The 57,671-nt window shown below is 71.1% G+C and carries 52 protein-coding genes (2 of these 52 cut by a window edge); 42 read left to right on the forward strand and 10 right to left on the reverse strand.

The window, feature by feature from the left end; all coding sequences use genetic code 11:
• Both AQI70_RS34565 and AQI70_RS34570 read right to left on the reverse strand, forming a co-directional pair.
• On the reverse strand, window positions 1-148 hold the beginning of the coding sequence (locus AQI70_RS34565) for a DUF3515 domain-containing protein (RefSeq protein ID WP_062156401.1). 383 nt of this gene lie to the left of the window's left edge; 148 of the gene's 531 nt are visible here — the first part of the coding sequence; it begins with the start codon at window positions 146-148; its stop codon lies beyond the left edge, outside the window.
• 20 nt (window positions 149-168) lie between these two features.
• Complete coding sequence (locus AQI70_RS34570) at window positions 169-402, reverse strand: Lrp/AsnC family transcriptional regulator (RefSeq protein WP_003997603.1); 234 nt, start codon at window positions 400-402, stop codon at window positions 169-171.
• Window positions 403-608: 206 nt separating this feature from the next.
• Here AQI70_RS34570 and AQI70_RS34575 point away from each other — a divergent pair, with 206 nt between their 5' ends.
• Both AQI70_RS34575 and thiD read left to right on the forward strand, forming a co-directional pair.
• On the forward strand, window positions 609-1,577 hold the full coding sequence (locus tag AQI70_RS34575; RefSeq protein ID WP_003997602.1) for a thiamine-phosphate kinase: 969 nt from the start codon (window positions 609-611) through the stop codon (window positions 1,575-1,577).
• Window positions 1,574-2,362 (forward strand): bifunctional hydroxymethylpyrimidine kinase/phosphomethylpyrimidine kinase, encoded by a 789-nt coding sequence (gene thiD, locus AQI70_RS34580; protein WP_062156402.1) that lies wholly within the window; start codon window positions 1,574-1,576, stop codon window positions 2,360-2,362. Before AQI70_RS34575 ends, thiD begins: the two co-directional genes overlap by 4 nt.
• A 148-nt stretch (window positions 2,363-2,510) precedes the next feature.
• Here the strand turns inward: thiD and rpmB are convergent, their stop codons facing one another.
• Window positions 2,511-2,696, reverse strand: a complete 186-nt coding sequence (gene rpmB, locus AQI70_RS34585) for a 50S ribosomal protein L28 (RefSeq protein ID WP_003993230.1) — start codon at window positions 2,694-2,696, stop codon at window positions 2,511-2,513.
• A gap of 256 nt (window positions 2,697-2,952) precedes the next feature.
• Here rpmB and AQI70_RS34590 point away from each other — a divergent pair, with 256 nt between their 5' ends.
• Window positions 2,953-4,647, forward strand: a complete 1,695-nt coding sequence (locus AQI70_RS34590; protein ID WP_062156403.1) for a DAK2 domain-containing protein — start codon at window positions 2,953-2,955, stop codon at window positions 4,645-4,647.
• Window positions 4,648-4,673: 26 nt separating this feature from the next.
• Here the strand turns inward: AQI70_RS34590 and AQI70_RS34595 are convergent, their stop codons facing one another.
• Both AQI70_RS34595 and AQI70_RS34600 read right to left on the reverse strand, forming a co-directional pair.
• Window positions 4,674-7,607: a tetratricopeptide repeat protein gene (locus tag AQI70_RS34595; RefSeq protein ID WP_062156404.1), complete on the reverse strand. Its 2,934-nt coding sequence runs from the start codon at window positions 7,605-7,607 to the stop codon at window positions 4,674-4,676.
• Complete coding sequence (locus tag AQI70_RS34600; RefSeq protein ID WP_062156405.1) at window positions 7,607-9,451, reverse strand: HSP90 family protein; 1,845 nt, start codon at window positions 9,449-9,451, stop codon at window positions 7,607-7,609. The genes AQI70_RS34595 and AQI70_RS34600 overlap by 1 nt, the downstream gene beginning before the upstream one ends.
• 192 nt (window positions 9,452-9,643) lie before the next feature.
• Here AQI70_RS34600 and recG point away from each other — a divergent pair, with 192 nt between their 5' ends.
• The 10 genes from recG (at window position 9,644) to mutM (ending at window position 19,928) form a co-directional block, all read left to right on the forward strand.
• A complete protein-coding gene (recG, locus tag AQI70_RS34605) occupies window positions 9,644-11,851 on the forward strand; it encodes an ATP-dependent DNA helicase RecG (protein WP_062156406.1) in 2,208 nt (735 codons plus the stop codon).
• Window positions 11,852-11,950: 99 nt separating this feature from the next.
• Window positions 11,951-12,538, forward strand: coding sequence for a 16S rRNA (guanine(966)-N(2))-methyltransferase RsmD (gene rsmD, locus AQI70_RS34610; RefSeq protein WP_062156407.1), 588 nt, complete (start codon window positions 11,951-11,953; stop codon window positions 12,536-12,538).
• A 26-nt stretch (window positions 12,539-12,564) separates the two neighbouring features.
• On the forward strand, window positions 12,565-13,044 hold the full coding sequence (gene coaD, locus AQI70_RS34615) for a pantetheine-phosphate adenylyltransferase (protein WP_062156408.1): 480 nt from the start codon (window positions 12,565-12,567) through the stop codon (window positions 13,042-13,044).
• A gap of 57 nt (window positions 13,045-13,101) precedes the next feature.
• Window positions 13,102-14,184 (forward strand): ATP synthase F0 subunit B, encoded by a 1,083-nt coding sequence (locus AQI70_RS34620; RefSeq protein WP_062156409.1) that lies wholly within the window; start codon window positions 13,102-13,104, stop codon window positions 14,182-14,184.
• A 138-nt stretch (window positions 14,185-14,322) separates the two neighbouring features.
• A complete protein-coding gene (locus tag AQI70_RS34625; protein WP_037886468.1) occupies window positions 14,323-14,967 on the forward strand; it encodes a YceD family protein in 645 nt (214 codons plus the stop codon).
• A gap of 2 nt (window positions 14,968-14,969) precedes the next feature.
• Window positions 14,970-15,143 carry a 50S ribosomal protein L32 gene (gene rpmF, locus AQI70_RS34630; protein ID WP_003951102.1) on the forward strand — a complete coding sequence of 58 codons (174 nt, stop codon included), beginning with the start codon at window positions 14,970-14,972 and terminating at the stop codon, window positions 15,141-15,143.
• A gap of 7 nt (window positions 15,144-15,150) precedes the next feature.
• Complete coding sequence (gene rnc / locus AQI70_RS34635) at window positions 15,151-15,984, forward strand: ribonuclease III (RefSeq protein WP_079051602.1); 834 nt, start codon at window positions 15,151-15,153, stop codon at window positions 15,982-15,984.
• An 87-nt stretch (window positions 15,985-16,071) separates the two neighbouring features.
• A complete protein-coding gene (locus tag AQI70_RS34640) occupies window positions 16,072-16,509 on the forward strand; it encodes a hypothetical protein (RefSeq protein ID WP_062156411.1) in 438 nt (145 codons plus the stop codon).
• Window positions 16,510-16,521: 12 nt separating this feature from the next.
• Window positions 16,522-19,011 (forward strand): tetratricopeptide repeat protein, encoded by a 2,490-nt coding sequence (locus AQI70_RS34645; protein ID WP_244181959.1) that lies wholly within the window; start codon window positions 16,522-16,524, stop codon window positions 19,009-19,011.
• A 56-nt stretch (window positions 19,012-19,067) separates the two neighbouring features.
• On the forward strand, window positions 19,068-19,928 hold the full coding sequence (gene mutM, locus AQI70_RS34650) for a bifunctional DNA-formamidopyrimidine glycosylase/DNA-(apurinic or apyrimidinic site) lyase (RefSeq protein ID WP_062156413.1): 861 nt from the start codon (window positions 19,068-19,070) through the stop codon (window positions 19,926-19,928).
• Here the strand turns inward: mutM and AQI70_RS34655 are convergent.
• The gene (locus AQI70_RS34655) at window positions 19,901-20,302 is read right to left on the reverse strand and encodes a winged helix-turn-helix transcriptional regulator (RefSeq protein ID WP_003997588.1); all 402 of its coding nucleotides are present in this window, start codon (window positions 20,300-20,302) and stop codon (window positions 19,901-19,903) included. The two genes, mutM and AQI70_RS34655, sit on opposite strands and share 28 nt — an antisense overlap.
• A gap of 107 nt (window positions 20,303-20,409) precedes the next feature.
• Here AQI70_RS34655 and AQI70_RS34660 point away from each other — a divergent pair, with 107 nt between their 5' ends.
• Window positions 20,410-21,000: a flavodoxin family protein gene (locus AQI70_RS34660; protein WP_062156414.1), complete on the forward strand. Its 591-nt coding sequence runs from the start codon at window positions 20,410-20,412 to the stop codon at window positions 20,998-21,000.
• A gap of 65 nt (window positions 21,001-21,065) precedes the next feature.
• On the opposite strand, the gene AQI70_RS34665 is transcribed toward AQI70_RS34660, so the two are convergent.
• A complete protein-coding gene (locus tag AQI70_RS34665; RefSeq protein ID WP_062156415.1) occupies window positions 21,066-22,214 on the reverse strand; it encodes a CAP domain-containing protein in 1,149 nt (382 codons plus the stop codon).
• 152 nt (window positions 22,215-22,366) lie between these two features.
• Here AQI70_RS34665 and AQI70_RS34670 point away from each other — a divergent pair, with 152 nt between their 5' ends.
• The 4 genes from AQI70_RS34670 (at window position 22,367) to AQI70_RS34685 (ending at window position 28,733) form a co-directional block, all read left to right on the forward strand.
• Window positions 22,367-22,648 carry an acylphosphatase gene (locus AQI70_RS34670; RefSeq protein ID WP_003997585.1) on the forward strand — a complete coding sequence of 94 codons (282 nt, stop codon included), beginning with the start codon at window positions 22,367-22,369 and terminating at the stop codon, window positions 22,646-22,648.
• A gap of 382 nt (window positions 22,649-23,030) precedes the next feature.
• Window positions 23,031-23,234 (forward strand): hypothetical protein, encoded by a 204-nt coding sequence (locus AQI70_RS34675; RefSeq protein WP_003997584.1) that lies wholly within the window; start codon window positions 23,031-23,033, stop codon window positions 23,232-23,234.
• A gap of 249 nt (window positions 23,235-23,483) precedes the next feature.
• On the forward strand, window positions 23,484-27,122 hold the full coding sequence (gene smc, locus AQI70_RS34680) for a chromosome segregation protein SMC (protein WP_062156416.1): 3,639 nt from the start codon (window positions 23,484-23,486) through the stop codon (window positions 27,120-27,122).
• Between the two features lie 192 nt (window positions 27,123-27,314).
• Window positions 27,315-28,733: a sugar porter family MFS transporter gene (locus tag AQI70_RS34685; RefSeq protein ID WP_062156417.1), complete on the forward strand. Its 1,419-nt coding sequence runs from the start codon at window positions 27,315-27,317 to the stop codon at window positions 28,731-28,733.
• Between the two features lie 202 nt (window positions 28,734-28,935).
• On the opposite strand, the gene AQI70_RS34690 is transcribed toward AQI70_RS34685, so the two are convergent.
• Window positions 28,936-29,907 carry an LLM class flavin-dependent oxidoreductase gene (locus AQI70_RS34690; RefSeq protein WP_062156418.1) on the reverse strand — a complete coding sequence of 324 codons (972 nt, stop codon included), beginning with the start codon at window positions 29,905-29,907 and terminating at the stop codon, window positions 28,936-28,938.
• 105 nt (window positions 29,908-30,012) lie between these two features.
• Between AQI70_RS34690 and ftsY the strand changes: the two genes are divergently transcribed.
• Window positions 30,013-31,224: a signal recognition particle-docking protein FtsY gene (ftsY, locus tag AQI70_RS34695; protein ID WP_062156419.1), complete on the forward strand. Its 1,212-nt coding sequence runs from the start codon at window positions 30,013-30,015 to the stop codon at window positions 31,222-31,224.
• A gap of 113 nt (window positions 31,225-31,337) precedes the next feature.
• Here ftsY and AQI70_RS34700 read toward each other — a convergent pair whose 3' ends face one another.
• Window positions 31,338-31,994, reverse strand: coding sequence for a bifunctional DNA primase/polymerase (locus tag AQI70_RS34700; protein WP_062156420.1), 657 nt, complete (start codon window positions 31,992-31,994; stop codon window positions 31,338-31,340).
• Between the two features lie 458 nt (window positions 31,995-32,452).
• Here AQI70_RS34700 and nsdA point away from each other — a divergent pair, with 458 nt between their 5' ends.
• The 6 genes from nsdA to ftsH all read left to right on the forward strand — a co-directional run bounded on the left by nsdA (window position 32,453) and on the right by ftsH (window position 42,209).
• A complete protein-coding gene (gene nsdA, locus AQI70_RS34705; protein ID WP_062156421.1) occupies window positions 32,453-33,946 on the forward strand; it encodes a transcriptional repressor NsdA in 1,494 nt (497 codons plus the stop codon).
• Between the two features lie 339 nt (window positions 33,947-34,285).
• Window positions 34,286-35,638: an ammonium transporter gene (locus AQI70_RS34710; RefSeq protein WP_062156422.1), complete on the forward strand. Its 1,353-nt coding sequence runs from the start codon at window positions 34,286-34,288 to the stop codon at window positions 35,636-35,638.
• Entirely contained in the window at window positions 35,635-35,973 is a 339-nt protein-coding gene (locus AQI70_RS34715; RefSeq protein WP_003997576.1) for a P-II family nitrogen regulator, read from the forward strand. The genes AQI70_RS34710 and AQI70_RS34715 overlap by 4 nt, the downstream gene beginning before the upstream one ends.
• A 57-nt stretch (window positions 35,974-36,030) precedes the next feature.
• Window positions 36,031-38,478 (forward strand): [protein-PII] uridylyltransferase, encoded by a 2,448-nt coding sequence (locus tag AQI70_RS34720; protein WP_062156423.1) that lies wholly within the window; start codon window positions 36,031-36,033, stop codon window positions 38,476-38,478.
• An 84-nt stretch (window positions 38,479-38,562) separates the two neighbouring features.
• On the forward strand, window positions 38,563-40,116 hold the full coding sequence (ffh, locus tag AQI70_RS34725) for a signal recognition particle protein (protein ID WP_062156424.1): 1,554 nt from the start codon (window positions 38,563-38,565) through the stop codon (window positions 40,114-40,116).
• 155 nt (window positions 40,117-40,271) lie between these two features.
• Complete coding sequence (gene ftsH, locus AQI70_RS34730) at window positions 40,272-42,209, forward strand: ATP-dependent zinc metalloprotease FtsH (protein WP_079051603.1); 1,938 nt, start codon at window positions 40,272-40,274, stop codon at window positions 42,207-42,209.
• 121 nt (window positions 42,210-42,330) lie between these two features.
• Here ftsH and AQI70_RS34735 read toward each other — a convergent pair whose 3' ends face one another.
• On the reverse strand, window positions 42,331-43,215 hold the full coding sequence (locus tag AQI70_RS34735; protein WP_079051604.1) for a class I SAM-dependent methyltransferase: 885 nt from the start codon (window positions 43,213-43,215) through the stop codon (window positions 42,331-42,333).
• A 200-nt stretch (window positions 43,216-43,415) separates the two neighbouring features.
• Here AQI70_RS34735 and proS point away from each other — a divergent pair, with 200 nt between their 5' ends.
• From proS to whiG, 17 genes are all read left to right on the forward strand, one after another.
• Window positions 43,416-44,831, forward strand: coding sequence for a proline--tRNA ligase (gene proS, locus AQI70_RS34740; protein ID WP_062156426.1), 1,416 nt, complete (start codon window positions 43,416-43,418; stop codon window positions 44,829-44,831).
• Between the two features lie 260 nt (window positions 44,832-45,091).
• Window positions 45,092-45,688, forward strand: coding sequence for a hypothetical protein (locus tag AQI70_RS34745; protein WP_003997568.1), 597 nt, complete (start codon window positions 45,092-45,094; stop codon window positions 45,686-45,688).
• 351 nt (window positions 45,689-46,039) lie between these two features.
• Window positions 46,040-46,459, forward strand: coding sequence for a 30S ribosomal protein S16 (gene rpsP, locus AQI70_RS34750; protein ID WP_003997567.1), 420 nt, complete (start codon window positions 46,040-46,042; stop codon window positions 46,457-46,459).
• A 2-nt stretch (window positions 46,460-46,461) separates the two neighbouring features.
• Window positions 46,462-46,701, forward strand: coding sequence for an RNA-binding protein (locus tag AQI70_RS34755; RefSeq protein ID WP_003973401.1), 240 nt, complete (start codon window positions 46,462-46,464; stop codon window positions 46,699-46,701).
• A gap of 107 nt (window positions 46,702-46,808) precedes the next feature.
• On the forward strand, window positions 46,809-47,408 hold the full coding sequence (gene rimM / locus AQI70_RS34760; RefSeq protein ID WP_062156427.1) for a ribosome maturation factor RimM: 600 nt from the start codon (window positions 46,809-46,811) through the stop codon (window positions 47,406-47,408).
• Window positions 47,405-48,238 (forward strand): tRNA (guanosine(37)-N1)-methyltransferase TrmD, encoded by an 834-nt coding sequence (gene trmD / locus AQI70_RS34765; RefSeq protein WP_062156428.1) that lies wholly within the window; start codon window positions 47,405-47,407, stop codon window positions 48,236-48,238. The genes rimM and trmD overlap by 4 nt, the downstream gene beginning before the upstream one ends.
• Window positions 48,239-48,372: 134 nt before the next feature.
• Window positions 48,373-48,723: a 50S ribosomal protein L19 gene (gene rplS / locus AQI70_RS34770; protein WP_037886451.1), complete on the forward strand. Its 351-nt coding sequence runs from the start codon at window positions 48,373-48,375 to the stop codon at window positions 48,721-48,723.
• Between the two features lie 60 nt (window positions 48,724-48,783).
• Window positions 48,784-49,500: a signal peptidase I gene (lepB, locus tag AQI70_RS34775; RefSeq protein ID WP_062156429.1), complete on the forward strand. Its 717-nt coding sequence runs from the start codon at window positions 48,784-48,786 to the stop codon at window positions 49,498-49,500.
• Complete coding sequence (gene lepB / locus AQI70_RS34780; RefSeq protein ID WP_062156467.1) at window positions 49,493-50,584, forward strand: signal peptidase I; 1,092 nt, start codon at window positions 49,493-49,495, stop codon at window positions 50,582-50,584. Before lepB (AQI70_RS34775) ends, lepB (AQI70_RS34780) begins: the two co-directional genes overlap by 8 nt.
• Window positions 50,472-51,443 (forward strand): signal peptidase I, encoded by a 972-nt coding sequence (lepB, locus tag AQI70_RS34785; RefSeq protein ID WP_062156430.1) that lies wholly within the window; start codon window positions 50,472-50,474, stop codon window positions 51,441-51,443. Before lepB (AQI70_RS34780) ends, lepB (AQI70_RS34785) begins: the two co-directional genes overlap by 113 nt.
• A 162-nt stretch (window positions 51,444-51,605) precedes the next feature.
• Window positions 51,606-52,382 (forward strand): signal peptidase I, encoded by a 777-nt coding sequence (lepB, locus tag AQI70_RS34790; RefSeq protein WP_062156431.1) that lies wholly within the window; start codon window positions 51,606-51,608, stop codon window positions 52,380-52,382.
• A gap of 40 nt (window positions 52,383-52,422) precedes the next feature.
• Window positions 52,423-52,938 carry an NUDIX hydrolase gene (locus AQI70_RS34795; protein WP_062156468.1) on the forward strand — a complete coding sequence of 172 codons (516 nt, stop codon included), beginning with the start codon at window positions 52,423-52,425 and terminating at the stop codon, window positions 52,936-52,938.
• Window positions 52,939-52,994: 56 nt separating this feature from the next.
• Complete coding sequence (locus AQI70_RS34800) at window positions 52,995-53,303, forward strand: DUF2469 domain-containing protein (RefSeq protein ID WP_003965949.1); 309 nt, start codon at window positions 52,995-52,997, stop codon at window positions 53,301-53,303.
• Window positions 53,304-53,410: 107 nt separating this feature from the next.
• Window positions 53,411-53,794 (forward strand): YraN family protein, encoded by a 384-nt coding sequence (locus AQI70_RS34805; protein WP_062156432.1) that lies wholly within the window; start codon window positions 53,411-53,413, stop codon window positions 53,792-53,794.
• Window positions 53,795-55,420, forward strand: a complete 1,626-nt coding sequence (locus AQI70_RS34810) for a YifB family Mg chelatase-like AAA ATPase (RefSeq protein ID WP_062156433.1) — start codon at window positions 53,795-53,797, stop codon at window positions 55,418-55,420.
• Complete coding sequence (dprA, locus tag AQI70_RS34815; protein WP_062156434.1) at window positions 55,417-56,577, forward strand: DNA-processing protein DprA; 1,161 nt, start codon at window positions 55,417-55,419, stop codon at window positions 56,575-56,577. Before AQI70_RS34810 ends, dprA begins: the two co-directional genes overlap by 4 nt.
• Window positions 56,578-56,870: 293 nt before the next feature.
• Window positions 56,871-57,671 carry the 5' portion of an RNA polymerase sigma factor WhiG gene (gene whiG / locus AQI70_RS34820; protein ID WP_003997555.1) on the forward strand. 42 nt of this gene lie beyond the right edge of the window, so 801 of the gene's 843 nt are visible here — the first part of the coding sequence; the start codon lies at window positions 56,871-56,873; the stop codon falls past the right edge of the window.

Here is a 57,671-nt window from a genome sequence, read left to right on the forward strand (position 1 = left end):
TCTGGCACAGCTTCGTGGTCTTCGCGTCGGGGCTGGGAACCGCCGCGGACGCGTTGCCGTCTGCTGATGAGCAGCCCGCGGCTGTGATCAGCAGGACGAGCGCGGGAAGCCCGATGACAGAAATGTGCCGGTGACGGAAAGAGTTCACCGGCCAAGGGTAGACGGGGGCTACAGATGTACGACCGGGCAGGTCAGAGTGCGGGTGATGCCGTCCACTTGCTGGACCTTCGCGACCACCATGCGCCCCAGGTCGTCGACCGTGTCGGCCTGGGCGCGCACGATGACGTCGTACGGTCCCGTCACGTCCTCGGCCTGGATGACTCCAGGGATCTTGCTGATCGTCTCAGCGACGGTCGACGCCTTGCCGACCTCCGTCTGGATCAGGATGTACGCCTGTACCACGGAACCTCCAGGGCGGCCACGAGGATCATGTGGGGAAAAGGAACGCCACGGTATCGCGTCGCCGCTCGCCGCGGGGAGACCTACGGGGACCGGGGCTTGCGCGCCGGGGTGCAGGCACGACAGAAGTTGACGTACACCTCGACCGTAACGAGGACCGTAGGGACGCGCGACCGGGTGCGGACAGGGACAGAAGGGGCGTAAGGGAAATGAAGGGCACTGTTGGTGAGCTCGGTGAGTTCGGGCTCATCAGGGAGCTCACCTCCCGTCTCACCACCACCCCGGCGGTCCGGGTCGGCCCCGGCGACGACGCCGCGGTGGTGGCCGCGCCCGACCGCAGGGTGGTCGCCAGCACCGACATCCTGCTGGAGGGACGGCACTTCCGGCGCGACTGGTCCACGGCCTACGACGTCGGCCGCAAGGCCGCCGCGCAGAACCTCGCGGACATCGCCGCCATGGGCGCCGTACCGACCGCCCTGCTGCTCGGCCTGGTCGTGCCGGCCGAACTCCCGGTGACCTGGCCCAGCGAGCTGATGGACGGCCTGCGCGACGAGTGCCAGGTCGCGGGCGCGTCGGTGGTCGGCGGAGACGTCGTACGAGGCGACTCGATCATGGTGTCGATCACCGCGCTCGGCGATCTGCGCAACCAGGAGCCCGTGACGCGGGCCGGCGCGCAGCCCGGCGACCTCGTCGCGGTGACCGGCTGGCTGGGCTGGTCCGCGGCCGGATACGCCGTGCTCTCGCGCGGTTTCCGCTCGCCGCGCGCCTTCGTGGAGGCGCACCGGCGTCCCGAGCCGCCGTATCACGCGGGTCCGGCCGCCGCAGCGCTGGGCGCGACCGCCATGTGCGACGTGAGCGACGGGCTGATCGCCGACCTCGGGCACATCGCCGAGGCCAGCAAGGTCCGTATCGACATCCGGTCCGGCGCGATCGACATCCCGACCCAGATGAACGACATCGGGCAGGCCGTCGGCGTCGACCCCATGCAGTGGGTGCTGACCGGGGGAGAGGACCACGCGATCGTGGCGACCTTCCCGCCGGACGTGAAGCTCCCGGCCCGCTGGAAGGTCATCGGCGAGGTGCTCAACCCCTCGGCGCTGCCCCAGGTGACGGTGGACGGGGCGCCCTGGACCAGCAAGGGCGGCTGGGACCACTTCGGCGGGGACATCGAGTCATGATTCCCAACGTCCTTACGGTGGCGGGCTCCGACTCCGGCGGGGGTGCGGGCATCCAGGCCGACCTGAAGACGATGCTCGCGCTCGGCGTGCACGGCATGAGCGTGATCACCGCGGTCACGGCCCAGAACTCCCTTGGCGTGCAGGGCGCCTGGGAACTCCCGGTGGAGGCCGTGCGGGCGCAGTACCGCAGTGTCGTCGACGACATCGGCGTACAGGCGGTCAAGACGGGGATGCTCGCGTCGGCCGAACTGGTCGAGACGGTGGCCGAGTTGATCGGGGCGACGGACGCGCCGGCGGTGATCGACCCGGTGGGGGTCTCCAAGCACGGCGATTCGCTGCTCGCGGCTTCCGCGCTCGATTCGGTGCGTACGAAGCTGCTGCCGGTGGCGACCGTGGCGACGCCGAACCTGGACGAGGTGGCGCAGTTGACGGGCGTCCGCGTCGAGGCGGAGGAGCAGCTGAGGGAGGCCGCGGCGGCCGTTCTGGCGTACGGGCCGCGGTGGGTGCTGATCAAGGGCGGTCATCTGCCCGGCGACGCCGTCGATCTGCTCACGGACGGCTCCGAGGAGCACTGGCTGCGGGCGCCTCGGCACGACAACCGGCACACCCACGGGACGGGGTGCACACTCGCCTCCGCGGTCGCTTCGGGGCTGGCGAAGGGACTGTCGGTGCCGGAGGCGGTGGCGGCGGCCAAGGAGTACGTCACCGGGGCGATCAAGGCTGGGTTCGCGCTCGGCGGGGGGATCGGGCCGGTGGATCACGGGTGGCGGTTCAGGACGCCCTGATCCTGGGCTCGGTTGGTTCCATGGGCACAGCAATTTTCGGTTGGTTCCATGGGCACAGCAATTTCATGGGCACAGCAAAAAGCCGGTCCACCAGAGGTGGACCGGCTTCGTGCGGCGAACCAGCAGTGGCCGCGCGCTCAGCTGAGCGTCAGCGCGAGACCTTGCCGGCCTTGATGCACGAGGTGCAGGCGTTCACGCGCTTCGGCGTCCCGCCGACCACGGTACGCACACGCTGGATGTTCGGGTTCCAGCGGCGGGACGTACGGCGGTGCGAGTGCGAGATGTTGTTGCCGAAGCCCGGCCCCTTGCCGCAGACGTCGCAGTTGGCAGCCACGGGTCACTCCAAAGACTTCAGATGCACTTACGGTTAATCCCGGCATGCCGGGATCAAGATCTAGGATCAGAGATCTGAGTGGCGGTGCCAGGGGAACGGCCCGATGTGGATCGGGCAACCGGAGCAGCATACAACGGCTGCGCCAGCAGAACGAAACTACCATGGCTGCTCAGGGGCCCGCTCCCGGCCCTCTTCCGGTGCGCACCGGCCCTGGGTCTACGCTGCGTGCCACGTCCAGCAGCTCAGGGAGGCGCAGGTGGCGCAGGTGCCGCAGACATTCTTCGATGCTCTCGCGGTGCGCACCTGGTGCGGCCTCGCGCTGGAGTCGCTCGGTCGCGCGCGTGAGGAGATCGACGCGATCAACGTCTATCCCGTGGCCGACGGGGACACCGGCACGAACCTGTATCTGACGGTGGAGTCGGCGGTCGCGGCGGTGGAGGCCGTGTTCACCGCGTACGACGTGGGCAGGCCCACCCTCGCGGACGCCGTCCGCGCGATGGCGCACGGGGCCCTGATCGGCGCCCGGGGGAACTCCGGGACGATCCTCGCCCAGCTGCTGCGCGGCATGGCGCAGGTGCTCGCCACCGACGGTGAGACGGCTCACACCGATGGTCCCGGTCTCCGTCTCGCCCTGCGGCACGCGGCCGACTCCGCCCGCCAGGCCGTGGCCCACCCCGTCGAGGGCACCGTCCTCACGGTCGCCTCGGCCGCCGCGGACGCGGCCGGTGGGGCCGAGGGCGACGACTGCGGGGCGGTCGCCCGGGCGGCCTACGAGGGGGCGCGTGCGGCGCTGGCCGCGACGCCCGGGCAGCTGGCGGTCCTGGAGCGCGCGGGGGTGGTCGACGCCGGCGGACGCGGACTGGTGGCGGTGCTGGGTGCGCTGGTGGAGACGTTCACGGGGGAGACGGTCGCCGCGGTCTCCGGGGTGCACGCGCGCGTGGAGGGCGCTCCGCACCCCGCCGCTGCCGCTGGTGACAGCGCCCCCCTCGCCGCCGCCGAGGAGTGCGCTGACGTCCTGCAGGCGGGCGGCCCCGCGTTCGAGGTGATCTACCTCCTGGAGGCCGACGACGCGGCCGTGGCGCGGCTGCGGGAGCGGCTCGACACCCTCGGGGACTCGCTGGTCGTGGTCGGGGGCGACGGGCTGTGGAACGTGCACGTGCACGTCGACGACGCCGGTGCCGCCGTGGAAGCCGGCGTCGAGGCCGGACGGCCGTACCGGATCCGGATCACCCACTTCGGGGCCGGCGACGTGCACACCACGGGGGGTGAGCGGCCGGCCCCGGAGCGGGCCCAGCGTGCCGTGGTCGCCGTCGTGCCCGGTGAGGGCCTGGCCGGGCTGTACACCGAGGCCGGTGCCACCACCGTCCTCGCCCGTCCCGGGGAGCCGCCCGCGAGCGGCGAGCTCGTGGAGGCGGTACGGCGCGCCCACGCGCGCGAGGTCGTGCTGCTGCCCAACGACGCCGAGCTGCGCCACACCGCGGCCGCGGCGGCCGAGCAGGTCCGCACGGAGGGCATCCGTGTCGCGCTGATCCCGACCCGCTCGGCGGTCCAGGGCATCGCGGCGCTCGCCGTGCACGAGCCGGAGCGCCGCTTCGACGAGGACGTGGTGTCGATGACCTCGGCGGCCGGTGCCACCCGGTACGCCGAGGTCGCCGTCGCCGAGCGCCAGTCCTGGACCATGGCCGGCATCTGCCAGGCCGGCGACGTCCTCGGCCTCATCGACGGCGACGTGGCCGTGATCGGCTCGGACGTCACGGCCACCGCCGAGACCGTCCTCGACCGCATGCTCTCGGCCGGCGGCGAACTCGTCACCCTCGTCCTCGGCGACGAGGCGCCCGAGGCGATCGCCGAGCACCTGGAGGCACGCGTGCGTGAGGCCTACCTCGCCGTCGACACGGTGGTGTACCGGGGCGGGCGGCAAGGGGCACTGCTGCTCATCGGCGTGGAGTGAGCGCCTTGCCGAGCCCGGCGGGGGGGCTAGCGCGGGTCCCGTTCCTCCACCACCTGAAGCATCTGCCCGGCTTCCGCCCGGCGCTCCTCGGCCGCCTCGGCGTTCTCGCCGGAGCCTTCGTACGCCGCCAGCACCGCACGCGCGCGTGCCGCGGCCTGTGCCGGACGGCCCAGGTCGGCCTCCAGCCAGCCCGCGGCGAGTTCGGCGCCGGTGCGGCTGTGCAGGGCCTCGTCGCCGAGGGAGGCGAACACCTCGACGGCCCGGGTCACCTGGGTCAGGGCCGCCTCCAGCGCGGCCCGGATCGACTCGTCCTCGGCGTCCTCGGCGGCGGAACGGGCGAGCAGGTCGCCGAACTGGCGATGGGTCTGACCGAGTTCGGCGGTGAGCCGGTCTCGCGCCTCCTCGTCGTGCGCCGCCGCCAGCGCCGCCGCGCACTCCCCGACCGCGTCGGCCATCAGCTCCGACGCCCTGTCGTCCCGGTCCGCCACGCGCAGCGCCAGCCACGCCCGGGCGCGCAGGGAGCGGACGAGGCCGTGGACGTTGCCGAGGTCGCGCCACAGGGTGCCCGCGCGCGTGTAGGCCTCGTCGGCCTCGGAGAGGAGCCCCGCGTGGCCGAGGGACTCGGCGGCGAGATGGGCGAGCGTGGCGTGGTCGTGCTGCTCGGGCCAGTGCCGGGCGGTCTCGGCCGCCTGCAGCCGGCGTTCCGCCGCGGCGCGGTGTTCGCCGAGCTCGCTCAGGCAGTCGCCGAGCCACCACTGCGTCTGGACGACCAGGCCCTCGCCGTGCGTCTCGGCGCTCAGGTCGGGCAGCGCCGACTCCAGCACCTCGGCGGCCTCCGCGAACCGCCCCTGCCGCAGCAGGACCCCGCCGAGCTGGTGCCGCGCCCAGGCGCCCAGCGTGCGGCTCTCGCCCGCCTCGTCGGCCCAGTGCGCCGCCTGAAGGGCGTGTTCGGCGGCCTCCTCGGGCAGCCCCCGGCCGCCGAGCACCTCCGCCAGCTGCAGATGCAGCTGGGCCCGCCCCGGGGCCTCCAGATGCGGTCCGCCGTGCTCCAGGGCCGCGCGCAGCGCCCGCTCCGCCTCCGCGGTGTCGCCGAGATGGTGCGCGAGCCCGGCCAGCCGGGCCTCGTACTCCACCGCGAACCACGGCAGACCCGCTCCGACGAACGCCGCCGAGGCCCGCGCGAACAGCTCCGCGGCCCGCTCCACGTCCCCGGCGAGCGCCGCCAGCTCCGCGAGCATCGCCTGCGCCTCCGCGGCCCGGGAGGCCAGCCGCACGTCGTCCCCGGCCCGCCCGTCGACGAGCGCGAGCACCTCACGGGCGGCGGTCTCCGCGTCGGCGAGGACGGCTTGGTCCACCGTGTCCTCGGCCTCGTGCACCCGGCGCATCAGAATCCGCGCCCGGCTCATCAGCACGGCCGCCGTCTGCCGGACCTCCGTGCCGTCCTCGGCGTACAGCGCGAGCACCCGGTCGTACAGGTCGGTGATCGCCGCGAGGGCCTCGGGGAGCTGGCCCGCGAGAGCGCGTACGTAGGCTCCACGCGCGCGTGCCGCCAAGGCCTCCCCGGGGTCGCCCGCCTCCGCGTACAGCTCGGCGGCCTGCTCGAACAGGGCGATGCCCTCGGGGCCCAGGTCCATCGCCCGGTGGTCGGCGATCTCCGCCCGGTCGCGGGCGTCCAGCTCGACGCCCTCGGCAGCCCGCGACACCGCCGCCCAGGCCTCGACGGCGTTCGGCTGCAGGGTGTCCGACAGCCGCCGCGCCTCGGCGAGCAGCGTGGACAGATCGGGCTCCGCGTGCTCGGGCACGCCGGCCCTGGCCGCCGCGGGCGCCGCCACTGTCGTCGTCCGCACCGCCGTACGCACCCCCAGCGGCAGCCGCTCCACCAGTGGCCGCTGTGCCATACGCGCGCGTGCCCGCTCGCTGATGTGCGCCGTGCCGTTGCGCTCGTCGAAGCGCGCGGCCAGCGCGAGGGCCTCCCCGCGCGCGTGGGCGGCGAGTTCGCGAGCGGTCCAGCCACGGCCCGCCGGGCCCGGCACCTGCTGATCACCCAGCCCGAGCGTGCTCAAGCGGTCCATGAGCAGGGCCACCACCGCCATGAAGTCCAGCTTGCTGCGCGGATGCCCGTCGTCCGTGAAGTACGCCGGCCGCTCCGCGAGCAGCTCCAGGCCGCGCGCCTCGTTCCCGGTCAGCGCGCAGAACTCCACGTGGTCCGCGTACGCCCCGCGCATGCTCTCCATGGCCCGCACGAGCCTGAAGCCCCGCAGATGGTTGGCGCGGGCCTCGTCCTCGCGGCCCAGGCGCAGCAGCGGCACCAGGGAGGACGCGAGGACCGTGTGCGGCTCGTGGGCGCACGTGAACTCGCCCTCCAGGACCGGCCCCCACAGCCGCAGCGCCGCCACGTCCCGGCCCCGCTCCGCCTGCCACCACCCCTGCCCGTGCAGCTCGCAGGCGTGGCAGTCGGCCATGCTGTCCCGGTCGGCGGCCAGCCAGGCGGCGTACGCCCGCTCGGCCCGGGCCACGTCCCCGACATGCGCGGCCACGCTGAACTCGGCGCTGCGAACGGCCCGTTCGGAGTGCCCGGCGAGCCGGTAGCGGTGCTCCATCTCACCGAGCCACTTCTCGATCGAGGCCAGCGGGATGTGCGGCTGGTCGAGCATGCCGGACGACATCCACTTGAAGACCCAGTGCAGCGAGTGCGTCTCGTCCTCGTCGAAGTCCTCGGGCCGCTCGTCCCACATGCGCAGCAGACGCGCGAAGGGGACGAACATCTTCGCCTTCTCCGAGCTGTAGTTGTAGACCTTCAGCTGGTGTCCGAGCGCCTCGATCACGGCGAGCGGGATGTTCAGCTTCTCGGCCTCGGCGAGCAGCCGCTCCGCGCGCGCGTTGCGGGCGGGACCCTCCGGCTGCTCGCCGTTCTCCGCCATCGCCCGGCGCAGTGAGTCGAAGTCCGTGATCTCGCCCATCAGCGGCCCTCCTCGCCGTTCGTGGCCCACTCCAGCAGACCGATGAAGGCCCGGTTCAGCAGCGCCGAGTCGGCGGGCCTGAGCGGGCGCTGCGCCATCAGCAGGGCCTGGCCGTAGAGGGACTCGGTGGCGGTGCCGATCAGTTCCCGGTCACCCAGGGAGCTGATCCTGCGGACCAGGGGGCTGAGGTGGTTGAGCACGAGCCGCGCGCGGGGGGCGCTGCCGCGCAGCGAGCCGAGGATGCCCGCCCACAGGTCGTCGGCCTGCTCCTCCGCCTCCGCACGGGCCTGCTCGTGCCGGGCCGCCCGGTCGTCGAGGTGCAGCGCGGGCACGGACAGCGGATGGAAGGCGCGCAGGACGACGTCACAGCCCAGCGGGTCGAGCTTGGCCCGCGCGGCCGCCAGGAAGCCCGACAGGGCCAGCTCCTCGGCCGGATCGACGCAGTCCAGGTGGGCGGTCACGGTGTCCGCGTCCAGTTCGGCGACCACGGTGCCCGGCCGTACCGAAGGCAGCGCCTCGACCAGCTCACTGTCGTACGTGTAACCGCCGTTGATCACCCCGACGCCCTGCGCCGACGCGATCGGCGCGACCTGCCGGTACTCCTCGACGGTCCGCGTGAAGTGCACCACCGGGTGCCGCTGCGCGAACTCCTCCAGGGACAGCCGTCCGTCCGTCGTCTCGAACGGCAGCCACGGCAGCATCGTGCGCAGCATCTCCTTGTCGTGCCGCGCGAGGGACTTCACGCCCAGGTGATGCACGGCCAGGAAGGCCGCCAGCCGTTCCGGGTCACCGGCCGCCAGAGCCGTCAGCCAGGACCGAATCCTTTCGCCCAGCGCCTCCCGCACGGCCGCCAGCGTCTCGTCCTCGTACAGCGACTCCCGCGAGGCCGTGGGCCGCAGGCTGTCCGTGTCGAGCACGCACCGCACGAAGAACGCCCAGTCCGGCAGCAGCTGTTCGGCCCGCTCGGTCAGCAGCATGCCCTTGAGATGGACGCGATGACCGGCTCGCTGGGCCGGGCTGACCGCCGAGGGCAGGACGTACGCCACCCCGCGGATCCCGGCGAGCGGCACGTCCAGCTCGATCGAGTCCAGCGGGGTGAAGCCGAACAGGTCGTGACAGTGCCGGGCCAGGGCCACCCTCCGGGTGGCGGGGGACTGGTACGGCCGGTCCCAGGGCGCGGGCAGGTCGGTGACCGCCTCGCCGCCGACCCGGACGTCGTACGGCAGCAGCGAGCCGAAGTCGCGCGCCAGCGCCAGGACCCGGTCCTCGGCCAGCCACTCGGCGGCCCCGGCCCGCGCCACCAGGTGCACGGTCGTGCCCGGTTCGGCGCGGGCGTCGTCCGGCAGCGTCCGCACGGTGTACGAACCGTCGTCCGTCGCCGTCCACTCCACGGGCGCCGCGTCCGGCGTACGGGAGCTGCGGCTGACGACGCGGATCCGCTCGGCGACCACGAAACAGGCCAGCAGGCCGATGCCGAACTGCCCGAGGAACTCGGACCGGGCCTCCTGCAGCCCCTCGGCACGCTTGGAGCTGCGCCCGATGGTCGCGAGGAGGCTGTGCACGTCCGCCTCGGTGAGCCCGACCCCGGAGTCCTCGACCCGCAGGGCGCCCGACTCGGCGTACAGCCGCACCACGGCGGGCGCGCCCGGCTCCTCGGCGCGCCTGGCGGTGATGGCGTCGACGGCGTTCTGCAACAGCTCGCGCAGGTAGACCTTCGGGCTGGAGTAGAGGTGATGGGACAGCAGGTCCACCAGACCACGCAGGTCGACCTGGAACGTATGAGGTGTCTGGGGTGAGCGGGGAGGCTGAGGTGCCTGGGATGGCTGTGAGGTCTGGGAGTCCATCGTCGCTGCGCCGGTGGGGGGACGTTCGCGTCGGCGCGGGGTCGGGCGGCCCCGGTGAAGCGGTGACCGCGGAAAGGATGGCCGGAGCGCGCCATCCTAGAGCCGGATCGAGCCGTCCGACCAGGGGCTTCCGGGACGTTTCCGGCACGGCCGCCGCGACCTCTACGGCAATTGTCAGTGCCGTGGTGTGGAATGGATCTCGTGCCCGCACTGGAACAACCACTGAAGAAAGTGCTCGGCCCTCCCACCGCGAAGGTGATGGCCGAGCACCTCGGCCTGCACACCGTCGGCGACCTCCTGCACCACTACCCCCGCAGATACGAGGAGCGCGGCCAGCTCACCCACCTCGCCGACCTCCCCATGGACGAGCACGTCACGGTCGTGGCCCAGGTCGCCGACGCCCGCCTGCACACCTTCGCCTCCACCAAGGCCCCGCGGGGCAAGGGCCAGCGCCTCGAAGTCACGATCACGGACGGCAGCGGCCGCCTCCAACTCGTCTTCTTCGGCAACGGCGTTCACAAGCCGCACAAGGAGCTGCTGCCGGGCACACGCGCGATGTTCGCGGGCAAGGTCTCCGTCTTCAACCGCCGTCTGCAACTGGCGCATCCGGCGTACGAGTTGCTGCGCGGTGACGCGGAGGAAACCGTCGAGACATGGGCGGGCGCCCTGATCCCCATCTACCCGGCCACCGCCAAACTGGAGTCCTGGAAGATCGGCAAGGCGGTCCAGACGGTCCTGCCCAGTGTCCAGGAGGCCGTCGATCCGCTCCCGGACTCCCTCCGCGAGGGCCGCGGCCTGGTCTCCCTTCCCGAGGCCCTGCTCAAGATCCACCGCCCGCACACCAAGGCGGACATCGAGGACGCCCGCTCGCGCCTCAAGTGGGACGAGGCCTTCGTCCTGCAGGTGGCCCTCGCCCGCCGCCGCCGCGCCGACGCCCAGCTCCCCGCGGTCGCCCGCAAGCCCCAGCCGAACGGCCTCCTCGCGGCCTTCGACGACCGCCTCCCCTTCACCCTCACCGAGGGCCAGCAGAAGGTCTCCAAGGAAATCTTCGACGACCTGGCGACGGAGCATCCGATGCACCGCCTGCTCCAGGGGGAAGTGGGCTCCGGAAAGACGATGGTGGCCCTGCGCGCCATGCTCGCCGTCGTCGACGCGGGCGGTCAGGCCGCCATGCTCGCGCCCACCGAAGTACTCGCCCAGCAGCACCACCGCTCGATCGTCGAGATGATGGGCGAACTCGCCGAGGGCGGAATGCTGGGCGGCGCCGACCAGGCCACGAAGGTGGTCCTGCTGACCGGGTCCATGGGCGCCGCCGCCCGCCGCCAGGCCCTGCTCGACCTCGTCACCGGTGAGGCCGGGATCGTGATCGGCACGCACGCGTTGATCGAGGACAAGGTCCAGTTCCACGACCTCGGCCTGGTCGTCGTCGACGAACAGCACCGCTTCGGCGTCGAACAGCGCGACGCCCTGCGCGGCAAGGGCAAGCAGCCGCCCCACCTGCTCGTCATGACGGCTACGCCCATCCCCCGCACGGTCGCCATGACCGTCTTCGGTGACCTGGAGACCTCGGTCCTCGACCAGCTCCCCGCCGGCCGCTCACCCATCGCCTCCCATGTCGTCCCGGCCGCGGACAAGCCCCACTTCCTCGCCCGCGCCTGGGAACGGGTGCGGGAAGAGGTCGAGAACGGCCATCAGGCGTACGTCGTCTGCCCCCGCATCGGCGACGAGGAGGACGACCCGAAGAAGGCCGGCAAGAAGAAGTCCCCGGAGGACGAGGCCGACAAGCGCCCGCCGCTCGCGGTCCTCGACGTGGCGGACCAGCTCGCCAAGGGGCCTCTCCAAGGCCTCGGGGTGGAGGTCCTGCACGGCCGTATGGCACCGGACGACAAGGACGCCGTCATGCGCCGCTTCGCCGCCGGCGAGACAGACGTCCTGGTCGCCACGACGGTCATCGAGGTCGGCGTGAACGTCCCGAACGCCACCGCCATGGTGATCATGGACGCCGACCGCTTCGGCGTCTCCCAGCTCCACCAGCTGCGCGGCCGGGTGGGCCGAGGCTCCGCACCCGGCCTCTGTCTCCTGGTCACCGACATGCCGGAGGCCAGCGCGGCCCGCCAGCGCCTGAACGCGGTCGCCTCCACCCTCGACGGCTTCGAACTCTCCCGCATCGACCTGGAACAGCGCCGCGAGGGGGACGTCCTGGGGCAGGCGCAGTCGGGCGCTCGTTCCTCGCTGCGGGTTCTCGCGGTCATCGAGGACGAGGAGATCATCGCCGAGGCACGGGAGGAGGCGGCGAGGCTGGTGGCCACCGACCCTGAGCTGACGCAGCTTCCCGGCCTACGGACGGCCCTGGACGCCCTCTTGGACGAGGAAAGGGAGCAGTACTTGGAAAAGGGGTGAAGTGCGGCGCCCCGTAAGGGGCGCGGGGAACTGCGCGAGCAACCACGACGGACCTGCTGTCAAACTGAATCCGTAACCACCCGCGAACAAGGACCGAAGATGACCCGCGTGATCGCCGGCGCAGCCGGCGGACGTCGCCTGGCAGTCCCGCCAGGGACCGGCACCCGCCCAACCTCCGACCGCGCACGCGAGGGCCTCTTCTCCACCTGGCAGTCCCTCCTGGGCGGCCCCCTGGACGGCGAGCGGGTCCTCGACCTGTACGCGGGTTCAGGCGCCGTGGGCCTGGAAGCCCTCTCCCGCGGCGCCGGCCACACCCTCCTCGTCGAGGCCGATGCCCGCGCGGCCCGCATCGTCCGCGAGAACGTCAGGAATCTCGGCCTCCCCGGCGCCGAGGTGAGGGCGGGCAAAGCCGAACAGATCATCCAGGCACCGCCGCCGGCCGAGCCGTACGACATCGTCTTCCTCGACCCGCCGTACCGCGTCTCAGATCACGATCTTCGCGAGATTCTGCTCACACTCCGCTCGGGGGGCTGGCTCGCGCCCGAGGCGCTCGTCACCGTGGAGCGCAGCACCAGAGGCGGCGAATTCAGGTGGCCGGACGGCTTCGAGGCGATCCGGGCCCGTCGCTACGGCGAGGGAACGTTTTGGTACGGTCGCGCCGCCTCTACGTGCGAAGACGCACGATGACCGGACCGGAGAGCGAGGGATCACAAGTGCGCCGCGCCGTATGTCCCGGGTCGTTCGACCCGATCACCAACGGACACCTCGACATCATTTCCCGCGCCTCCAGGCTGTACGACGAGGTCTACGTCGCGGTCATGATCAACAAGTCCAAGAGGGGCCTGTTCGAGGTCGACGAGCGGATCGACCTGATCCGCCAGGTCACCGCCGAGTACCCGAACGTCCGGGTCGAGGCCTTCCACGGCCTCCTCGTCGACTACTGCAAGCAGCGTGAGATCCCGGCCATCGTCAAGGGCCTGCGCGCGGTCAGCGACTTCGACTACGAGCTGCAGATGGCCCAGATGAACAACGGCCTGTCGGGTGTGGAGACGCTCTTCGTGCCGACCAACCCGACCTACAGCTTCCTCTCCTCCTCCCTGGTCAAGGAGGTCGCCACCTGGGGCGGCGACGTCTCCCACCTGGTGCCGCCGGTCGTCCTGGAGGCCCTCAACCAGCGCCTGCGCAAGGACTGATGGGGCTACAGTCGTCCCGTCCGTCTCCAACACAGCTGTAGAGAGTGGCGAGCACAGGTGGACGTGCAGAAGAAGCTCGACGAGATCGTGGCCGCGGTCTCCGGCGCCCGGTCGATGCCCATGTCGGCCTCGTGCGTGGTCAACCGCGCCGAACTGCTCTCGATGCTGGAAGAGGTCCGTCAGGCCCTCCCCGGCTCCCTCGCCCAGGCCCAGGAGCTGATCGGCGACCGCGAGCAGATGGTCGAGCAGGCCCGCCAGGAGGCCGAGCGGATCATCCAGGGCGCGCACGCCGAGCGCGGCTCCCTGATCTCCGACACCGAGGTCGCCCGCCGCTCCCAGGCCGAGGCCGACCGCATCCTCGCCGAGGCCCGCAAGGAGGCCGAGGAGATCCGCGCGGAGGCCGACGACTACGTCGACTCCAAGCTCGCCAACTTCGAGGTCGTCCTCACCAAGACCCTCGGCTCCGTCGGCCGCGGCCGCGAGAAGCTCCTCGGCACCGGCCCCGGCACCGACGAGCAGGGCTACGAGGACGAGGACGCCCCCGAGCGCAGCCACGACCCGGAGACCCTGCGCCGCACCGCCGACCAGTACGTCGACGCCAAGCTCGGCGCCTTCGAGGCGGTCCTCGCCAAGACCCTGGATGCGGTCGGCCGTGGCCGCCAGAAGCTGCACGGCCGAATCGCCACCGACGACCTCGGCGCCCTCGCCGACGACCTCTCCACCGTGCAGCACTCCAGCGACGCCGACTACCTCGCCGACCTCGCCGCCCTCGCGGAGCGGGACACCCCGGCGGCCCCCGCCGAACAGGCCGCGGAGCAGCAGCAGCGGTACGACCAGCAGACCGCGCAGCCGGCATACGGCTACCAGCAGCAGAGCGACCCCTACGGCGGCTACCAGCAGGGCTACGGCCAGCAGGACGCGTACGGCTACCAGCAGGCCGATCCCTACGCCTACCAGGGCTACGACGCCCAGCAGGCCGCCTACGACCCCCAGCAGGCGCAGCAGGCCCAGCAGGCCCAGCAGCAGCCGCAGCAGGCCGCCCAGGGCCAGGGCTACGCCCTCGACGAGACCAGCCTCTTCGACACCAGCATGATCAGTGCCGAGCAGCTGAGGGCCTACGAGCAGGGGCGCGGCCAGTAAGGGACCACCGGATTGGGCCGTGAGGGAAAGGTCCAGTATCCTGGCTCTTCGGTCGCGCGTACGTCCGCGATCAACGCTGCCCGGGCACACCGAAGGGCAGTGACCCCCTGAGCTCAGCAGATCGAAAGCAGGAATGGCGTGACAGCCCGCCTCGACCACCGCAACCCTCTCGTGTTCGACACGCACGAGCTGGGCCGGCGGCCCGGTGCGCTGCAGCGCCTGACCCGCGAGGTCGCCGCTCCCAAGGACTTCGGTATCCAGGGAGTCGTCGGAGTGCCGGAAGGCGCCCCGGTGGAGCTCGAACTCCGGCTGGAGTCGGTCATGGAAGGGGTGCTTGTCACAGGCACCGCCCGTGCACAGGCCGAGGGGGAGTGCGTAAGGTGTCTGGAGCCGCTTCAGCTCGACGTCGAAGCGGACTTCCAGGAGATGTTCTCGTACCCTGACGCCGATGATCGGGGCCGTCACCACCACGGTGCGGAACCCGGCGACGACGCCGAGGACGACGAGGACAGGCTCTTTCTCGAGGACGGCCTGTTCGACCTCGAACCCGTGCTGCGCGATGCGGTGGTGCTCGCACTGCCGATGCAGCCGGTGTGCCAGGAAGACTGCCCAGGTCTGTGCGCCGAGTGCGGTGCACGCCTTGCGGACGACCCGGACCACCACCATGACGCCGTCGACATTCGTTGGGCGGCACTGCAGGGACTCGCCGATTCACTCGAACCCGGCGATAAGGACGAGAAGAGCGGCGCCGAAGCGGGCGTCGACGAGAAGCAGGAGAAGTAGCCGTGGCTGTTCCGAAGCGGAAGATGTCGCGCAGCAACACGCGCCACCGCCGGTCGCAGTGGAAGGCTGCGGTCCCCACCCTGGTTGCGTGCGAGCGCTGCCACGAGCCCAAGCAGCAGCACATCGCGTGCCCGTCGTGCGGCACCTACAACAAGCGCCAGGTCCTCGAGGTCTGAGCGGCTGGTGAGAGGCACTGTGTCCACCCCCAAGAAGGCGGATGACGCCAAGGCGGACCCAAACGCCCGGAAGAAGGCGGACAACCAGGCCTCGTCCCACACGCTGTTGGAAGGGCGGCTCGGGTACAAGCTCGAGTCCGCCCTTCTGGTGCGTGCGCTGACGCACCGCTCGTACGCGTACGAGAACGGCGGTCTGCCGACGAACGAGCGGCTGGAGTTCCTCGGGGACTCCGTGCTCGGCCTCGTCGTCACCGACACGCTGTATCGCACCCACCCCGACCTGCCCGAAGGCCAGCTGGCCAAGCTGCGGGCCGCGGTGGTCAACTCGCGTGCGCTGGCGGAGGTCGGCCGTGGGCTCGACCTGGGCTCCTTCATCCGGCTCGGCCGCGGTGAAGAGGGCACGGGCGGCCGGGACAAGGCGTCCATCCTTGCCGACACCCTGGAAGCGGTGATCGGCGCGGTCTATCTCGACCAGGGCCTGGACTCGGCGGCGGAGCTGGTGCACCGCCTGTTCGACCCCCTGATCGAGAAGTCCTCGAACCTCGGAGCCGGCCTGGACTGGAAGACCAGCCTCCAGGAGCTCACCGCGACCGAGGGGCTCGGCGTCCCCGAGTACCTGGTCACGGAGACCGGCCCCGACCACGAGAAGACCTTCACTGCTGCCGCCCGCGTCGGAGGCGTCTCGTACGGCACCGGCACCGGCCGCAGCAAGAAGGAGGCGGAGCAGCAGGCCGCGGAATCCGCATGGCGCGCCATCAAGGCCGCAGCGGAGGAGCGAGCCAAGAAGGCGGCAGCCAATGCCGTCGAGGCCGACGCCGATACGTCGTCGGCCTCCGCCTGACCGAACAGCGCGACCCGAGCGCCCGTCCCCTCGCGGGGCGGGCGCTCGGCTCATCCACGGCTCATCCACCGGCCCGAGGGGGGAAAGGTGTCCGGAGACGTCGTACAGGTGGTCGCCGAGATCACCCCTTACATCACCGCGGCGGCAGGCGCCTATGGCGTCGCCGTGCTGGCTCGTACCCAGGAGGAGGCCGCCACCGCGACGGTGGCCCTGGGGCGACGGCTGGCGCAGCGCATCTTCGGCACCCGCGCGGACGGTGAGGAACTGCCCGAGGCGCTCGCGGACGTGGTCGAGGACCCGGATGACCCGGACAACACGGCCGCGCTGCGCAAGGCCGTCCGCAAGGCACTGCTGGCCGACGGCGAACTAGCGGCCGATGTGCGGGAGTTGCTGGCCCGGGCCCCCGCTGCCGTACGTACCGGCGATCGCTCCCAGACTGTCGTGAACAGCGTGATCGTCGGGGACGCCATCCAGATCGGCTCGATCGGCGGCGACGCCCACATCGGGTCCCCGGACCGCGCCTGACCAGGAGGACCTGTGGCGTCGGGGCCGCACGGAAACCGGGTGGAGAACTCGGTCGTCGCCGGGGACAGCGTCCAGATCGGTGAGGTTCACGGCAGTGTCACCGTCGTCACGGGCTCGGGCGGGCCGGGGCGGGGGCCCGAGGCGGGGTGGACCGCTCCGGGCGCCGTGCCGCCGTCGGCCCCGGGACTGGTCCGGGTCCGGGACGCCGACCCGCTGCACCTAGGTGTGCACCGTTCCATCCGGGTCACCGGAGCCGAGCACTCGGCATTGCCCGCCTATGTGCCCAGGGACCTGGACACAGGGGAGGGCGACGGGGCGCGCCCGCTGATCGAGGCGGCCGCGCGCGGCGGTGGATTCGTGCTCCTGGTGGGCGGCTCCTCGGTGGGCAAGACCCGTTCGCTGTACGAGGCGGTCAACGCCCTGCTGCCCGACTGGTGGCTGTGCCACCCCGCCGACGCCGGCCAGATCGAGCAACTCGTCGGTCGGTCGCCCCGGCGGCTGGTGGTCTGGCTGGACGAGCTGCAGAACCACGTCTCCGGTCCGCACCAGCTGACCGCCGCGACGGTACGGGCCCTGCTGGCGCCGCACCACCAGGTGGTGATCGTGGGCACGCTCTGGCCGCACTACTACGACACCTGGACCGCGTGCCCCGTCCCGGCGGACGCCGACGATCGGCATCGCGCCGAGCGCGAGCTGCTCAAACTCGCGGACGTCGTGCACGTCGGCGCCGCCTTCAGCCCGGCCGAACAGGAACGCGCGGCCGCGCTCGCCGCGTCGGACGAGCGGTTGCGCACCGCACTGGAGGCGGGCGACTTCGGGCTCACCCAGGTCATCGCCGGCGCACCGCAGCTCGTCCACCGGTGGGAGCACGCCGGCCCCTGTGCCCGTGCGCTGATGACCGCCGCCGTCGACGCGACGCTGCTGGGCGTGCGGTCCCCGGTCCCCGAGGGCCTGCTCCGGGCCGCTGTGCCCGGTTACTGCGCCCCCGCCGAGCGGGCGACCGCCCCGGACGGCTGGTTCGAGGAGGCGCTGAGCTACGCGACCCGGCCCCTGCTGGGCGCCACTTCAGCCCTCGTCCCGGTGAGCGACGGCCGGGCGATGGGCCGTCCCGACGGTTACCGGGTGGCCGACTACCTCGTCCAGCACACCGGCCGGGTCCAGCGTGCCGTACCGCCGCCGGAGACGTTCTGGGAAGCCTGCGCGGAGCACCTGACGGACACCGCCGACATCGTCAGGACCGCGTCGGCCGCAGCTGCCCGGCAGCGGGTCGGCGCCGCCGTACCGTTGTTCCGCAAGGCGGTCGAGAGGGGCTCCGCCTCGGCGATGCAGGAGCTGGGCGAGCTGTATCGCAGGACGGGAAACCCCGAGGGCGCCCAGGAGATGGCGGACCGCCTCACCGCCTCCGCCCACCCCGACGCGGCCCTGTACCGGACGATCCTCGCGGGCTGGGACTTCGAGGAACTGCTGGACCTGGCGGAGGCGGGCAACGAGTACGCGGTGGGCCACCTCATCGAGTACGGGCATCCTCGGCTGGCGATCTCGCTGCTCCTGGAGGACCTCGACCCGGACGACCTGTGGTCCTGGTACCGGCTCGCGCAACTCTTCCACGACGAGGACGAGAACGAACGGGCCATCCCCATCCTGGAGATGCTCCATGAACGCGAATACGACGACGCGATTCTCTTCCTGGCCGAGTTGCTCAAGGAGGAGGGGAACGTCGAGCGGCTGTACGAGCTGACGGAGGAGGGGTACTTCGCCGCCGCCTGGTGCCTCGCGGACCTCCTCCATGACAAGGGCCGTACGGAGGAGGGGCTGGAGGTGTTGTGGGAGTTCGCGGACCAGGGCAGCGGGGATCTCGACTTCACGCTGGCGCACCTGCTCGCGCAGATCGGCGACCTCGACACCTTGCTGGAGCGCGCGGCGGAGGGACATGCCGACGCGGCGCGTGAGGCGGCCCGGCTGCTGCGGGAACGCGGGGACGTCGACCGGGCGGTGGCGGTGCTGACCCCGATCGCCGACACCGGCGGCTACGTGGCCTCGGATCTGGCCGAGCTGCTGCGTGCCACCGGCCGGGTGGACGACCTGCGGGCACGGGCTGAGGCGGGCGACGCCTACGCGGCCGGGGAGCTGGCGAGGCTGGCGATCGAGGAGGGCGACCTCGACGAGGCGGTGCGGCTGCACGCCCGGAAGGGCACGGCGAGGGCCGTGTTCGGGCTCACGGACGCGCTGGTCAAGGCGCTCGTGGCGCGCGGTGACGCCGACCGGGCCATCGCGTTGCTGTCCGCCGCCGAGGACACTCCGCCGTACGGCCTGCGCGAGCTGTTCAGGAAGCTCGGCAGGGTCGATGAGCTGCGCGCGCTCATCGACCAGGGCGACGAGCACGCGCTGTGGGATCTCGTCGAGGTGCTGCGCGACGAGGGCCGCGCGGACGAGGCCGACGCCCTGCTGACCCGGGGGCTCACCGCCGACGGGCGGATACGGTCCGACGGCCCTGCGGACTGAGCGGATCGCCGCGCTACGCTGCGGACAGCCAGCCACCGGTACCGCGAAGGAGAGTCGTGCCCGAGTTGCCCGAGGTCGAGGTCGTCCGGCGCGGTCTGGAGCGGTGGGTCGCCCACCGTACCGTCGCCGACGCCGAGGTGCTGCACCCCCGTGCCGTGCGGCGGCACATCGCCGGTGCGGACGACTTCGCGCACCGCCTCAAGGGGCACCGCATCGGCACGCCGAGCCGCCGCGGCAAGTACCTGTGGCTGCCCCTGGAGGACACGAACCAGTCGATCCTGGCCCATCTCGGGATGAGCGGTCAGCTGCTGGTGCAGCCGCACACCGCGCCCGACGAGAGGCACCTCAGGATCAGGGTGCGCTTCGCGGACGCCCTCGGCACCGAGCTGCGCTTCGTCGACCAACGCACCTTCGGCGGCCTGTCGTTGCACGACGACACACCCGAGGGCCTGCCTGACGTCATCGCGCACATCGCCCGCGACCCCCTGGACCCGCTCTTCGACGACGAGGCCTTCCACCAGGCCCTGCGCCGCAAGCGCACGACCATCAAACGGGCCCTGCTCGACCAGTCGTTGATCAGCGGCGTCGGCAACATCTACGCGGACGAGGCCCTTTGGCGCACCCGCCTCCACTACGACCGCCCGACCGCGACCTTCACCCGCCCGCGCACCCTCGAACTCCTGGGGCACGTGAGGGACGTGATGAATGCTGCCCTGGCGGTGGGCGGCACGAGCTTCGACAGCCTCTACGTCAACGTCAACGGCGAGTCGGGCTACTTCGACCGCTCGCTCGACGCGTACGGCCGTGAGGGACTGCCCTGCAAGCGGTGCGGTACGCCGATGCGCCGACGGCCCTGGATGAACCGGTCCAGCTACTTCTGCCCGAAGTGTCAGCGGGCGCCGCGCGTCTCGTCGTAACGCCGACGTGCCGCGAGCACCTCGTCCATCTGCCCCTCCACGAAGTGGATGAGGCTCAGCAGCCGCTCGGCGACCTCACGCCCGAGCGGCGTCAGCTCGTAGTCCACGCGCGGGGGGTTGGTCGGCTGGGCGTCGCGGTGCACCAGGCCGTCGCGCTCCAGGGCGTGCAGTGTCTGGGACAGCATCTTCTCGCTGACGCCGTCGACGCGGCGGCGCAGTTCGTTGAAACGCAGTGAGCCCTCGTACAGGGCGCCGAGCGTGAGTCCGCCCCAGCGGCCCGTGACGTGCTCCAGCGTGCCGCGCGAGGGGCAGGCCTTGGCGAACACGTTGTACGGGAGGTCCTGCGCCTCCGTGCGCTCCTGCGTGGTGTCCATATCTGAAGCGTACTCCAGGGGAGCGCTAACCGACAGATTGCACTAACCAGAGGTTAGTGCTTTCCTTTCTGTATCGCCCGTCTACTGATCACTCCAGGAGTACGTACGTGACCACCCCTGTTGTCTCCATCGCCTACCACTCCGGCTACGGCCACACCGCCGTCATCGCCGAGGCCGTCCGTTCCGGTGCCGTCGAGGCCGGTGCCGAGGTGCACCTGATCAAGGTGGACGAGATCACCGAGGAGCAGTGGGCGATCCTCGACGGCTCGGACGCCATCGTGTTCGGCTCGCCGACCTACATGGGCACCGCGTCCGGCGCCTTCCACGTCTTCGCGGAGGCCACCTCGAAGCGCTGGGCCGACCAGGCCTGGACGGACAAGCTGGCCGCCGGCTTCACCAACTCCGCCTCCAAGAGCGGCGACAAGCTGCACACCCTCCAGTACTTCCAGATCCTGGCCGCCCAGCTCGGTATGCACTGGGTCAACCTTGGCCTGCTCCCCGGCTGGAACAGCAGCGCCGGCTCCGAGCACGACCTCAACCGCCTCGGCGTCTTCACCGGCGCCGCCGCCCAGACCAACGCCGACCAGGGCCCGGAGGCCGTCCACAAGGCCGACGTGGCGACGGCCGAGCACCTGGGCCGCCGGGTGGCCGAGACGGCGAAGGTGTTCGCCCACGGGCGCGCCGCGGTCGCCGCGTAACCGCAGCCGTACGGCGAGGGGCTCCCACCCGGTCACCGGATGGGAGCCCCTCGCCCTGTGTGTGCCTAGTATCCGAAGTCCTGCGTCCACCAGGGCCCGCCGGGCCCGAAGTGCACGCCGACCCCCAGCGTCTTGAAGTCGCAGTTCAGGATGTTCGCCTTGTGGCCCGGGCTGTTCATCCAGGCCTCCATCACCGCGGCCGCGTCGGACTGGCCGCGGGCTATGTTCTCGCCGCCGAGGTCGGTTATGCCCGCCTTCGCGGCCCGGTCCCACGGAGACGCCCCGTCGGGGTCGGTGTGGTCGAAGAAGCCGCGCGCGGCCATGTCCTCGCTGAAGTCCTGGGCCAGCTCGGTGAGCGAGCTGTTGGCGGCGACCGCGCTGCAGCCCACCTGGGCGCGCTCCTCGTTGACCAGCTGCAGCACCTCGGCCGCGGCGGCGGCCTGCGCGGACATGTGCACGGGGGCGCTGGTCTTCTGCTTCTGCGGCGCCTTGGTGGCCGTGCGCGAAGGAGTTTCCTTCGGCTTCTCGCTGGGTGTGGCCGACGGCTCCTTCGACGGCGTCTTCGTCGGCGCGGCCGAGGAGGTCGACGGGGACGGCGAGGCGGGCCGCTGCGCGTCGCGGCTCGTCGCGGCACCGTCGTCCTGGCTGTCGGCGCTGCCGGACGTACCGCCCTGCTCGACGGGAGCGTTGGTCGGGGTGTCGGCGGACTGCACCTTGTCCGTGGCGCCGCCCCCGCCGAGCTGGTAGTTGTCGATTCCGGGCACCACACCCGCGGCGACCGCGACCGTACCCAGCGCGACCGCCGCGGAGACGCCGAGCAGGCCGGTCTTCACCGGCGCCGCGGCCTTCTTCCTGCGCCGGCGGCGCGAACCGCCCGCGGGCCGCCGGGAGCCGGCGTCGGGCGAGAAGCCGTCGCTGTGGAAGGCCGCGCCCGCGGCGGAGCCGCTGGTGGATCCGGCGTCGTCCGGGAACGTGGTCGTGCCGGTGACCCGGTCGTAGTCGTCGTCCGTGGCGAAGAGATAGGCGTCGCTCTTCGCGTAGGCCTCGGCGTACGCCTCCGGGTTCAGATACGGCGCGATGCCCATCGTGGGGCGCTCGCTCGTGTACGAGTCCTGGGGGTCATGGCTCTGCGTGTAGGAGCCGTCCGTCTGTGTGACCCCCGTGGCGCGGCCCGTGGCGGCGCGGCCGGCGGCGGAGCGTCGGTGGCGTCCCATGTCCTGGCCTTCCTCGTCCCTGCGGTCTCAACGTCCTCACAGAACTCACACGAAGGAGTGAGTTTCATATGAGATTCATTGGGGGTGGACGGTACCGCATGGCGCTGGAGGAGGAAGTGCCCGGAGAGACATCGGCCCATTAGGTTGCACCCATGAGCGAGGATGTACGGCTGGTCGCCTGGGTGCGTGGACGCGTCCAAGGTGTGGGTTTTCGCTGGTTCACGCGGGCCAAGGCCCTGGAGATCGGCGGCCTGAGTGGTTTTGCTCTCAATTTGGCCGACGGCCGGGTCCAGGTCGTCGCCGAGGGCCCGCGGGAGGGCTGCGAGGGGCTGCTGGACTGGCTCCAGGGTGACGACACGCCCGGGCGCGTGGACGGTGTCACCGAGATCTGGGACACACCTCGCGGGGGCTACGACGGCTTCGCCATCCGCTGAGCCGGTTCCGTGAAACGGCCCCGGCGCAAGCGGAGGGACCTGCCACCGGCAACTGCCCCAAGCAGAAATGACCAGGTGGTTGCCAAGAACCCGGTTGCGATGGCAGGCTCCGGGCGTAAGGATGATCGCCACGCCCTGAGGGCCCGCAGGAGTAGCCGCGCCGCCGTTTTCCGGCCGCGCGCCCCCGGGTTGCCCGCCAATACGGGGCGTGATCGTGTTGACCGTCAAACTTTTTGGTGAGACGCTGAAAGCCCCGCGCACCTTAGCTGTTTGGCGTGGCTGAACGGCAGCACAACTCCAGGCCCGCCAAGCAACCGCGGGTGCGAATCCCTCACGACCCACACCGCATCGGTCGGTCACTCAGTGTGGAGGACCATCCATCATGGCAAAGGCGCTTCTCGGTTACGTCGGCGGCTCCGACCCTCGACTCCTCGCCGAGATGCGACGGCTCCAGCAGCGCGTCCAGGACCTGGAATCCGAGCTCGTACGGATCCAGGCGGAGAACGACGCTCTGCAGGCTGCCGCTTCTCACGACAGGATCATGGAGAGCATCGACGCACACCAGGCGGAGCCTGCGCTCACCTGATCACTGCATCACCGCTCCACAACGGCACGCAGTGGTTGGGCCAGCCCTATCAACCGCTAAGTTGCAGACGGCTGCACCGCCAGCCGTCAGAAGTTGCAAGGGACGCTTCGGCGTCCCTTCTTTCTTGCCCCCGGCTTACTGCCCTGCGCATCCTTTCACCGTCTTTAACGTCTGGTGTGCCCTGCGCGTTCATCGGCGAAACCGCGCGTTCATGGAGCGAGACAACCCCGGAAGGTAGAGTCCAGCGGCGTGCACCTCAAGGCCCTGACCCTCCGTGGGTTCAAGTCGTTCGCCTCGGCGACCACACTCCGGTTCGAGCCGGGAATCACGTGTGTCGTCGGCCCGAACGGCTCGGGCAAGTCCAATGTCGTGGACGCGCTCAGCTGGGTGATGGGCGAGCAGGGCGCCAAGTCGCTGCGCGGCGGCAAGATGGAGGACGTCATCTTCGCCGGCACCACCGGCCGCCCGCCACTGGGCCGCGCCGAGGTGTCGCTGACCATCGACAACTCCGACGGGGCGCTGCCCATCGAGTACTCCGAGGTCACCATCACGCGGATCATGTTCCGCAACGGCGGCAGCGAGTACCAGATCAACGGCGACACCTGCCGCCTCCTTGACATCCAGGAGCTCCTGTCCGACTCCGGCATCGGCCGCGAGATGCATGTCATCGTCGGCCAGGGCCAGCTCGACTCCGTCCTGCACGCCGACCCCATGGGCCGCCGCGCCTTCATCGAGGAGGCCGCGGGCGTCCTCAAGCACCGCAAGCGCAAGGAGAAGGCCCTCCGCAAACTGGACGCGATGCAGGCCAACCTCGCGCGCGTGCAGGACCTGACGGACGAACTGCGCAGGCAGCTCAAGCCACTGGGCCGCCAGGCGGCGGTGGCGAGAAGGGCCGCTGTCATCCAGGCCGACTTGCGCGACGCCCGCCTGCGCCTCCTCGCCGACGATCTCGTACGGCTCCGGGAGGCGCTCAAGGCCGAGATCGCCGACGAGGCCGCGCTGAAGGAACGCAAGGAAACCGCCGAGCAGGAGCTGAAGAAAGCCCTGCAGCGCGAGGCGCTCCTGGAGGACGAGGTACGGCGGCTCACGCCCCGGCTGCAGCGTGCCCAGCAGACCTGGTACGAGCTCTCCCAGCTCGCCGAGCGGGTGCGCGGCACGATCTCGCTGGCCGACGCGCGCGTGAAGAGCGCGACCTCCGCGCCGCCGGAGGAACGCCGGGGCCGCGACCCCGAGGACATGGAACGCGAGGCCGCCCGCATCCGCGAGCAGGAGGCCGAGCTGGAGGCGGCCCTGGAGGCGGCCGAGCGGGCCCTGGAGGACACGGTCGCCCACCGCGCCGAACTGGAGCGCGAGCTCGCCCTCGAAGAGCGCCGCCTGAAGGACGTCGCCCGCGCCATCGCCGACCGCCGCGAGGGACTCGCCCGGCTGAACGGCCAGGTCAACGCGGCCCGCTCGCGTGCGGCCGCAGCCCAGTCCGAGATCGACCGACTGGCCGCCGCACGGGACGAGGCGCAGGAGCGTGCCGTCGCCGCCCAGGAGGAGTACGAGGCGCTGAAGGCCGAGGTCGACGGCCTGGACGCCGGCGACGCGGCGCTCGCCGAGCGGCACGAGGCGGCGAAGCGGCAGCTCGCGGAGGCGGAGGCCGCCCTCACGGCAGCCCGCGAGGCGGCCACGGCGGTGGAACGCAGGCGCGCCGCGACCCAGGCCCGGCACGAGACGCTGGCGCTGGGCCTGCGCCGCAAGGACGGCACCGGCGCGCTGCTCGGCGCGAAGGACCGCCTCACGGGCCTGCTGGGTCCGGCCGCGGAGCTGCTGACGGTGACGCCGGGGTACGAGGTGCCGCTGGCGGCGGCTTTCGGGGCGGCGGCGGACGCGATCGCGGTGACGTCACCGTCGGCTGCGGCTGAGGCGATCAGGTTGCTGCGCAAGCAGGACGGGGGCCGGGCGTCGCTGCTGCTGGCGGGTGCGCCGGAAGACGCCGGGACAGCAGCCCACCCAAGGGGCGCGGGGAACTGCGCGACCAGCCACGGCGAGCCCGCAGACGCCTCACGACCTGACGTGGCACTTCCTGTCGCGGCACAACCCGCGGAGCGCTTCGCTGCCGACTTGGTTCGCGGCCCCGACGACCTCATGCCCGCCGTACGCCGCCTCCTGCACGGCATCGTCGTCGTGGGCACCCTGGAGGACGCCGAGGACCTCGTCTACACCCACCCCCACCTCACCGCCGTAACCGCCGAAGGCGACCTCCTCGGCGCCCACTTCGCCCACGGCGGCTCCGCCGGGGCCCCCAGCCTCCTCGAAGTACAGGCCTCCGTGGACGAGGCCGCCGCCGAACTCGAAGAGCTGGCCGTCCGCTGCGAGGAACTCACCGAGGCGCAGCACGCGGCCGGCGAGCGGCGCAAGGAGTGTGCCGCGCTGGTCGAGGAGCTGGGGGAGCGGCGCCGGGCCGCCGACCGGGAGAAGTCCGCCGTGGCCCAGCAGCTCGGGCGGCTCGCGGGCCAGGCAAGGGGCGCGGCGGGCGAGGCGGAGCGTTCCGTCGCCGCCGCCGCACGGGCGCAGGAGGCGCTCGACAAGGCTCTCCAGGAGGTCGAGGAACTGGCTGAACGGCTCGCCGTCGCCGAGGAGATGCCGGTCGAGGAGGAGCCCGACACGTCGGTACGGGACCGTCTCGCCGCCGACGGCGCCAACGCGCGGCAGACCGAGATGGAGGCCCGGCTCCAGGTCCGTACGCACGAGGAACGGGTCAAGGGGCTCGCCGGACGGGCCGACTCCCTCGACCGGGCCGCCCGCGCCGAACGCGAGGCACGCGCGCGTGCCGAGCAGCGGCGGGCCCGGCTGCGCCACGAGGCGGCCGTCGCGGAAGCCGTCGCCTCCGGCGCTCGGCAGCTGCTCGCGCACGTCGAGGTCTCCCTCGCCCGGGCCGACGAGGAGCGCACCGCCGCCGAGGCCGCCAAGGCCCGCCGGGAGCAGGAGCTCACCGCAGCCCGGAGCCAGGGCCGCGACCTCAAGGCCGAGCTCGACAAGCTGACCGACTCCGTCCACCGTGGCGAGGTGCTCGGCGCCGAGAAGCGGCTGCGGATCGAACAGCTGGAGACCAAGGCGCTGGAGGAGCTGGGCGTGGAACCCGCCGGGCTCGTCTCCGAGTACGGCCCCCACCAGCTCGTACCGCCCTCTCCGCCCGCCGAGGGCGAGCAGCTCCCCGACGACCCCGAGCACCCCCGCAACCAGCCCAGGCCCTTCGTGCGCGCCGAGCAGGAGAAGCGCCTCAAGGCCGCCGAGCGCGCCTACCAGCAGCTCGGCAAGGTCAATCCGCTCGCGCTGGAGGAGTTCGCCGCGCTGGAGGAACGGCACAAGTTCCTCAGCGAGCAGCTGGAGGACCTGAAGAAGACCCGCGCCGATCTGCTCCAGGTCGTCAAGGAGGTCGACGAGCGCGTCGAGCAGGTCTTCACCGAGGCCTACCGGGACACGGCCCGGGAGTTCGAGGGCGTCTTCAGCCGGCTGTTCCCGGGCGGTGAGGGACGGCTGATCCTGACCGATCCCGACAACATGCTCACCACCGGCGTCGACGTCGAGGCCCGCCCGCCGGGCAAGAAGGTCAAGCGGCTCAGCCTGCTCTCCGGCGGTGAGCGGTCACTGACCGCCGTCGCGCTGCTGGTGTCGATCTTCAAGGCCCGCCCGAGCCCGTTCTACGTCATGGACGAGGTCGAGGCGGCCCTCGACGACACCAACCTCCAGCGGCTGATCCGGATCATGCAGGAGCTGCAGGAGGCCTCGCAGCTGATCGTGATCACGCATCAGAAGCGCACGATGGAGGTCGCCGACGCGCTGTACGGCGTCTCCATGCAGGGCGACGGTGTGTCCAAGGTCATCAGCCAGCGCCTTCGCTGACGCTTCCCTCCCCCAATTACTTCAAGAAGTGAACACTTTGCCCTCAGTCGCGTCTCAAAGCTCACACACCCTCACCCCTTGACTTCGAAACTTGAAGGCATAGTCTCTGCGACGTTGCTTTTACCTTCAGGTATCACTACTTGGAGCGGCTGACCCCCACCCGGCAGCGTTGCCGGTGCCCGAGGAGTACACGTGACCAGCACAGCGCAGGCACCCAAGTCAGGAGCCAGGACGGCTCACCCCGAGCATCTCGGGCACGTCATCTTCATCGCGGCGGCGGCCGCGATGGGCGGCTTCCTCTTCGGCTACGACAGTTCCGTGATCAACGGCGCCGTCGAGGCCATCCGCGACCGCTACGACATCGGCTCCGCGGCGCTGGCGCAGGTCATCGCGATCGCCCTGATCGGCTGTGCCGTCGGCGCCGCGACCGCCGGCCGCATGGCCGACCGCATCGGCCGTATCCGGGTCATGCAGATCGCCGCCGTGCTGTTCACGGTCAGCGCGGTCGGCTCGGCGCTGCCCTTCTCCCTGTGGGACTTCGCCTTCTGGCGGGTCGTCGGCGGGTTCGCCATCGGCATGGCCTCGGTCATCGGCCCCGCCTACATCGCCGAGGTCGCCCCGCCGGCGTACCGCGGTCGCCTCGGTTCCTTCCAGCAGGCCGCCATCGTCATCGGCATCGCCGTGTCGCAGCTGGTCAACTGGGGTCTCCTCAACGCCGCCGACGGCGACCAGCGCGGCAGCCTGATGGGGCTGGAGGCCTGGCAGGTCATGCTCGGCGTCATGGTCGTCCCGGCCGTCCTCTACGGCCTGCTCTCCTTCGCCATCCCCGAGTCCCCGCGCTTCCTGATCTCCGTCGGCAAGCATGAGCGTGCCCGCGAGATCCTCACCGAGGTCGAGGGCACCGGCATCGACCTCGACGCCCGGGTCGCCGAGATCGAGCACGGCATGAACAGCGAGCACAGGTCCACCTTCAAGGACCTGCTCGGCGGCGGCTTCTTCTTCAAGCCGATCGTCTGGATCGGCATCGGCCTGTCGGTCTTCCAGCAGTTCGTCGGCATCAACGTCGCGTTCTACTACTCCTCGACCCTGTGGCAGTCGGTCGGCGTCGACCCGACGGAGTCGTTCTTCTACTCGTTCACGACGTCGATCATCAACATCCTCGGCACCGTGATCGCCATGATCTTCGTGGACCGCATCGGCCGTAAGCCGCTCGCGATCATCGGCTCGGTCGGCATGGTGATCGGCCTGGCGCTGGAGGCCTGGGCCTTCTCCTTCGACCTGGTCGACGGCAAGCTCCCGGCCGCCCAGGGCTGGACCGCGCTGATCGCCGCCCATGTGTTCGTCCTCTTCTTCGCCCTGTCCTGGGGCGTGGTCGTCTGGGTCATGCTCGGCGAGATGTTCCCGAACAAGATCCGCGCCGCCGCCCTGGGCGTGGCCGCCTCCGCGCAGTGGATCGCCAACTGGGCCATCACCGCGAGCTTCCCGTCGCTGGCCGAGTGGAACCTCTCCGTGACCTATGTGATCTACACGGCCTTCGCCGCGCTCTCCATCCCGTTCGTCATCAGGTTCGTGTCCGAGACGAAGGGCAAGGCGTTGGAGGAGATGGGCTGAGCGCCCCTGCGAACTCGGGGGGAAGGGCCAAGTCCCCGCTGCCCCTCTCCCCGGCACCCCGCCGCCGCCCCGGCTCGGCCACTGCCCGAGCCGGGGCGGCGGTGTCGTATGCGCGGGATCCGGCGTCGCGCAGGGGAGCACCCGCCGAGATACGGCGTCACGCAGGGGGTCAGCCGCCGAGCTCCGGCGTCGTGAGGAGGGGTCAGCCACCGAGCTCCGGCAGCACCCGCTCGCAGAACAGCCTGAGGCTCTGCCACCCCTCCTCCACCGGCATCCCGCCCGCCAAGGGATGCAGTACGTAGTTGTCGTGGCCCAGTGCCACGCACTCCTGCGGCGTCACGATCCGGTAGACGCCCTCGGCGCGCAGCTCCGCCACCGTCATGGCCGCCGACTTCACCGCCGAGCGGATGCCGCCGGACTGCCAGGAGGCATACGTCCGGGCTTCGTGCAGGAAGTGGCGGCCGTGCTCCGCCCACGCCCGGTCGGGATCCTCGGCCACATGGAGCAGTGGCGTCTCGGCGGCCGGCATCATCGTCCAGCCCTCGGTGCCGTACTCGACGAGCCGCTCCTTGTAGTACGCCTCCAGCTCGGGCAGATGCGCGCTGGGGAAGAACGGCAGCCCGAGCCGGGCGGCCCGGCGGGCGGCGGCCTTCGAGGAGCCGCCGATCAGCAGGAGCGGGTGCGGATCGGTGCACGGGCGCGGAGTGACCCGTACGGTACGGCCCCGGTACTCGAAGGGCTCGCCGGTCCAGGCCTTCAGAAGCGTCTCCAGCAGTTCGTCCTGGAGCTTGCCGCGCCGCTTCCAGTCCACGTCGAAGAGCGCGTACTCCTCGGGCCGGTACCCGATGCCGGCGACCGTGACCAGCCGCCCGCCGCTCAGCAGATCCAGTACGGCGGTCTCCTCGGCCAGCCGCAGCGGGTCGTGCAGCGGGCCGATCACCGCCGAGACGGTGACCGCGATCCGCCGTGTCGCGCCGAAGACGGCGGCCGCGAGGGTGAACGGTGACGGCAGCCAGTTGTTGTCGGCGCCGTGGTGCTCCTCGGTCTGCACGGTGGTGATGCCGTGCTCGTCGGCGTACGCCGCCATCTGCACGGCTGCCTGGTAGCGGGCGGCGAGCGAGGCGGGGGTCGCGTCGGGCTCGACGAGGTTGAAGCGGACGACCGAGACGGGCATGGGGGTCCCCCTTCACCGGGCGGGTGTGAAGGGGGACCTTAGCTGACGGTGTGTCAGACATCCAGAGGGGTGTCGCCGCACTCCATGGCCGATACTGGACGGGTTATGGACATCCTCATCCTTGCTGTAGTCATCGCCGTGGTCGTGCTCGGCGCGCTCGCCGGGCTCGTCGTCGGCAGCCGGCGCAAGAAGCAGCTGCCCCCGCCGCCCCCCGCCGCGCCCGACATCACCGCCCCTCCGGCCGAGCCGCACGTCGGCGACGAGGCCGAGACGCCGCGCGACGAACCGCGCCGGACCATAGAGGAGGTGGACCTACCCGGCGGCGGGGCACCGACCGCCGTCGAGGAACCGCCCGTCGTCGAAGAGCTCCCGCCCGTCGAGATCGAGGTCCCGGAGCCCACCGCCGGCCGCCTGATCCGTCTGCGCGCCCGGCTCTCCCGCTCGCAGAACGCGCTCGGCAAGGGCCTCCTCACGCTCCTGTCGCGCGAGCACCTCGACGAGGACACCTGGGAGGAGATCGAGGACACCCTCCTCACCGCCGACGTCGGCGTACAGCCCACCCAGGAACTGGTCGAGGGCCTGCGCGAGCGCGTGAAGGTACTCGGCACCCGCACCCCCGAGGAACTGCGCGGCCTGCTGCGCGAGGAGCTCCTCAAGCTGGTCGGCACCGACATGGACCGCACGGTCAGGACCGAGCCGGAGACCAGCAAGCCCGGCATCGTGATGGTCGTCGGCGTCAACGGCACCGGCAAGACCACCACCACCGGCAAGCTCGCCCGCGTCCTCGTGGCTGACGGCCGCAGCGTGGTCCTGGGCGCCGCCGACACCTTCCGTGCCGCCGCCGCCGACCAGCTCCAGACCTGGGGCGAGCGCGTCGGCGCCTACACCGTGCGCGGCCCTGAGGGCGGCGACCCCGCCTCCGTGGCCTTCGACGCGGTGAAGGAGGGCAAGGAGATGGGCTCCGACGTCGTCCTCATCGACACCGCCGGGCGCCTGCACACCAAGACCGGCCTCATGGACGAGCTCGGCAAGGTCAAGCGGGTCGTGGAGAAGCACGCGCCGCTGGACGAGGTGCTGCTCGTCCTCGACGCCACCACCGGCCAGAACGGTCTGGTGCAGGCCCGCGTCTTCGCCGAGGTCGTCGAGATCACCGGCATCGTGCTCACCAAGCTGGACGGCACGGCCAAGGGCGGCATCGTCGTCGCGGTGCAGCGCGAGCTGGGCGTACCGGTGAAGCTGGTCGGGCTGGGGGAGGGCGCCGACGATCTGGCGCCGTTCGAGCCGGAGGCGTTCGTGGATGCGCTTATCGGGGAGTGACCACCCCGCCTGCGGGTTTTCGTATGCGGTCCGCTGGAGAAGCGCCCGCCTCCCGAGGTGCAGTCGGGAGACGGGCGCTTCGCTGTGTACGGCTGTGACGATCGCGCCCTGTGTTACGCCCGCGACCGATGCGCCACGTAAGCCAGCGTCCCCAGCAGCAGCCGGGCCGCCGGCGGCTTCGTCGCCGTGTCCAGCTCGGGCGGCCGCAGCCAGCGCACCGGTCCCAGTCCGCCCCGGTCGGAGGGCGGAGCCGTGATGTGGGTACCGGGGCCGAGGCCGCGCAGATCGAGGTGGGTCGGGTCGTCCCAGCCCATGCGGTAGAGGAGCTCGGGGAGTTCGGCGGCGGCACCGGGGGCGACGAAGAACTGGGCGCGGCCCTCGGGGGTGGCGGTGACCGGGCCGAGGGGGAGCCCCATGCGTTCGAGCCGGGTCAGCGCGCGGCGTCCGGCGGGTTCGGCCACCTCGATCACGTCGAACGCGCGCCCGACGGGCAGCATCACCGCGGCGCCCGGGACCTCGGCCCAGGCCTTGCTCACCTCGTCCAGCGTGGCGCCGGCCGGGACCTCGGGCGCGAAGTCGAGGGGGTGTGCGCCGGGGGCGGCGCAGTCGGAGCGGCCGCAGGAGCAGGCGCCCGCCGCGGCCCGCGCGCCGGGCGCCACGTCCCAGCCCCACAGTCCGGTGAACTCGGCGACGGCGGTGCACTCCGAGGAGCGGCCGCGTCGACGCGAGCCGGATCGGATCTCCCGGATGCCGCCGATCGTGAAGCCCATGCCCCCTCCAACGGGTCCAGCGCGCCGGTGGTTACGGCGCGGATGCGGAACGTGACCCTGTGTGTTCTTCGACGGCCGGTTACCCCCTGGCCCCGCTCGGTCAACGTGGCGCTCGGAAGCACTCCGGGTGGTGGACTCGGCGACACGCGCCCCTGAGTGCTTCGCTCCGCCCGCTTCCGGCCGTCCTATGTCAAGTGAATCGCGAAGAGGCGTCCGCGAGTTCATTCGAAGGGGTGGCGAATGGTGGCGTTTCCGGGCTCGCCATGGCTGTGGGCGTGATCGTAGGATTACCGTGTGTGCACGGGCCCTTGGGGCACATGCACGTGTGGTTATGCCGGAGGCAACTCGGCTTTCCGTTCGAAGGGTGAGAACCGCCGGACGGGCGACCGTATTTACCGGCATTCTGATAGGGCTTGGCGCACTCGGTGACAAGTGGTCCAAGGGATGGGGGCGTTCCAGTGAGCGGCAACAGCGGAAGCGGTACGAGCGCCGGTGGCGCATCGCACGCTGACAAGCGCCCGAACGAGCTGCTCACGTCCTGGTTCGTGCGCAGCGGCTGGTCGAAGGGCGAGCTCGCCCGCCAAGTGAACCGCCGCGCCCGCCAGTTGGGCGCCAACCACATCTCGACCGATACCTCCCGCGTACGCCGCTGGCTGGACGGCGAGAACCCGCGCGAGCCGATCCCGCGGATCCTGTCCGAGCTGTTCTCCGAGCGGTTCGGCTGCGTGGTCTCCGTCGAGGACCTCGGCCTGCGCGCCGCCCGCCAGTCACCCTCCGTGTCCGGCGTCGACCTGCCCTGGACGGCCCCGCAGACGGTGGCCCTGCTCAGCGAGTTCTCGCGCAGCGACCTGATGCTGGCGCGGCGCGGCTTCCTCGGGAGCTCGCTGGCCCTGTCCGCGGGCCCGGCCCTCATCGAACCGATGCAGCGCTGGCTGGTCCCCGCGCCTCCCGCCCCGCACCAGGAGTCCCGGCCCGTCCCGTCCTCACGCGCGCGTGGCCGGCTGTCCAAGCCCGAGCTGGACCTGCTGGAGTCGACCACCGTGATGTTCCGGCAGTGGGACGCCCAGTGCGGCGGCGGCCTGCGCCGCAAGGCGGTCGTGGGCCAGCTGCACGAGGTGACCGACCTGCTCCAGGAGCCCCAGCCCGAGGCCACCACCAGGAAACTGTTCAAGGTCGCCGCCGAGCTGGCCGAGCTGGCCGGCTGGATGTCGTACGACGTCGGGCTCCAGCCCACCGCGCAGAAGTACTTCGTCCTCGCCCTGCACGCCGCCAAGGAGGCGGGGGACCGGCCGCTCGGCTCGTACATCCTCTCCAGCATGAGCCGTCAGATGATCCACCTCGGCCGGCCCGACGACGCCCTGGAGCTGATCCACCTCGCGCAGTACGGCAGCCGGGACTGCGCGAGCCCGCGCACCCAGTCGATGCTGTATGCGATGGAGGCCCGCGCGTACGCCAACATGGGCCAGCCCGGCAAGTGCAAGCGGGCGGTCCGGATGGCCGAGGACACCTTCGCCGAGGCCGACGAGTGGGACGAGCCGGATCCCGACTGGATCCGCTTCTTCTCCGAGGCCGAGCTGTACGGCGAGAACTCCCACTCCTACCGCGACCTCGCCTATGTCGCCGGCCGCAGCCCGACGTACGCCTCGCTGGCCGAGCCCCTGATGCGGCAGGCCGTGGACCTGTTCGCGAAGGACGGCGAGCACCAGCGGTCGTACGCCCTGAACCTCATCGGCATGGCCACGGTCCATCTGCTGCGGCGCGAGCCCGAGCAGAGCGCGGTCTACGCCGAGCAGGCCATGCAGATCGCCAAGAAGGTGCGCTCCGAACGCGTCAACACTCGTATTCGAAAGACGGTCGACACAGCCGTACGCGACTTCGGGGATCTCGCCGAGGTCGTGGACCTCACCGACAAGCTCGCGGTGGAGCTGCCGGAGACCGCCGAGGCGGTCTGACCCGCACGGGGAAATCCCGGAGAAACCGCAGAACCCCGGCCGCGGCCGGCCCTCCCGAACTGCCCGACTCGGCTCCCCCATGCCAGGTCATCGGAAGGCCGCCCGCGGCCGGTTCTCTTCCCTTCGATGAAGGTTGCGCCACGATAACGATCGTGCAGCCGAACATCTCGGAGTTCATCAACGCGTAACACGCAGGGCGCCTTCGTCACGGCCGCGAAACAACGAGGGGCTTCCACCGAAACGGCGCTGCGCCAATCTCGTGGCGCATAACCGGCCCACCCCTCAATCCGCTCATGGCTTCGCCCGCACGGGGCCGTACCCAATGACGAGGAGACGCCGATGGCACCAGCCATCACGATGGCGGCAGAAGTAGAACTGTCGCCCGCCAACACAGGCTTCATGCTCATCTGTTCCGCCCTGGTGATGCTCATGACCCCGGGCCTGGCCTTCTTCTACGGAGGCATGGTCCGCGTCAAGAGCACCCTGAACATGCTGATGATGAGCTTCATCAGCTTGGGGATAGTCACCATCCTGTGGGTGCTGTTCGGCTTCTCGCTCGCCTTCGGCAAGGACTCCGGCAGCCTCATCGGCTGGAACTCCGACTGGATCGGCCTCAGCAACGTCGACAAGGGCGAGCTGTGGAGCTCGGCGGGCACGACGTACAACATCCCGCTGCTGGTCTTCTTCGTCTTCCAGCTGATGTTCGCGATCATCACGCCCGCCCTGATCAGCGGCGCTCTCGCGGACCGCGTGAAGTTCTCGGCATGGGCGCTGTTCATCGCCCTGTGGGCCACGGTCGTGTACTTCCCGGTCGCCCACTGGGTCTGGGGTGACGGCGGTTGGGCCTTCGACATGGGTGTGATCGACTTCGCCGGTGGTACGGCGGTCCACATCAACGCCGGTGCCGCGGCGCTCGGTGTGATCCTCGTGATCGGCAAGCGTGTCGGCTTCAAGAAGGACCCGATGCGTCCGCACAGCCTCCCGCTGGTCATGCTCGGCGCCGGTCTGCTGTGGTTCGGCTGGTTCGGCTTCAACGCCGGTTCCTGGCTCGGCAACGACGACGGCGTCGGCTCGCTGATGTTCGTCAACACGCAGGTCGCCACCGCCGCCGCCATGCTGGCCTGGCTCGTCTACGAGAAGATCCGCCACGGCGCGTTCACCACGCTGGGCGCCGCCTCCGGTGCGGTCGCGGGTCTGGTCGCGATCACCCCGGCCGGTGGTTCGGTCACCCCGATGGGCGCGATCGCCGTCGGCGCCGTCGCCGGTGTCCTGTGCGCCATGGCCGTCGGTCTGAAGTACAAGTTCGGCTACGACGACTCGCTGGACGTCGTCGGTGTCCACCTGGTCGGCGGTGTCGTCGGCTCGATCCTGATCGGCTTCTTCGCCAGCGGCAAGGGCCAGTCCGAGGCCACGGGCGTCTTCTACGGCGACCACAGCTTCGACCAGCTGTGGAAGCAGCTCGCCGGTGTCGGCGGTGTCCTCGCCTACTCCCTGATCGTCTCCGCGATCCTCGCCTTCGTCCTCGACAAGACCATCGGCATGCGGGTCTCCGAGGACGAGGAGGTCGCCGGCATCGACCAGGCGGAGCACGCCGAGACCGCATACGACTTCAGCGGTGCCGGTGGCGGTGCCGCCAAGACCGCCGTCGCGGCCGCGACCGCCGCCACTGCAAGCAAGAAGGTGGACGCATGAAGCTCATCACCGCAGTCGTCAAGCCCCACCGGCTCGACGAGATCAAGGAAGCCCTCCAGGCCTTCGGGGTCCACGGCCTGACGGTCACCGAGGCGAGCGGTTACGGTCGTCAGCGGGGCCACACCGAGGTCTACCGCGGTGCCGAGTACACCGTGGACCTGGTCCCGAAGATCCGCATCGAGGTGCTGGCCGAGGACGACGACGCCGAGCAGCTGATCGACGTCATCGTCAAGGCCGCCCGCACCGGCAAGATCGGTGACGGCAAGGTCTGGTCCCTCCCGGTCGAGACGGCCGTACGGGTCCGGACCGGTGAGCGCGGCCCGGACGCGCTCTGAGGAACGCGCTCCGAGACGTACGCGTTCTGAGAGAAGAAGAAGGACAGGAGTCGCTGGGTGACGGGTACGGACGTTCGTAAGGATGCAGAGGACTCGGGACCCAGCGGCTACGCGGCGGCCCGGCTGCGCCTCCTCACCGAGGAGACGCGGTCCGGGCCGCCGCGCCGTGCCGCCCTCGCGGAACTGACGGACGACTGGCTGACCGGCCTGTTCGCCGCGGGTGTCAACGGACTGCGCGGGGTGTCGCTGGTCGCCGTCGGCGGGTACGGCCGCGGCGAGCTGTCCCCGCGCAGCGACCTGGACCTGCTCCTGCTGCACGACGGCAGCGACTCCGACGCGGTGGCCGCCCTGGCCGACCGCATCTGGTACCCGGTCTGGGACCTCGGCCTCGCCCTCGACCACTCCGTGCGTACGCCGGCCGAGGCCCGCAAGACGGCCGGTGAGGACCTCAAGGTCCAGCTGGGCCTCCTCGACGCCCGGCACATCGCGGGCGACCTCGGCCTGACGGCGGGACTGCGTACGGCGGTCCTGGCCGACTGGCGCAACCAGGCGCCCAAGCGCCTGCCCGAACTCCAGGAGCTGTCCGCCGAGCGCGCCGAGCGCCAGGGCGAGCTGCAGTACCTCCTGGAACCCGACCTGAAGGAAGCCCGCGGCGGTCTGCGGGACGCCACTATCCTGCGCGCCGTCGCCGCCTCCTGGCTGGCCGACGCCCCGCGCGAGGGCCTCGCCGACGCCCGGCGCCGGCTGCTCGACGTACGCGACGCGCTGCACCTCACCACCGGGCGCGCCACGGACCGGCTCGCGCTCCAGGAACAGGACCAGGTCGCCGCCGAGCTCGGTCTGCTCGACGCCGACACGCTGCTGCGGCAGGTGTACGAGGCGGCGCGGGTCATCTCGTATGCCAGCGATGTCACTTGGCGTGAAGTGGGGCGCGTGCTGCGATCGCGCGCTGTGCGGCCGCGGCTGCGCGCCATGCTGGGGGGCGGCAAGCCCACCGCGGAGAGGTCCCCGCTCGCTGAGGGCGTCGTCGAGCAGGACGGCGAGGTGGTGCTCGCCCGCGCCGCCCGACCCGAGCGCGACCCCGTGCTGCCTCTGCGCGCCGCGGCCGCCGCCGCGCAGGCCGGACTCCCGCTCTCCCTGCACGCCGTACGGCGCCTGGCGGCGACCGTACGCCCCCTGCCCACACCCTGGCCCGCCGAGGCGCGCGAGCAGCTGGTGACCCTGCTCGGCTCCGGGCGGCCCACCGTCGACGTCTGGGAGGCGCTGGAGGCCGAGGGCCTGATCACCGGCCTCCTGCCCGACTGGGAGCGGGTGCGCTGCCGTCCGCAGCGCAACGCCGTGCACATCTGGACCGTCGACCGGCATCTGATCGAGACGGCCGTCCGCGCCTCCGAGTTCACCCGCCGCGTCCACCGGCCCGACCTGCTCCTGGTCGCCGCGCTGCTGCACGACATCGGCAAGGGCTGGCCCGGCGACCACTCGGTGGCCGGCGAGATCATCGCCAAGGACGTGGCCACGCGCATCGGCTTCGACCGCGACGACGTGGCGGTGCTCTCCGCCCTCGTACGCCATCACCTGCTGCTCGTCGAGACGGCCACCCGGCGCGACCTGGAGGACCCGGCCACCGTGCGCTCGGTCGCCGAGGCGGTCGGCTCCCAGGGCACTCTGGAGCTGCTGCACGCCCTGACCGAGGCGGACGCCCTGGCCACCGGCCCGGCCGCTTGGTCGTCCTGGCGCGGCTCGCTCGTCGCCGACCTGGTGAAACGGGTCGCGGCCGTGCTCGCCGGGGACGACCTGGACGAGCCCGAGGCCGCCGCGCCCACCGCCGAGCAGGAACGGCTCGCCATCGAGGCGGTCGCGACCGGCAGCCCCGTGCTGTCGCTGCGCGCGCAGACCGAGCCGCCGGCGGAGGAACAGCCCTCCGGGAACCCGGAGCCGCTCGGCGTGGAACTCCTCATCGCCGTACCGGACCAGCCCGGCGTGCTGCCCGCGGTGGCCGGCGTCCTGGCGATGCACCGCCTGACCGTCCGCACCGCGGAACTGAGTGCCCTGGACCTGCCCGACGGCGTCGACGGCTCCGTCCTGCTGCTGAACTGGCGGGTCGCCGCCGAGTACGGCTCCCTGCCGCAGGCCGCCCGGCTCCGCGCCGACCTCGTGCGGGCCCTGGACGGCTCCCTGGACATCGCCGGCCGTCTCGCCGAGCGCGACGCCGCGTATCCGCGCCGCCGGGGCGTGGTGGCACCGCCGCCGAGGGTGTCGGTCCACCCGGCCGCCTCCCGGCTGGCCACGGTGATCGAGGTGCGGGCGCAGGACGCGCCGGGGCTGCTGTTCCGGATCGGCCGGGCGCTGGAGGACGCGAGCGTGCGCGTCCGCAGCGCGCATGTGTCCACGCTCGGCGCCAACGCCGTCGACGCCTTCTACGTCACCGGCCCCGAGGGGGCGCCGCTGCCCAGCGAGGAGGCGGCCTCCGTGGTGCGGAAGCTGGAAGAGACACTGCGCGGCTGAACCGGGGATCCCGGCAACTTGTCGCGCCGGGATACCCTGGAGGGCGATTCCCAGCTGCCACCGACCCCGAGGACCGCGAGCGCCGTGTTCGATACTCTCTCCGATCGCCTCTCAGCGACTTTCAAGAACCTGCGCGGCAAGGGACGGCTCTCCGAGGCGGACATCGACGCCACAGCGCGCGAGATCCGCATCGCACTCCTCGAAGCGGACGTGGCGCTGCCCGTCGTCCGGACGTTCATCAAGAACGTCAAGGAGCGCGCCCTCGGTGCCGAGGTCTCCAAGGCGCTGAACCCGGCCCAGCAGGTCCTGAAGATCGTCAACGACGAGCTCGTCACGATCCTCGGCGGCGAGACCCGCCGGCTGCGGTTCGCCAAGACGCCGCCGACCGTGATCATGCTGGCGGGTCTGCAGGGTGCCGGTAAGACCACCCTCGCGGGCAAGCTCGGCCGCTGGCTGAAGGAGCAGGGCCACTCGCCGCTGCTGGTCGCCGCCGACCTCCAGCGCCCGAACGCCGTCAACCAGCTCAGCGTCGTCGCCGAGCGCGCCGGTGTCGCGGTCTACGCGCCGGAGCCGGGCAACGGCGTCGGCGACCCGGTCAAGGTCGCCAAGGACTCCATCGAGCACGCGCGGACCAAGGTCCACGACATCGTGATCGTGGACACCGCCGGCCGCCTGGGCATCGACCAGGAGATGATGCAGCAGGCCGCGGACATCCGGGACGCGGTCTCCCCGGACGAGATCCTGTTCGTCGTCGACGCGATGATCGGTCAGGACGCCGTCAACACCGCGGAGGCCTTCCGCGACGGCGTCGGCTTCGACGGCGTGGTGCTCTCCAAGCTCGACGGTGACGCCCGCGGTGGTGCCGCCCTGTCGATCCGGCAGATCACCGGCAAGCCGATCATGTTCGCGTCGAACGGCGAGAAGCTCGACGACTTCGATGCCTTCCACCCGGACCGGATGGCCTCCCGCATCCTCGACATGGGTGACCTGCTCACCCTGATCGAGCAGGCGGAGAAGACGTTCAGCCAGGAAGAGGCCGAGAAGATGGCCTCCAAGCTGGCGTCCAAGAAGGGCCAGGACTTCACCCTGGACGACTTCCTGGCCCAGATGGAGCAGGTCAGGAAGATGGGCTCCATCTCGAAGCTCCTCGGGATGCTGCCCGGCATGGGCCAGATCAAGGACCAGATCAACAACCTCGACGAGCGGGACGTCGACCGCACCGCCGCCATCATCAAGTCGATGACGCCGGGTGAGCGCCAGGACCCGACGATCATCAACGGCTCGCGGCGCGCCCGTATCGCCCGCGGTTCCGGTGTCGAGGTCAGCGCGGTCAAGAACCTCGTCGAGCGGTTCTTCGAGGCCCGCAAGATGATGTCCCGCATGGCCCAGGGCGGCGGCATGCCCGGCATGCCGGGAATCCCGGGCATGGGCGGCGGCCCCGGCCGCAGCAAGAAGCAGCCGAAGAAGGCCAAGGGCAAGCAGCGCTCCGGGAACCCGATGAAGCGCAAGCAGCAGGAGCAGGAGGAGGCCGCCCGCCGGGCCGCCGCCGCTCAGAGCGGAGGCGCCTTCGGGCTGCCGGGCCAGCAGGCCGGTCAGGACTTCGAGCTGCCGGACGAGTTCAAGAAGTTCATGGGCTGAGTCCGTCTCGTATGTCGTCGAGGGCGTCCCTCTTCACGAGGGGCGCCCTCGGCGTTCTCCCCGTTCTCCACGAGGGGCCCCTGGCGGCGTTTGCCCACCCTCAGGGGGCCCTTTTTGCATGTGCCGAGGCCCGCTGTGTGTCGTAACGTCCAGATATGAGCAATGCCGCGCCACCACGCAAGGCCCCTGACCAGCCGTGGCGCACCGAGGGCACACCGGACGAGCCGCCCGGGCGGCCCGGTGGCCGACGAATACGCGGCCGATGGTGGGGCCTGCTGCTCACCGCCGTGGTCGTGTTCCTGCTCGCCTACGCGGGACTGACCTACCTCGACCAAGGCAACGAACCGACGATCTCCTACACCGAGTTCAGCAGGCAGGTCGACGCCGGCAACGTCTCCAAGATCTACTCCAAGGGCGATGCGATCCAGGGCGAGCTCAAGAGCGCCCGGGACGACCCCGAGGGCGACGGCGAGTACACCAGGTTCAAGACACAGCGCCCGGCCTTCGCGGATGACGACCTCTGGCAGAACCTGAGCAGCCACGGCGTCACGGTGACCGCGCAGCCGGTCGTGAAGGAGCGCGGGCTCCTGGCCAACCTGCTGATCTCCCTGGCGCCGATCGTGATCATCGTCGCGGTGTGGATCTTCATCGTCCGGCGGTTCGGCGCGGGCCGGGGCGGCGCGGGCGGCATGTTCGGGCGCAAGGCCCCGCCCAAGCCGGTCGAGCTGCTGCCGGGCAAGCACCGTACGACGTTCGCCGACGTGGCCGGCATCGACGAGGTCAAGGGCGAGCTGGACGACGTCGTCGACTTCCTGGAGCACCCCGACGCCTATCGCAGGATGGGCGCGAAGATGCCGCGCGGTGTGCTGCTCGCCGGGTCACCCGGCACCGGCAAGACGCTGCTGGCGCGCGCGGTGGCGGGCGAGGCGGGAGTGCCGTTCTTCTCCGCCTCCGCGTCCGAGTTCATCGAGATGATCGTCGGCGTAGGCGCCTCCCGGGTCCGGGAGCTGTTCGCCGAGGCCCGCAAGGTGGCGCCGTCGATCATCTTCATCGACGAGATCGACACCATCGGGCGGCTGCGCGGCGGCGGCGCGTCGGTGAGCGGTCACGACGAGCGCGAGCAGACACTGAACCAGATCCTCACCGAGATGGACGGCTTCTCCGGCTCGGAGGGCGTGATCGTCATCGCGGCGACGAACCGCGCCGACATCCTGGACCCGGCGCTGACCCGGCCCGGCCGCTTCGACCGGGTGGTCAACGTCTCCCCGCCGGACCGCGGCGGACGCGAGGCGATCCTGCGGATCCATACCCGTGAGATCCCGCTCGCCGAGGACGTGGACCTGACCCGGCTGGCCCGCACGACCCCGGGCATGACCGGTGCGGACCTGGCCAACCTCGCCAACGAGGCCGCCCTGCTCGCGGTCAAGCGGGGGCAGACACAGGTGACCGCCTCGAACCTGTCGGAAGCCCTGGAGAAGGTGCAGCTGGGCGCCGAGCGCACCCTGGTGATGCCCGAGGAGGACCGGCGGCGCACCGCCTACCACGAGAGCGGGCACGCCCTGCTCGGCATGCTGCAGCCGGGCGCCGACCCCGTACGCAAGATCACCATCGTGCCGCGCGGCCGGGCGCTCGGGGTGACGATGTCGACGCCCGAGGTGGAGCGGTACGCCCACTCGGAGGGGTACCTGCGCGGCCGCATCATCGGCGCCCTGGGCGGTATGGCGGCGGAGGAGGTGGTGTACGGGGTCGTCACCACGGGCGCCGAGAACGACCTGGAACAGGTCACCGCCATCGCGCGCGGGATGGTGGCCCGCTGGGGCATGAGCGAGCGCGTCGGCCGGCTCTCCGCCCTGCCGAGCGACGCCCAGCAGGCGTACGGGCTCTCGGCCGCCCCGCGAACCCTCGACGTGATCGACGCCGAGATGCGCCGGATCGTCGACGAGTGCTACGAGGAGGCCTGCCGCAAACTCCGCGACCACCGCGGCCGGCTGGACGCGCTCGCCCAGGCGCTGCTGGAGAACGAGACGCTGGAGGAGGCGGACGCGTACCGGATCGCCGGGATCACGCGGCTGACGAAGGACGCGGACGCCTGACGGAGCGGCACGTCCGGGGTGCCTCCGTCCGGGAAGGCACGTCCGCCCGGGCCACGTCTGCTCAGGGCACGTCTGCTCTGGGTACGTCCGCTCTGGGTACGTCCGCTCCGGGCACGTCTGCTCAGGGCACGCGCGCGATCAGGTACCGGAACACGTTCGGCATCCACACCGTCCCGTCCCGCCGCAGATGCGGATGCAGCGCCTCCGTCACCTCCTTGTCCACCTGCGCCCGATCGGTCGCCGCGATCGCCGCGTCGAACAACCCCGTCGACAGCAGCCCCCGAACGGCACTGTCGACGTCCGCGTACCCGAAGGGGCACGCCACCCGCCCGGAGCCGTCGGGCCTCAGGCCGGCGCGCTGGGCGACCTCCTCCAGGTCGTCGCGCAGGGCGGGACGCCAACTGCCCGTGCCGCGCAGGGGATCGGCCAACTTGGTGGCGACCCGCAGCACGGACGACGTGGTGCAGCGCTCCGGCGGACCCCAGCCGACGAGCACCACGGGCGCCCCTCGCTCGGCCAGTGGTGTGGCGGCCCCGAGCGCCTCCCCGAGCCCCTCCGAGTCGCCCGCGAGACACCCGATCGGCTCGAAAGAGGTCACCAGGGTGTACGCGGGCGTCTGTGCGCCGGGCGTCTGCGCACCGGTCGCCTGTGCGCCGGTCGCCTCCGGTGGCGAGCTGCCGACGAGCCGGGCGTCCGCACGCGCGCGTGTGTCCCACGCCTCGGGCAGTAACCGCTGCCGTGCCAGGGCCATTCGTTCGGGGCAGGACTCGACGCCGGTGACGGCCGCGCCTCTGGACGCCGCCATCAAGAGGGCGAGCCCGCTGCCGCAGCCGAGCCCCAGCAGCCGGGTGCCCGGGCCCACTTCCAGTCGCTCGTAGACGGCCTCGTAGAGCGGAACCAGCATCCGCTCCTGGATCTCGGACCAGTCACGCGCGCGTGCACACAGGTCCACACGGGGTGTCGCGCCCGCATGAGGTAGGTGCTGCCGCACGAGCGTAGGTGTCATCTAAAGCGCCCCAATCCGACGAGAGTTGCCGCTGTGACCGATTCCGTAGCCCCCGTGACGTGCGCTCGCACTCCCCCCGTATGCCAGGAAACTCCGGCCTCGCTGCGGCGTCCAGGGGGTTGTGAGGACCGGCTGGTGGATTCCCCGCCCCGGTGGCGAGATTTCACATTCCGGCAACCTCGGCCCGTACCATCACGGCCATGGCAAAGGCACCCGTTCTCACGCCTCAGGCGGACGACTTCCCCCGCTGGTACCAGGATCTGATCAACAAGGCGGAGCTGGCCGACAACGGTCCGGTGCGCGGCACCATGGTCATCCGACCGTACGGCTACGGGCTGTGGGAGCGGATGCAGCAGGAGATGGACGCCCGCATCAAGCGAGCGGGCGCCTCCAACGCCTACTTCCCGCTGTTCATCCCGCAGTCGTATCTGACGAAGGAGGCCGAGCACGTCGAGGGCTTCGCCCCCGAGCTGGCCGTCGTCACGCACGGCGGCGGCAAGGAGCTGGAGGAGCCCGTCGTCGTCCGGCCCACCTCCGAGACGATCATCAACGACTACTTCTCCAAGTGGGTGCAGAGCTACCGGGACCTGCCGCTGCTGATCAACCAGTGGGCGAACGTGGTGCGTTGGGAGATGCGCCCGCGCGTGTTCCTCCGTACGACGGAATTCCTCTGGCAGGAGGGCCACACCGCGCACGCCACCTACGAGGACGCCCGGGACTACGCCGCGTACATCCACCAGGAGGTGTACGCCGACTTCATGGTCAATGTCCTGGGGATCGACGTGGTGCTCGGCCGGAAGACCGCGAGCGAGCGCTTCGCCGGCGCCCTCAACACCCTCACCCTCGAAGGGATGATGGGCGACGGCAAGGCCCTGCAGATGGGCACCAGCCATGAGCTCGGCCAGAACTTCGCCAAGGCCTTCAACACCCAGTACCTGTCCAAGGAGGGCCACCAGGAGCACGTCTGGCAGACATCCTGGGGCACCTCCACCCGCATGGTCGGCGGCCTGATCATGGCGCACGGCGACGACAACGGGCTGCGGGTGCCGCCGCGGCTCGCGCCCATCCAGGCGGTCGTCCTGGCGATCAAGGGGGACGAGCCGGTTCTGGCCAAGGTCCGCGAGCTCGGCGACCGGCTGAGCGCGGCGGGCGTCCGCGTCCACGTCGACGACCGCACCGACACCCCCTTCGGCCGCCGCGCGGTCGACTGGGAGCTCAAGGGCGTGCCCGTCCGGATCGAGGTCGGGCCGCGTGACCTGGAGAACGGCACGGCGATGCTGGCGCGGCGGATCCCGGGCGGCAAGGAGCCGGTGGCGCTGGACGCCCTGGTGGCGCAGCTCCCCGCGATCCTCGAAGAGGACCAGGCCCTGCTGCTGCGGCAGTCCCGCGAGCGCCGTGAGTCCCGCACGTCCGACGTGTCGACGATCGAGGAGGCCGCGGAGGCGGCCACCGCCGGCGGCTGGTCACGCATCCCCTGGGCGACGCTCGGCGAAGAAGGCGAGGCCAGGCTGGCCGAGCAGGCGGTGACCGTACGGTGTCTGGTCGCCGCGGACGGGTCGGTGCCGGAGGCCGACGACGCGCCCGGTAACGTCGCGGTCGTGGCGCGCGCTTATTGAGATAGCGCCTGGTGCGACGAGAGCGGCCGAAACGCCTCTTGCGCATCTGCGGACCACAGCCGCACCGGCGTGTGGACAGGGTCTACACGCCGGCGCGTACGTCAGACTACGCACCAGCTTGTTACGAGCTGTGAGGCTTCTCCGCAGATCAGCGCACCCGCCCTCGTCCGGGCGCATCATTCGCAACTGACGGGTACGTGCAAATTATTTGGGATGCCCCGGAATCGGAACACAGCGGCACTCCGGCTCGTTGTCATTACGTGAGCACGACACAGACACCACCTGTTCTCGCCGCAGAGCTGGCACAGGCGTGGGCCGACATTCAGCGGTACCACCCCGAGCTGCCGGATCTCGCCGCGCCAGAGTCCCTGATCGGGGAGTCGTCGTCCGCGTGCGGTCACGAGCTCTCCTTCGAGCGACTGCTTCATGAGGCAGTCCATGGCATCGCCGCCGCACGCGGCGTCCGCGACACCTCCCGGGCCGGCCGCTACCACAACCGCAGATTCCTCGCGATCGCCGAGGAGCTGGGCCTGGACCACCCGGAGGAACCACACCCCAGCAGCGGCTTCTCCCTGGTCACCCTCAACCCCGAGGCCAAGCGCCGCTACCGCCCCACCATCGAACGCCTCCAGCGCGCCCTGAAGGCCCACACCGCAGCGACCTCCGCCGACACCAGCAGGACCTTCCGGGGCCCGGCCGCGCGCCACGGCTCCTCCGGCGGCGGCGTCCGCGTCAAGGCGGTCTGCGACTGCGGCCGCAACGTACGCGTCGTTCCGTCGGTGCTGGCACAGGCGCCGATCGTGTGCGGCGGCTGCGGCAAGCCGTTCCGGATCCCGGAGGTCGTGGGAGCGGCGTGACGGCGTGCCCTGTAGAGCACCGGCATCTCGTGGCTGCCGGTTCTGCGGGGTTGTCGACGCCGGGGGTGCCGTTGCCCAGTCGTACAGCGGCACCCCGCAGTGCGGGGTCGCGCGACCGACCCTCACGGCACCCGGAACGCCGGGTGCCCCTCAGTCATGCCCGGGCACCCTCACGGCCCCCTCGGCGTAAAGCGACCGCGCAGGGTGTGGCACAATGGCTAGCTGTACTCGACAGCCGCACAGGACCCCTCTCTCCTCCGGCTGACGCGTCCATCGGGCACTCGGGTACCGCAACCCCACGCGGCCATCTCGCCGTGCCCAACCACGTCAATTCCAGGAGAACCCACTCCCGTGGCAGTCAAGATCAAGCTCAAGCGTCTCGGCAAGATCCGTTCGCCTCACTACCGCATCGTCGTCGCCGACTCGCGTACCCGTCGTGACGGCCGTGCGATCGAGGAGATCGGCAAGTACCACCCGACCTACAACCCGTCGGTCATCGAGGTGGACGCCGAGCGCGTGGCGTACTGGCTGGGTGTCGGCGCGCAGCCGACCGAGCCCGTGCTCGCCATCCTGAAGAAGACCGGCGACTGGCAGAAGTTCAAGGGCGAGCCCGCCCCGGCTCCGCTGCTCGTCGCCGAGCCGAAGAAGGCGCGCCCGTCGTTCGAGGCCCTTGGCGGCGACGACGAGGGCAAGGGTGAGGCGATCACCCAGAAGAAGAAGGCGGAGAAGAAGGACGAGGCTGCCGCCGAGTCCGCGTCGGCCGAGGCCTGAGCATGCTCGAGGAGGCTCTCGAGCACCTCGTGAAGGGCATCGTCGACAACCCTGACGATGTGCAGGTCGCCTCGCGCAACCTGCGCCGCGGACGCGTGCTCGAGGTCCGGGTCCACCCCGACGACCTCGGCAAGGTGATCGGCCGCAACGGCCGCACCGCACGCGCTCTGCGCACCGTCGTGGGCGCCATCGGCGGCCGTGGTGTCCGCGTCGACCTCGTCGACGTCGACCACGTCCGCTGACGCCGAACGCAGCACCGGCTCGGGCCGGGGAGGGCCACTGGGCCGTCCCCGGCCCGTAGTCGTCCACGAAGCAGTGCCGTAGGCACACGACAGGAGATCTTCGAAAAGTGCAGCTCGTAGTCGCACGGATCGGCCGCGCCCACGGCATCAAGGGCGAGGTCACCGTGGAGGTCCGCACCGACGAGCCGGAACTGCGGCTCGCGCCCGGCGCGGTGCTCCTCACGGATCCCCCCTCGGCAGGCCCGCTCACCATCGCGACCGGCAGGGTGCACAGCAGCCGGCTGCTGCTGCGCTTCGAAGGGGTCACGGACCGCACCGCGGCCGAGGCCCTGCGCAACACCCTCCTGATCGCGGAGGTCGACCCGGACCAGCTGCCCGAGGAGGAGGACGAGTACTACGACCACCAGCTGATCGACCTGGACGTGGTCACCGCTGACGGCGTGGAGGTCGGCCGGATCACCGAGATCTCGCACCTGCCCTCCCAGGACCTCTTCATCGTCGAGCGGCCCGACGGGAGCGAGGTGATGATCCCCTTCGTCGAGGAGATCGTTACCGAGATCGACCTGGAGGAGCAGAAGGCGGTCATCACGCCGCCGCCGGGTCTGATCGACGACCAGGCCGAGATCGCCTCTTCCCGGGACGACAGCGCTGCTGAGGACGACAGCGCATCCGAGGACCACAGCGCCACTGAGGACGACAGCGCATGAGGCTCGACGTCGTCACGATCTTCCCCGACTACCTGGAGCCCCTGAACGTCTCCCTCGTCGGCAAGGCACGCGCGCGTGGACAGCTGAACGTGCAGGTGCACGACCTGCGGGACTGGACGTACGACCGCCACAACACCGTCGACGACACGCCGTACGGCGGCGGACCCGGCATGGTCATGAAGACCGAGCCCTGGGGCGACGCGCTGGACTCGGTCCTGGCGGACGGCTACGAGACGGGCTCCCGCGCGCCCTCCCTCATCGTCCCCACCCCCAGCGGCCGCCCCTTCACCCAGGAACTCGCCGTCGAGCTCTCCGAGCGCCCCTGGCTGATCTTCACGCCGGCCCGCTACGAGGGCATCGACCGCCGCGTCATCGACGAGTACGCCACCCGCATGCCCGTCCACGAGGTGTCCATCGGCGACTACGTCCTCGCCGGCGGCGAGGCGGCCGTACTGGTCATCACGGAGGCCGTGGCACGCCTGCTGCCCGGCGTCCTGGGGAACGCCGAATCGCACCGGGACGACTCCTTCGCACCCGGCGCCATGGCCAACCTCCTGGAAGGCCCCGTCTACACCAAGCCGCCCGAGTGGCGGGGCCGCGGCATCCCGGACGTGCTGCTCAGCGGTCACCACGGCAAGATCGCCCGCTGGCGCCGCGACGAGGCGCTGAGGCGTACGACGGCCAACCGGCCCGACCTCATAGAGCGCTGCGACCCCAAGGTCTTCGACAAGAAGGACCGTGAGATGCTCTCCATCCTCGGCTGGTCGCCCGACCCGGCGGGGGAGCCGTACGGCCGATTTTGGCGCAGGACCCACGGCGTGGAAGAATAGAACGCTGTTGTGCGCTGTCCGGCGTGCGCCCCTGCCACAGGGGGACACGACGCCCGTCCCGACGCGTACGACGCTCATCCAGAACCTCTAGTTCCCGTTGATGACCTGTGGCATCAGCGAAGAAAGCAGACGAAATGTCTCACCTGCTCGACTCCGTCGACTCCGCGTCGCTGCGCAGCGACATCCCGGCCTTCCGCCCGGGTGACACCGTCAACGTCCACGTCCGCGTCATCGAGGGCAACCGCTCCCGTGTGCAGCAGTTCAAGGGCGTGGTGATCCGCCGCCAGGGCGCCGGTGTCCGCGAGACCTTCACGGTCCGCAAGGTCTCCTTCTCCGTCGGCGTCGAGCGCACCTTCCCGGTGCACACCCCGATCGTCGAGAAGATCGAGCTCGTCACCAAGGGTGACGTCCGCCGCGCCAAGCTGTACTACCTGCGCGAGCTGCGCGGCAAGGCGGCGAAGATCAAGGAGAAGCGCGAGAACTGAGCGCTTCCGGGGGCTCGCCCCCACGGGGTTCAAAGCGGGGCCGGATAACATCTGGCCTCGATGGACACCGAAGCACAGCCGACGGAGCGCGACCGCTCCTCCCGCCCTTCCGACTCCGAGGAGATCTCGGACACAGAGGGTCAGGAGGGACGGTCGCGTTTCGCATTGGTGCCGTGGATCGCCGAGCGGCTTCCCGGCGGGCGGATCAGCCTGACCTTGCTGTTCCTGCTGGTCTTCGTGCTGCTGCTCAACACGTTCGTGCTGCGGCCGTTCCAGATTCCCAGCGGGTCCATGGAATCCGGATTGAGGGTCGGGGACCGCGTTCTCGTAAATAAGTTGGCGTACCGTTTCGGTGCCGAGCCGCAGCGCGGCGATGTTGTCGTGTTCGACGGAACCGGGTATTTCGGGGATGCGGACTACATCAAGCGCGTTGTGGGTGTGGGGGGAGACCACGTGGTCTGCTGTGACAAGGAGGGGAGGATCCAGGTGAACGGCCGGTCGGTCGACGAGTCGACGTTCCTGTACGCCGGCGACAGCCCGTCCACGGTGCCCTTCGACGTCGTCGTGCCCGACGGCACCCTGTTCGTCCTCGGCGACCACCGCAGCGCCTCCAGCGACTCCCGCGACCATCTGGGCTCGCCCGGCGGCGGCATGATCCCGGTCGACGACGTCATCGGCCGCGCCGACTGGATCGTATGGCCGACCGCCCACTGGACGCGTCTCCACCGTCCCGACGCCTACGCGCGCGTGCCCGCAGCGGCAGGTGCCCATGGGTAACCGTGGCAAGCCCCGCGGCGTGCCCAGCAGCCCGGCCGACAATCTGCTGCCCACCGGCTCCCGGCGCGCCGCCGGCCCCTCCGGCGGTCGGACGCGCGCCGAGCGGCGCAAGCTCCAGCGCAAGGTCAAACGACGCCGCAGGCGCTCCGCGATCAAGGAGATACCCCTCCTCGTCGGCGTCGCCGTCCTCATAGCGCTCGTCCTGAAGACCTTCCTCGTCCAGGCCTTCGTGATCCCGTCCGGCTCCATGGAGCAGACGATCCAGGTCGGCGACCGCGTCCTGGTCGACAAGCTCACCCCCTGGTTCGGCTCCAAGCCGCAGCGCGGGGACGTCGTCGTCTTCAAGGACCCCGGCGGCTGGCTCAGGGGCGAGCAGACGACCGTCCCGAAGGAGGACCCGGTCGTCGTCAAGCAGGTCAAGGGGGCGCTCACCTTCATCGGCCTGCTGCCGTCCGACGACGAGAAGGACCTCATCAAGCGGGTCGTCGGCGTCGGCGGCGACCGCGTCAAGTGCTGCGACACGCAGGGACGGGTGACCGTCAACGGCATTCCGCTGAACGAGGACTATCTGTATCCCGGCAACGCCCCCTCCACCACGGAGTTCGACATCACCGTTCCGCAGGGACGGCTGTGGGTGATGGGCGACCACCGGGCCGACTCCGCGGACTCCCGCGCCCACCAGAACCAGGACTACGGCGGTACGGTCTCCGAGGACGAGGTGGTCGGGCGGGCCATGGTCATCGCCTGGCCGCTGGGTCACTGGAGTTCCCTGGAGGAACCGAAAACCTACGCTTCCGTGTCCGACTCGGCGGCCGGGTCGACCGCGGCTCCCCAGCTGTCGCATAGGGTTGCTTCCGACGATTCGAACGGAACGATCCAGCTCCCGAGCCCTGCGGAACTCCCGCTCGTTATGGGAGTGGTGGGCCTGCGCCGCGCATGGGGCAGGCAGCGGCACAGAGTAAGGAGTTGGCGTGGGGGATGTGGCGGTTGGCGCACGATCCGGGCACGACGGCGAGGAGCACCGCGGACGCCCCGTGGAAGCAGCCGACCCGGCCGCGGACGGCGCCGTGACCTCAGGGAATGACCCAGGAGCGGCCGGCGACGGCGAGGGGTCGGGTGGGCAGCCCCCGACCGACGGCCAGGGGTCGGGCGGTGCTTCCCCCCAGCCGAAGAAGCAGCGCTCCTTCTGGAAGGAGCTGCCGATCCTGATCGGCATCGCGCTCGTCCTCGCGCTGCTGATCAAGACGTTCCTGGTGCAGGCGTTCTCGATTCCCTCCGACTCGATGCAGAACACCCTCCAGCAGGGTGACCGCGTCCTGGTCGACAAGCTCACCCCCTGGTTCGGCTCCGAGCCCGAGCGCGGCGAGGTCGTCGTCTTCCACGACCCCGACAACTGGCTGGCGGGCGAGCCCACTCCCGACCCCAACGCACTGCAGACCTTCCTCAGCTGGATCGGCCTGATGCCGTCGGCCGAGGAGAAGGACCTCATCAAGCGCGTCATCGGTGTGGGCGGCGACACGGTCGAGTGCGAAGGCACCGGCCCGCTCAAGGTCAACGGCAAGGCGCTGAACGAGGCTTCCTACGTCTACCCGGGCAACACCCCGTGCAGCCAGGACGACACGGGCGGCCAGTTCAAGGTGAAGGTCCCCGAGGGCTACATCTGGGTCATGGGCGACCACCGGCAGAACTCCCGCGACTCGCGTTACAACCAGTCCGACAAGAACCACGGCATGGTCCCCGTCGACAAGGTCGTCGGCCGCGCCATCGTGATCGCCTGGCCGATCAACCGCTGGGACAACCTGCCGGTGCCGGGCACCTTCGAGCAGAACCTGGACGCCCGGTCCGCCGCTCTGACGGCCGCCCCGCAGGGGCTCGCCCTGGCCGGCGCGGTGCCGCTGGTGCTGTGGCGCCGGCAGCGGATCAAGGCGGCCCGGGACCGCTGACCGCCTGACGCGCCTTCCCGGGTGTGGGGAGGCGCTCGCCGCAGCGTCCGCACCCGCGCCGGGAAAGCTTGGGGAAGCTTGGGGAAGCTTTGCCGAGCCTGTGACCTCGGGCGCTCAGGAGGGGCTGCCCGGTGTCGGTACCGCCGGGTAGGGTGCGGATCCATGGGTGGCGAGAGCACGACACGTACGGCGCCGCGTGACGGCGGCGCGAGCAGGGGCCCGGCGGGCGGCCGGACCGGACAGCGGTTGTCCGGGCTGGCCATGGCGCTGGGCCTGGTGCTGTTCCTGGGCGGGTTCGCCTGGGGAGCGGTGGTCTACCGGCCGTACACCGTGCCCACCAGTTCGATGGCGCCGACGATCGACGCGGGTGACCGGGTGCTGGCCCAGCGCGTCGACGGCGGTGAGGTACGCCGCGGTGACGTCGTCGTCTTCACCGACAAGACCTGGGTGACCGGCGCGCCCGTCGTCAAGCGCGTGGTCGCCGTCGGCGGGGACACCGTCGCCTGCTGCACGGAGGGCAAGCTCACCGTCAACGGCAAGCAGATCGACGAACCGTATCTGGCCGACGGCGGCCTGGCCGAGATCCAGGACTTCCCGACGGTGAAGGTGCCACAGGGCAGGCTCTTCCTGCTCGGCGACGAGCGGAGCGGCTCGCTCGACTCCACGGCCCATCTGACGGACGCCGCGAGCGGCACCGTGGCGCGCAGCGCCGTGACGGCCCGGGTGGACGCCGTCGTATGGCCCATGGACGGCATGCTCAAGCGCCCGACGGGCTTCGAGGAACTCGGCGGCCTGTCATCGCCGGGACCGCTGCGGACGATCGTCGCGCTCGTCGTGATGGGCGCCGTGCTGGTCCTGGGCGGCGGGGCGTACGGCCCGGTCGCCAAGCGGCTCGGCGGCCGCTCCGGCTCGCGGACGGAGCCCGCGGGTGCCCGCTGAGGCGGCGGGCGTGGCGAACGGACCCCAGGACGGGACAGAGGTGGGGGAGAGCCCGTACGGCGACTCCTACGACGGTGGGCTGCGGAAGGTCGCGCGCGTGGTGCTGCTCGACCCGGACGACCGCATTCTGCTGCTGCACGGGCACGAGCCGGAGGATCCGGCCGACGACTGGTGGTTCACGCCCGGCGGCGGCGTCGAAGGCGACGAGACGCGCGAGGCGGCCGCACTGCGGGAACTCGCCGAGGAGACCGGCATCACGGAGGTCGAACTCGGCCCCGTGCTGTGGCGGCGGATGTGCTCCTTCCCGTTCGCGGGGCGGCGCTGGGACCAGGACGAGTGGTACTACCTGGCCCGTACGACGCAGACGGCGACCCGGGCGGTGGCCCTCACCGAGCTGGAGCGGCGCAGCGTCGCCGGAGCGCGCTGGTGGACGTGTCGGGAACTTGCCCGGGCACATGAGACGGTGTATCCGACGAGACTCGCCGAGCTGCTGCGGAGGCTGCTCGACGAAGGTCCCCCCGCCGGGCCCGTGACCCTTGACCCCGAAATTGTCTAGGTGCGGACGGGACTGGCGCACAATGGTGGGATCGCACGGCTGAAGGGGAACATGCCATGAGCGCCGAGGACCTCGAGAAGTACGAGACCGAGATGGAGCTCAAGCTCTATCGGGAGTACCGCGATGTCGTCGGTCTGTTCAAGTATGTGATCGAGACTGAACGGCGCTTCTACCTGACCAATGACTACGAGATGCAGGTGCACTCGGTCCAGGGTGAGGTGTTCTTCGAGGTGTCCATGGCGGACGCCTGGGTGTGGGACATGTACCGGCCGGCGCGGTTCGTGAAGCAGGTCCGCGTGCTCACGTTCAAGGACGTGAACATCGAGGAGCTCAACAAGAGCGATCTGGAGCTGCCGGGCGGGTGACGTTCACTCGCGGGGGTGAGGAAGTTGTCCACAGTCGCGGACTTGTCCACCAAGATCCAATAGCTCGCTGAGCTGCCCTCATCGTTGGCGCCGGAGGTGGTGCCGAGATGAGCACGAGCACAAGCAGGGGAAACGCCCGCAGCGCACTGGGCAGGTACGGCGAGACACTCGCCGCGCGGCGGCTGGTCGAGGCCGGTATGACGGTCCTTGAGCGCAACTGGCGCTGCGGCAGGTCGGGTGAGATCGACATTGTGGCGCGGGACGGGGCCGTCCTGGTCGTCTGCGAGGTCAAGACCCGCAGGAGGGGTGCCTTCGAGCACCCGATGGCAGCCGTGACCCCGGACAAGGCGGCCCGCCTGCGGGGCCTGGCGGAGAGCTGGCTCCACGCCCACGGAGGAGCACCGCCGGGAGGCGTCCGCATCGACCTGGTCGGCGTCCTCCTGCCGGAACGCGGCGCGCCCGTCGTCGAGCACGCGCGGGGGGTGGCCTGAATGGGATTCGCTCGTACGTGCGCGGTGGCGCTGGTCGGCGTGGAGGGCGTCGTGGTCGAGGTCCAGGCGGACCTTGAACCGGGGGTGGCGGCGTTCACGTTGGTGGGGTTGCCGGACAAGAGTCTGACGGAGAGCCGCGACCGGGTGCGGGCGGCCGTTGTGAACTCAGGCGCTCAGTGGCCGCAGAAGAAGCTCACGGTCGGGCTCAGCCCGGCATCGGTGCCCAAGGCGGGCAGCGGCTTCGACCTGGCGGTCGCGTGTGCCGTCCTCGGTGCCGCCGAGCGGATCGATCCGCGGGTTCTCGCCGACATCGTGATGATCGGCGAGCTGGGTCTGGACGGACGGGTGCGTCCCGTCCGGGGCATTCTTCCCGCCGTGCTGGCCGCAGCCGACGCCGGCTATGAACAGGTGGTCGTCCCCGAGTGCGCCGCTGCCGAGGCCTCGCTGGTGCCCGGTGTGTCCGTCCTGGGCGTGCGCAGCCTGCGCCAGCTGATCGCCGTCCTCGCGGACGAACCCGTACCCGAGGAGGAACCCGACGAGCAGGGCCGACCGGATCCCCTGCTCGCAGGCCTGCGCATGCCGGGCACCGGCGCGGCCACGGGCATGCACAGCTTGGGCGCCGTCCAGCCCGACCACGGGCACGACCTCGCCGATGTGGTCGGCCAGATCTCGGCGCGCACGGCCGTGGAGGTCGCCGCGGCCGGCGGGCATCACCTCTTCCTGGAGGGACCGCCCGGCGCCGGCAAGACGATGCTCGCGGAGCGGCTGCCGGCCATCCTGCCCCGGCTCAGCAGGGGGGAGTCGCTGGAGGTCACGGCGGTGCACTCGGTGGCGGGGTTGCTGCCTCCGGGCAAGCCCCTGATCGACGTGGCCCCCTACTGCGCCCCGCATCACTCGGCGACGATGCAGGCACTCGTCGGCGGGGGCCCCGGCATCGCGCGACCCGGCGCGGTGTCACTCTCCCACCGCGGTGTCCTCTTCCTGGACGAGACGCCGGAGTTCAGGGGCCAGGCCCTGGACGCCTTGCGGCAGCCTCTGGAAGCCGGGCATGTGGTGATCGCGCGCAGCGCGGGCGTCGTGCGCTTCCCGGCGAAGTTCCTGATGGTGCTGGCGGCCAACCCCTGCCCCTGCGGCCGCTTCTCCCGGACGGACGACGGGTGCGAGTGCCCACCCTCGGCGATCCGCCGCTATCAGGCCCGGCTGTCCGGGCCGCTGCTCGACCGGGTCGACCTCCGGGTCGAGGTGGACCGTGTGACACGCTCCCAGCTGACCGAGCGCGGGGCGCGGGGCGAGTCCACCGCCACGGTCGCCGACCGGGTGCGCGAGGCCAGGGAGCGGGCGTCGGCCCGGCTCGCCGGAACGCCGTGGCGCACCAACAGCGAGGTCCCCGGACGTGAGCTGCGCAGCCGTTGGTACGCCGCGATCGGCGCCATGGACGAGGCGGAACGCAACCTGGAACGCGGCGTACTGACCGCCCGCGGACTCGACCGTGTGCTGCGCGTCGCCTGGACCGTCGCCGACCTCGTCGGTCACGACCGGCCCGACGCGACGGATGTCGCCCTGGCCCTGCAACTGCGCACCGGTGTGCCCCGGGGCGTGCCCATGGCCATCGGGGCACTGACATGAACGCGAGTGAGGTGCCGGACGACGAGCGGCTCGGCCGGGTCTTTCTCAGCCGGGTCATCGAGCCCGGTGACGAGGTCGCCGGACGGTGGGTGCGGGAGTACGGGGTGGGGGAAGTGGTCCGTCGGTTGCGGGAGGGCGTGGAGCCCTTGCCCGGGGTGAGTCACAAGCGGTGGGACGGGCTGCGGGCTCGCGGAATGCGGGCCGAGCCCGGGCGGGATCTCGCCGTGGCCCGGGACGCGGGGGTGCGGTTTCTGTGTCCGGGGGACGTCGAGTGGCCCGGGCAGCTCGATGATCTCGGGGATGCCCGACCGCTGGGTCTGTGGGTGCGGGGGCGGGCCGGTCTGCGGATGTGGGCCTTGCGGTCCGTGGCCGTGGTCGGGGCACGGGCCTGCACCGAGTACGGCGCCCATATGGCGGCCACGCTGGCCGCCGGGCTCGCCGAGCGGGGGTGGGTGGTCGTGTCCGGCGGCGCCTACGGGGTGGACGGGGCCGCTCACCGGGGCGCCCTGGGGGCCGGCGGGGCCACCGTCGCCGTGCTCGCCTGCGGGGTGGACCGGCCCTATCCGCGCGGGCACACCCAGTTGATCAACAGGATCGCGGAGCAGGGGCTCGTCATCGGGGAACTGCCGCCGGGCGACCATCCGACACCCAGCAGGTTCATCGTGCGCAACCGGGTCATCGCGGCGCTGACGCGGGGCACGGTCGTGGTGGAGGCCGCCCATCGCAGCGGCTCACTGGTCACCGCTCGGGCCGCACAGCGGTTGGGCCGGCACACCATGGGCGTCCCCGGCCCGGCCACCAGTGGGCTCTCCGCGGGCGTGCACGAACTGCTGCGCGGGGATGCCGTGCTGGTCACCGATGCGGCGGAGGTCGTCGAACTCGTGGGCGACATGGGAGAGCTGGCACCCGAGCGGCGCGGGCCCGTGCTGCCGCGTGATCTGCTGGAGCCCGGGGCACGCAGAGTGCTGGCCGCGCTGCCCGGTCGTCGCGCGGCCGGGGCGGACGAGGTCGCACGCGGTGCGCAGACCACTCAGGACGACGCGATCGCGAGACTGTACGAACTCCGCTCACTTGGTTACGTCGAACGACACGGCGATGGATGGAAGTTGACACGCCAGGCGATGATCTCCGTCCGCGCCGGTCGGAGTGGCGGTTGACCGAGCGTATTCGGCCGTACGGGGGAACACGGACACCCTTGTGAATTCCCCCAGTTGGGGTGTTCGGGTGATCACGTAGAGCGACCGCTGTGACCCGGCGGGGCGTCCAGCGGAACGTATCTGCGTACGGCTTGCGCTCCGTCCTTCGCGCACCGCGACTCTTCAGTCACGCTACGCTCACGTGGATTCCGGCTCAGACCGGCACCTCGACCCCGCAACAGCATCAGAACGACATCAGACCGACAGCTCCCCCAGGCACCCCCACTTCACGGCAGAACGGCACAAGGCGACGAATGCCCCAGCACACCTCCGGGTCCGACAGGGCGGCGATCCCCCCAGCCGCCCGTGACGGTGGCAGCGTGCGGCCGCCCGCTCCCTCGACGCTCGACGAGCTGTGGCGGTCGTACAAGGCGACGGGGGACGAGCGGCTGCGCGAGCAGCTGATCCTGCACTACTCACCGCTGGTGAAGTACGTGGCGGGCCGGGTGAGCGTCGGGCTGCCGCCCAATGTGGAGCAGGCGGACTTCGTGTCCTCGGGCGTGTTCGGGCTGATCGACGCGATCGAGAAGTTCGACATCGATCGGGAGATCAAGTTCGAGACGTACGCGATCACGCGGATCCGGGGCGCGATGATCGACGAGCTCAGGGCGCTGGACTGGATTCCACGGTCGGTGCGGCAGAAGGCGCGGAACGTGGAGCGGGCGTACGCGACGCTGGAGGCGCGGCTGCGGCGCACCCCGACGGAGGCGGAGGTGGCCGTCGAGATGGGGATCGCGGTGGATGAACTCCATGCGGTCTTCAGCCAGTTGTCGCTGGCGAACGTGGTGGCGCTGGAGGAGTTGCTGCACGTCGGCGGCGAAGGCGGCGACGGGCTGAGCGTCATGGACACGCTGGAGGACACCGCCGCGGACAATCCCGTGGAGGTGGCCGAGGACCGGGAGCTGCGGCGGTTTCTGGCACGGGCGATCAACACGTTGCCCGAGCGGGAGAAGACCGTGGTGACGCTGTACTACTACGAAGGGCTCACGCTGGCGGAGATCGGCAATGTGCTGGGGGTGACCGAGAGCCGGGTCAGCCAGATCCACACCAAGTCC

The organism is Streptomyces curacoi (assembly GCF_001513975.1).
In the GTDB taxonomy this organism is placed as follows: domain Bacteria; phylum Actinomycetota; class Actinomycetes; order Streptomycetales; family Streptomycetaceae; genus Streptomyces; species Streptomyces curacoi.

What these genes read in the sequence shown, in the direction of transcription:
- AQI70_RS34575 (WP_003997602.1), top strand. Translation starts at nt 609, where the DNA reads ATGAAGGGCACTGTTGGTGAGCTCGGTGAGTTCGGGCTCATCAGGGAG.
- thiD (WP_062156402.1), top strand. Translation starts at nt 1,574, where the DNA reads ATGATTCCCAACGTCCTTACGGTGGCGGGCTCCGACTCCGGCGGGGGT.
- AQI70_RS34595 (WP_062156404.1), bottom strand. Translation starts at nt 7,607, where the DNA reads ATGGGCGAGATCACGGACTTCGACTCACTGCGCCGGGCGATGGCGGAG.
- AQI70_RS34600 (WP_062156405.1), bottom strand. Translation starts at nt 9,451, where the DNA reads ATGGACTCCCAGACCTCACAGCCATCCCAGGCACCTCAGCCTCCCCGC.
- recG (WP_062156406.1), top strand. Translation starts at nt 9,644, where the DNA reads ATGGATCTCGTGCCCGCACTGGAACAACCACTGAAGAAAGTGCTCGGC.
- rsmD (WP_062156407.1), top strand. Translation starts at nt 11,951, where the DNA reads ATGACCCGCGTGATCGCCGGCGCAGCCGGCGGACGTCGCCTGGCAGTC.
- AQI70_RS34655 (WP_003997588.1), bottom strand. Translation starts at nt 20,302, where the DNA reads ATGGACACCACGCAGGAGCGCACGGAGGCGCAGGACCTCCCGTACAAC.
- AQI70_RS34665 (WP_062156415.1), bottom strand. Translation starts at nt 22,214, where the DNA reads ATGGGACGCCACCGACGCTCCGCCGCCGGCCGCGCCGCCACGGGCCGC.
- AQI70_RS34670 (WP_003997585.1), top strand. Translation starts at nt 22,367, where the DNA reads ATGAGCGAGGATGTACGGCTGGTCGCCTGGGTGCGTGGACGCGTCCAA.
- AQI70_RS34675 (WP_003997584.1), top strand. Translation starts at nt 23,031, where the DNA reads ATGGCAAAGGCGCTTCTCGGTTACGTCGGCGGCTCCGACCCTCGACTC.
- AQI70_RS34690 (WP_062156418.1), bottom strand. Translation starts at nt 29,907, where the DNA reads ATGCCCGTCTCGGTCGTCCGCTTCAACCTCGTCGAGCCCGACGCGACC.
- ftsY (WP_062156419.1), top strand. Translation starts at nt 30,013, where the DNA reads ATGGACATCCTCATCCTTGCTGTAGTCATCGCCGTGGTCGTGCTCGGC.
- AQI70_RS34700 (WP_062156420.1), bottom strand. Translation starts at nt 31,994, where the DNA reads ATGGGCTTCACGATCGGCGGCATCCGGGAGATCCGATCCGGCTCGCGT.
- AQI70_RS34710 (WP_062156422.1), top strand. Translation starts at nt 34,286, where the DNA reads ATGGCACCAGCCATCACGATGGCGGCAGAAGTAGAACTGTCGCCCGCC.
- AQI70_RS34715 (WP_003997576.1), top strand. Translation starts at nt 35,635, where the DNA reads ATGAAGCTCATCACCGCAGTCGTCAAGCCCCACCGGCTCGACGAGATC.
- ftsH (WP_079051603.1), top strand. Translation starts at nt 40,272, where the DNA reads ATGAGCAATGCCGCGCCACCACGCAAGGCCCCTGACCAGCCGTGGCGC.
- AQI70_RS34735 (WP_079051604.1), bottom strand. Translation starts at nt 43,215, where the DNA reads ATGACACCTACGCTCGTGCGGCAGCACCTACCTCATGCGGGCGCGACA.
- proS (WP_062156426.1), top strand. Translation starts at nt 43,416, where the DNA reads ATGGCAAAGGCACCCGTTCTCACGCCTCAGGCGGACGACTTCCCCCGC.
- AQI70_RS34755 (WP_003973401.1), top strand. Translation starts at nt 46,462, where the DNA reads ATGCTCGAGGAGGCTCTCGAGCACCTCGTGAAGGGCATCGTCGACAAC.
- trmD (WP_062156428.1), top strand. Translation starts at nt 47,405, where the DNA reads ATGAGGCTCGACGTCGTCACGATCTTCCCCGACTACCTGGAGCCCCTG.
- rplS (WP_037886451.1), top strand. Translation starts at nt 48,373, where the DNA reads ATGTCTCACCTGCTCGACTCCGTCGACTCCGCGTCGCTGCGCAGCGAC.
- lepB (WP_062156429.1), top strand. Translation starts at nt 48,784, where the DNA reads ATGGACACCGAAGCACAGCCGACGGAGCGCGACCGCTCCTCCCGCCCT.
- lepB (WP_062156467.1), top strand. Translation starts at nt 49,493, where the DNA reads ATGGGTAACCGTGGCAAGCCCCGCGGCGTGCCCAGCAGCCCGGCCGAC.
- lepB (WP_062156431.1), top strand. Translation starts at nt 51,606, where the DNA reads ATGGGTGGCGAGAGCACGACACGTACGGCGCCGCGTGACGGCGGCGCG.
- AQI70_RS34800 (WP_003965949.1), top strand. Translation starts at nt 52,995, where the DNA reads ATGAGCGCCGAGGACCTCGAGAAGTACGAGACCGAGATGGAGCTCAAG.
- AQI70_RS34805 (WP_062156432.1), top strand. Translation starts at nt 53,411, where the DNA reads ATGAGCACGAGCACAAGCAGGGGAAACGCCCGCAGCGCACTGGGCAGG.
- AQI70_RS34810 (WP_062156433.1), top strand. Translation starts at nt 53,795, where the DNA reads ATGGGATTCGCTCGTACGTGCGCGGTGGCGCTGGTCGGCGTGGAGGGC.
- dprA (WP_062156434.1), top strand. Translation starts at nt 55,417, where the DNA reads ATGAACGCGAGTGAGGTGCCGGACGACGAGCGGCTCGGCCGGGTCTTT.